The sequence below is a fragment of the Pseudomonas sp. Irchel s3a12 genome, from assembly GCF_900187485.1.
Classification (GTDB): Bacteria; Pseudomonadota; Gammaproteobacteria; order Pseudomonadales; family Pseudomonadaceae; genus Aquipseudomonas; species Aquipseudomonas neuropathica.
This window is the reverse complement of the sequence record NZ_FYDN01000011.1, coordinates 184,064-241,734: the sequence shown is the minus strand read 5'-3', so window position 1 is coordinate 241,734 and position 57,671 is coordinate 184,064. Positions and strand designations below refer to the sequence as shown.

Genomic DNA, 57,671 nt, shown 5'->3' with positions numbered 1-57,671 from the left:
GCTGGTGTGGCAAGGATTGCAGCAATAGTAACAACCATTAATCCTTAGGGTGGGGTTAGCCGCTCGAGCGGCGCTTACAGCACCAGCGCACGATGTATGACTTCCCAGCGATGCCTGATTGGCAGGCAACGGCATGAACTGACAGCCAGTCGTCGTGTTGTGCACTTCGTAGTCGCCATTAGCTTGAACGTTTCTATTCACGATAAATGATGGCATTTGCTAGTCCTCGCTTCCGTGTGTCGGATCGGTAATGACTCAAGAGTTCTAACCATGTGTGCCGTACTGGCGGAAATCGCGATGGCTAGCAGTGATGGAGGTTAGCTGCAGCATGGCGGAAAGCAATCAGTCGCCAGAAAGCCGCCGGGGACCCTGGGACTATCTAAAGGACACGGGGTCGGAAACCCGCGGGGCTTCGTTAGTGGGAGAACTCAAGAGTTACTGAAATTTCAGTCATTGAAATTGAAAGAAACACATCGAAAAACAGCCACCATTACCGTTTCGGTAATGGTCACCTCAGATAGGTCATTCCATAGGGCAAATGCACAGGTGAACCGGCAGTTCACCGGGTTCACCTGTTCACTAAGCTGGGAGTTCTCCCGCTAACAAGGTACTGCGGGTTTCCGACCCCGTGTCTAAAGGAAAACCTCAGGGGCCCCAGGCACACGGAGGGATACACACCTGACGTTCGCTGGTGGGCTTGATGCTTTCGGGGTGCGGGGGATACATCCCTCCAAATGTGGTGTAACTCGTGTAACTCGTGTAACGAGTATTCGTAAGTTGTTGTATTTATTTAGTATTTAGTAAGTTACACCGACTTCGTACACCAGTCGTGAGGCGTGTAACTCTGCTATCCGGTGTAACGCTTCTGATGCATGAGAAATGAATGAGCGAGTTCATGCCAATGATGCAGAAGGACAAGTGCTCCCGCTCCCGGCCTGCCCAATAGATGCGGTTAGCGGTCTTTAATCATCAGGCCTCCAGCTGTGCGAGCGATTAGTCAGCATTAGCAACAGGCCGCTTTCGGCCAGAAGCGGACTTTCAGGAACGACTGCTTCCGACCATTAGTTACCGCCCTGTGAGACTCCCGATCGCCTGAAAGGTAGGCTTTCGCTCACGGAGTTTCGCCGAATGGACGCTCAAAAACTGTCGCACAATTAGAGACCCGATTAGCTAACTCTGGTTTTTTTCAATATCTGATTGCCGAGTCATGCAGCGGAAGGTTAATGTTGGCTGCTGAACAGATATCTGAAAGCGGCAGCTTTAATAATATAGATTACAAGGAAAGTACAATTGTATAACCTAACAAATATAGAGAGACTGGCCTCTAAAGCAGTCGACTTAAAAGCTTTTCCTCTAAATCTGACAGAAGTCAGAGATAATGTGCGATTGCTATTGTCAGAGTTGCAACGATACGGATTTTATAACGAATATACGACCCATAGCTTTGATCATGTCTATGCTATGTTGGAAATGGCTGATTGGATCATACCTAAATCAACAAAGGAGTTGCTGACCCCTGGCGACTATCTGTTTCTTACACTTTCGATATACTTTCACGACCTTGGGTTATTGATTAGCACTAATGAATACAAGGGGCGAAAACAAAACCCTGATTATCAACGCTATTTGACTCAGCAGTTTATAACGAACGTCGACTACCTCGAATATCAAGACAAGTTAAGCAAGCTAACTGAGGATGAGCGAGAAAGGATCCTTTACCAAGAGTTTGTAAGGGCGACGCATGGCGCTCGTGTTCGAGCGTGGATCGAGGGATCCTCGCTTGATGACAATGAACTTTCTGCAAGCATAAGATCAGCTATTCAATCTCTTATTGGGAAACTAGACTCATCAGCTAGGCAAGGTCTTGCGATGCTTTGCGAAAGCCATACTATTGATGATATTTCAGACACTTCTAAATACAAAGTTTCAATGCCTTACGGGGACTCCAAAGAGGAAACGGTAAATCTACAATATATCGCTATTATTCTTCGAACAGTCGACCTTCTTCAAGTAACTAGAGGTCGCGCACCTTCGATACTTTATCAGCTGATCAGCCCTAAGGATCCGATTAGTCAAATTGAATGGCAGAAGCAAAATGCTGTCAGAAATATTAGGGCCGCCCCAGGTCGAGATAGAGAGGGTAAGGCTTCAGATATAGCTCAATCTGACACGATACAGTTTTTTGCAAGGTTCGAAAAATCGGATGGATTTTTCGGCCTCACCAGTTATTTGGCATATGTAAGATCACAGCTTTCAGCTTGTCATGAAGCTTTAAAAAAATCCGAGTTCGAGCTACCTAATCCTCCTACTTTTCCCTGGAAGTTTATCGATGATGACGGTGTCGAAGCAGTTGGTTTTTTAACCCAGTCTTTTGGTTTTGAGCTCGATCAGCATAAGATTCTCGATTTGCTTACCGGCCATACTCTTTACAATGATACTGACGTTGTAATCAGGGAGCTGACACAAAACGCGCTCGATGCAGTTCGCCTTCAATATTCAACGCCGCAGCCGAGTAGCACCGGTGGAAGAATAGATATTTCTTGGGATGATGCTACAAAAACTTTAGAGGTAAGAGACAACGGAACTGGCATGTCTCAGGTCGTTATCGAGGATCATTTACTTAAGGTTGGATCTTCACGTTATCAAGATCCGAAATTTAAAGAAAGTTACCCGGAATTTTCATCAATCAGTCGATTCGGGATTGGTGTTTTATCCGCATTTATGGTTGCTGATAATGTTGAGATTACAACTTGCAGTCTAGAGGATGATCATGCTAGACAAATCTCGCTCAGGTCGGTTCACGGAAAATACTTGATTAAGCTTCTGGATAAAATTACTCAGAAAGATGAGATTGGAGTATTCCCTCACGGATCGAGAGTGAGATTGAAACTACGTTCTACTGCAAAAATAGGGGACGTGCTACAGGTGGCACGAATGTGGTTACTTTTTCCTCGATGTGATGTTTACGTAAAAATCGATTCAGATGACGCAGTCAAAATTGGATACGACTCGCCGAAGCAAGCTCTCGAATACTTTATTGATGAGTCAAAATATTTTTCGATATCAAGAGAAATTCATGAGGTTAGAGAAGTCACTGACGACGGTGTAACTCTAGCTTTTGTCGTAGAACGTGATGAGCTTTTTAAAGACTGGAGCTTTAGCGCTGCACCTGAGCGCCACTATTCAAGCTATGACGACTTGAGACCTATCATAGCGACCTGTGTAGAGGGGGTAGGTGTCGAGTTCACTTCTCCAGGTTTTAAAAATAATAAAATTTTGTCGGTGGCCAATATTGTTGGTAAGGGGGCTCCTAAAACTAACGTTGCGCGCTCGGCCCTAGAAGACACAAGCGAGTACAGAGAAACGCTTAAGAAAATATATAAACTTTATTCAAAGCATGTTATTAGTGAGGTTGACAGGTTATCACAGAGCTTAGAATATTCTTTATCCCGAGCTGTAGAGCAAGCACCATTTATAGCATACCCCCTGACAAAAATTGCGGAAAATGCATCGCAGCCACACGTTTTAAAAGATGAGTTAGCAAGAATTCCTTACATACTTATGGAAGAAGATGGAGAACGCAAGAATATCTCCATGCGAGAACTAAAAGAACAAAATTATTTCTGGACCATAAATTCTCCGCTGCTTAGTTCAGTTGAGTTGTTTGTACGAGAGGCGCAAAAGAACGTTAGTGCCTTTTCAGTTCTTTCAAACCTACAGGAGGGTGGCGTTGAATTGCCGAAAGGCGCTATATTCTGCAACTTCGGCGGTGACACTTATATTGAAGAAACAGTGAGGGAGGTGTTTGAGCCTGTGGTATTCGAGGCTAATGAAAATGCTCGCCGACTATCTATAAAATGGGAGAAAATTCAGTCTAAGCCGAGGTGGATGTCAAATTATGATATTATTCAAGATGTCGGTTCGATCGATCGAACTTTGAGAAGAGCGTTCCAGCAACTTCAAGAAAATCATCGCCACAGAGGCTCGAGAGATCCGGCTTATATACATCTAGCGGTTTCTGATAATGTTGTGGTGCATAATCTAGATGGGTTTAGTGAGTTCATAGCCGATCGGAAGTTGTTTCTTCATCCATCAGACCCGTTGTCAAAATACATTAGAGAGATATGGGAGTCTGCTAGCCCGAACAATAAAATTAGCGTATTTTCCATTTTGACTGTCTATAGTCTTCTACGTGGCTATTATATTCCGAGAGACGAGTTTACGGGAGATTGGATTGAAAGGCTTTTATCAACCAGCAACCTAGAATCGCTCAGCGAGTATATTGATCGTCCTTCCTTTGTTGAGGTGATTCGGAAGAGAGAAGTCAAAATATTCAATCCGTTTGCTTGGAAGAGACGTGTAACAGAAGAAGAATAAGGAGGGCGTATAATGTATAATCAGGAAGTCTTTAAGTTAGAGAAGTACAAGTATATTCTGGCTAGGAAGCAATCGTTAAACGAGGCTACGTTCAAAATCACCGCAATTTACCAAGTTGCAATCGCAGCGCTAGGTCTAGCTCAGTATAATGTAATTGCAATGTTGAAAGCTGATACTATTACATTTGAGGTTGCCTCACTATCTAGCCTCTGCTTAATTCTAATGCTTACAATATTGACCATTTTGATTGTGGCGTTGCTGATTGGCGGAATATTGGCATGGTTAAAATACCGGCGCGACGAGAGCGAAATTGAGCAGGAAGTGTTCGGAAAGCCACGCTCACCTGTCAAGCTCACAAGTATTTTTACTTGGTATGAAACTTATATAGCAATCACAGTGGCTCTGGTTTTTTCATTGTGGCTATGGACTTACTTTGAGAGGCTGATACCGTTACTTTGCTTGTTTGCGGAAAAATAATAAACACAACAGCTGATGGTGGTCTCACCATCAGCTGTAAATCATTAGCCGGCCTCAAAAGGTTCAGCCCCTTCTACTAATAATTAGAAACCTCCTAAATCTAAAAATAGCACATTTGCAATATTTTTTTGCGATTGGTGCTTCCATGGTGACGCCCTCTCTTCTACCTTTTCACTAAGGCTACCCCAGCTCCTAGCATGTCGGCTTTGGGCCGTTTAGCAGCCTCTGGTCGCTAGCGTCTTAAAAACGCAGAGCCAAAATTGAAGTTGGCACTTCTATGCCAAATCTGAAATTTATCGGCTGGTTTGCAAGCCTGGATTTTGCGTAGAAACGCGATTTGCGGTTCTACTTTGGACACCAATCGCGCTGAAAAACGTTTTTTCATACTCAGGGCCCGAAATCGGTCAGCCTCAAAGGGCTGCTTTTGGTCAACAGGGGACATATGGTACTAGACGGCTCGGAAAGCGGGCCTTCCTCCTTTGTGTCCCTAGCTCGCGGGTTCTTTTACCAAAAGTTACTTTGCGTCAGTCGCTTTAGATAAATCTGTACACGGTAGGCTTGAATACACCAAGTTTGTTATCACGCGCTTGGCCCTCACTGCAAGTGACTACCTTGAGCTGGGTGAAATTGATATGCTAGACAACAGGAACTAAAATTAATATTTAGCATCCGCTTATATGAAAAATCAAGGATTTACTAATCATGGAAAAAATTAATCTTGAAGCGATTGATCCAAAAGTCGAACCAATTGATGAGAAGCTACACCGCATTGGAAGAGCTGCCGTAGGAGCAATACCCGTTGTGGGAAGTCCGTTGTTGGAAATTTTCAATTCTTTACTTGAGGCTCCTTTAAATAAGCGTCGCACAGAAACAATGCTTGCGATTGGAGCAGCTCTAAACGACCTCATAGAGCAAGGACTTGTAACGGAAGCAGGACTACAGGAAAATGAAGCGTTTGTAAGTACGGTTGCAGAAGTGTGCAATATCTCACTAAGGAACCATCAGGCAGAAAAGCTTGAAGCATTGCGGAATGCCGTAATAAATTCTGCGTTACCTACATGCCCAAGTGATGATTATCGACAGATATTCCTTAATTTCGTAGACGTGTGCACAGTTTCTCACATTAGACTGCTAAAGCTTTTCGAAGATCCTGAGCGGTGGTTTACTGAGAACAATCGTGTTAAGCCATACCAAACCACAGTATCGCTATCTCAGATTATTGCAAGCGCTATGCCCGAACTAATTGCAAATCATGAAATTCTCGACAGCATATGGAGTGATCTTTACCAAAAGGGGTTGGTCGAAGTAAAGCAGCTTGAAATGATTCTAAGTGCGGATAGTTGCCTGTCAAAACAAAATACGAAATTCGGAAGCAAGCTCGTGGCTTTTTTGAGTTGACTGCTTAGAGAGTGAGATTATCCTGTGAAGCAAATTTTTTATGCTGGCAATGATCGTCAACCGTGCGCAGCAGAATATGCAATAGTCGTTGATAATTCCGGCTCTATTCAACGCGCTCACATTGTCGTGGTTCAGTCGTCACAAAAAGGTATATGGACTAGCTTATACAATACCGACGAAGGACGAAATAATGTATTGAATAGGATTTTAGTGCAGGATCTTTTAGGGGTTAGAATAGAGTTTTTGACGTTTAATATCATTTTAGATCTATCCACTAGAATGGAAGGGTTTCGCCTTCCAATTAGGCTAAATTGGGCTGACTATATGAGCAAGGGTAATCCTTACAGGTCTAATTTTTCTCTAGTATCTGGCTTTAAACGTTTCTTTCTTCAATTATTTCGCAGAGAAAATAGAGAGGTGTCAATCTGGAGCGGTCATGTAGTTGGCGGTTGCGCAGAGTTCTACACCGATCTAATGGACCCAGACAGGTACCCACTGGACATTCACGAGGCTAGTAAACTTCTAGAACAAACCGGATACAGTCGCCCTAAACGTCGTTCCTAGCTAAAAGCCAGTGGGTATACCGATATGACAGTGGAGCGGGACGCTAGGGGGATTAGAAATAATGGAACAGCCGTAGTCGACTCCGTCGACCGATATTGGCCGAAAGCCGACGGTCGCGAACGGCAGCAATCGGCCAATAGTTGCCTGTTGGAGCCGGCTAAAATCGGCCCAAAGCAGCCTTTCACGGCAGAGCTTTTGCAGTCAGTTGAGTGGCGCTAGCTACTTCATAACTGGCATCATTTACAGACAAGTTACCGTTGCAAGGAATCAACATTGTCGAATAAATCTGCTATGCAGAAACTATGGAAAATCTTTCATCATTGGGCTCCACCGGTTTTCTGCACTTTCCTGGCGTACTACCTCGGAAAAGGGGCATTTGACGGGCTCGGTGCAACATTAGGTGAGGCATGAGCGTCAACTGGAGGATGGGCTACAGACCCTATCTCGTACCCACGGTGGTTTGTTCTCACATCGACGACTAGCGTCCTGGGTGGGGGGATCTTTCTCTGGATCAAGCAATACCAGCGTCTCAAGGTGCTGAGCAAGAGCCATGAGGAGTTGATCGACGGTATGACCGAAGCATTCAGTAAGGCTACCAAAGACCTTGATTAGCTGTGACCCTTCGTTAGCCGTCTGCTCACAATACTTCAGCTAGATCCGCTACGGAATGGCCGGCGACAGCCATCGCCTAGTGTCCGCTTCTGGCCGAAAGCAGACCTCCGCGGGCGTCATATTGAGCCGAGAACCGCCAGTGTTTAGATGGTTGGCGCATGAGGCGCATTTTGCCTCGGTTTGGGCATATGCCATCATTCGACTAACTCAATGCAGCGGTTAAGCTTCGATCCTTTGAGCTTCACCACGGGGTTCCAGTTTCCGAAGGTGGCGAGGTTTACGATGTCGACAACCTCAGCGCTTTGGCACCTAAAGGCCTTATTGATACACACCGGAGCTCGAAATGATCGCACTCAAAAGCAGCCTTTCCGAATACTCGGAGAGCGAGTTTCTCGAACTGATCAGAGAAATCTGCAGCGCCGCGGGCACCGAAGATTATCAGGACGAGTTGCTGGAAAATTTCATTGAGGTGACTGGCAATCCTGCGGCCTCTGACTGGATTTATTATCCAAAAGACGGCGAGGACGATTCGCCGAAAGGCATTCTGAGAACCGTCAAAGCTTGGAGCTCGTCGCAGGGTTTGCGAGGCTTTAAAGAGTAAGGTGGAGAAGGACGTAATTGGAGCTGAAGGTAACTAAAAAGGGCCCGGACGGGCCCTTTTTCAGGTGAAGCGACTTTATTTTTTCAACCAGCTCTCAACCTCGTCGGCTCCGTGCTTGGTTTTCCACTCTTTCAGCGTCTTGTGATTGCCGCCTTTGGTTTCAACCACTTCGCCGGTGTGTGGGTTTTTGTAAGTCTTCAGCTGGCGAGGCTTGCGAGTAGCGGTCGCTTGGGCAGGCGCTTGGCGGCGCGAGCTGCTCTGCGGGTCAAGCAGATTGATGATGTGCTTTAGGCTGAAACCGTACTGATTAAGCAGCTCGCGTAGCTTCGTTTCGAACTCAATTTCCTTTTTCAGCGCTCCGTCGCTCTTTAGTGCTTCCAACGCCTGGAGCTGTTCTGCGAGGTGTTTTTCAAGCTGACGGTATTCGGCAAGTTTGGACATGTGCATTCCTTGTGTTGTTTGTGTTTTAGCGATATCTATCTGAAGTGTATTACAGCACGGAGTTCAGCTCACTTTCGCCCCTTCAACTGGTCTTCGATGTAGCTCATTTCGTTCTTGATCAAGTTGACGGTCAGTGTCTGGACATTCGAGACCTTACCGGTTTTGATGTCCACAATTTTCATCAGCGCGGTCAGGTGGTTTTTTCGCGCCTTCAAGGTGTCTGTCCAGTTGGCACTGCTTTGTATTGGAGTGATCATGATCGTGGTCCTGATGGATTTTTAAACAGCCTACATCGGTAGGCTGTTTCGGGCAGCTTGGTGGGTTACAGCGAGAGAACTTCTTGGATTGAGTATTTGGCGGCGCGCTCCCACAGATCTGTACTGTTCCAGTTGTGGAAGTTTTCGCCTTCCTCAGGAATTACCAGTTTTCTAAGAGTAATTTGGTCGCCACCAACAAGATTGATGGCAGACCAGAGCTTGCCGCCCATCTCCAATAACTCTTGAGCTTTTTCGTTCCACTGTTCTTCGAGAACAGTCCGTGCCAAGTGCAACGCCTGTCGTTCGATGGCTTTGTGTTCCTTCTGTGCCTCGTCGATATGTTGATCTACGATCACCAGCTCCTGCTCCAGCGCGGCAATGATCAGAAGTTGCCGACGATGGTGCTCGCTCGCAGTCGCCAGATTCTTTGCAGCTTTCTGGGCATCGGCATTGGCGGTCTTCTCACCCTCCGTGTCGCCCCAGGCCACGGCTTGTGCATAGGCGGTCGCTGCATCGGTTTCGGCTTGCCGAGCCTTGGCCATGTCCTCTTCTGCCTGCTGCTGGATCTGCGCCAAGCGGGTGCTGAGGCTGTCGCGTTTCTCGTTGAGCTCTTGTTCGTCGGCTTTCCAGTTCGTCATCGATTCGACGTAGCCCGCCATCAGGATTTCCTGATTGAGCAGCTGTTCACGTCGTCGAATTCGAGCGTCTGCATGGCTAGCGCGTGTCTTGCAGGAGTCGTAAGGAATTTTGAGGGTGTTGTACTGTTTTCGAATTTCATACAGTCGATCTGCATCGAGTTCCTCCTCGTTTTCCAAGAGCGCTTCCAATGGAGCTATTTGCACGTAGTGCTCTGCTGCCTCCCTCAGGAGGCTATCGCGGCGGGTGGTCCACTCTGCGATTTCGCCCATCAACACTCGCTTCTTTTCACATACGCTAATCACTTCGCCTGTGGCTGCTACGGCAGGTGAAAGCCCTGTCTCATGAGCATCTGGATTGCTGGCTAGCAGTTCGTGCTGTTCGGTGGAGGTTTGGGATTCTTTCATTCGTCTTGTTCCTTCAAAAAATGGGTTTGGGTTGAATGAGCGGCTGGCGAGGCCGGGAATAAGCCGGCGTTACCTCGATCAGCGGGGATGCCCTCAGGCGGCCCGAGCCTCGCCGTCATCCGGTTCTGGAATAGCCTTCACGATGTAGCAGCGTTGCTGCCCGAGGCCGGGTAGCCGCACCAGACTCGACGCCTTGCCGTCGCTGCTCGGTTCCAGCACGCCGCGTTGCAACAGTTCCTTGTTCACTGCCGTGAGGTTCATGCCGCGAAAGATCTCGGAGCGCCATGCCTCGGTCAGCACGTAGTAGGTGTTGGTGGTGTGCATGGTGTCGCCCATGCCGTGCTCCAGCGTCTTGCGAAAGCCGAGGCGGTCGATGGTGCGCGGGCCGTGTTCGTCGATCTTCGCTGCCGCCGATTCCCAGCGGGTAAAGCGGCTTTCGCCGAAGCGCTCGATCACCTGGCGCAGCCGCGCCAAAATCGCATCGCCCTCGAAGTTTCCGGCGCCGCCGCGCTCGTGGAGCCATGCGTTTAAGCACACGCGAGCGGCTGTGGTAGCCGTGCCGTCCGGCCAACCGGTGATGCCCATCGCTGTGGCCAGCTCGCCTGCTGCGGCGGCGAGGCCGAAGCGCGCTGCGGCACGGTGTGCCTGTCCACTCGCGGATGCAGGGAGCGACTTGGCAATGAAGCCTTCCAGCGTGCGGCGCAAGATTGCGGCCCAGCCGTGGCGCTTGCCGGGTTCGCACAGCGCGGTCAGAAAGGCGGTGAGCGGTGTGCCGTAGTAGTTCGCCACCCGCGCCTTGAGTGCATCGGACAGTGCTGCCGCATCTTCGAAACCGTTGAGCGTGTCGAACATGCCAAGGCCTTTGCTGGCATCGGCCGGGACGGCGAGCATGCGCACCTCCATACCGGCTTTTAGTTCCTTGTTGGCTTCGGCCATGTGCTGGGCCAATGTCTTCTCGCCGGTGGAGAGAAAAAGCAGACGCCATTCCTGCACCTGCCGGCCCGCTTGGCCTCGATCATTGGCTCGTGCCTTGCCGGTGCCGTTGCCGAGCATGTACACCGTCTCGCCGATGATGCGGGCATCACACATGCCGATTTCATCGAGCACCAGAAGCCCGTCGGAATGCGCGGCAGCGATCGACTCCAGTGCGTTGTCGGTCGAGCGCCACGAGCGCACCAGACGCGGCCCGCCGTAGATCGAAGCGGCAACTTGCAGGTGCGTAGTCTTGCCGCCGGAGCTGTCGCCGTAGAGGTGAAATCCGCCCGATTCGTGGCCGAGCATGTGCAGCAGGGGGCCGGCGAAGGCCACTCCGACGACAAACGCCAAGCGATGGTTGCCGATGCACAACGCGCCGATCTGCTGTTGCCATTGATCCAGCGTGCCCGCTTCGCTGATCGGCGGAAGCTGGGCGCCGGCCTCGTAGAAGTGCAGGTGTTCCGCGTGCATGCCGACCTGCTGCTCGGGCAACAGAAAGGCGTTGTCATGCCAACCCAAACGGGTGACCAGACGCGCACGTTGCGCGCTGTCGAAGCCGCCCAGATAACTCTGCAAATCGTTGCGTGCGTTGCGCCCCGAGCGACTGCCGGCCAGACGCAACCCCATGTCCACCAGCGGGCCGAGTACGTCCTTGCCGAAGTCGCCGGTCATAGTGCGCGCCGGAATGTTCCAGCGTTTCTTGGTGCCGTCGGGGTCGTCGAACTCGACCAGCAAACCCCAGTTGTGACCCTTCTCGTCACGGGTGCGCGCAAGGATTGCCAGCGGCGAACACACCGGGCGTGCTTCACCGTCATCGCCGGCATAAAACACACCTTCGGACGTCAGGCGAAAGCCACCGAGCATCAAGTCGGTTTTCGATTTTGCCGGGCGCTTGGCTGCTGCTTTGGGTTTCGCTTCTGGCTCCGGTTCTGGCTTGGGTTCCACCTGGGCAACTACCGGTTTTTCTTCGATCACACTGAACAGCTCGCCACTAGTTTCCAGTTTGGCGAAATGGCCGGCGGTCCAGCCTTTGCCGAGTGCGTCAGCGGCATCGTCGCCGTCATCCCATTGACCACCTTTGGCGAATGCAGCGTGGTCGTTCTTCAACGTAGGCTTGCGTTTGAACACCTCCAGCTCGATGAACCGGACCGACGCGGCGCCGATTTCGCTCAGCTTCTCGGCGACGGTGTTCATGCAGGCTTTTCCGCTGTCGTCGTTGTCCGGCCACAACACCACGTCTCGTCCCTTGAACGGTGTCAGGTCAGCTTTGTGCCAGGAGTTGGAGCCGTTCGGCCAGCAGGTGGCGACATAGGTCGGCAACAGCTCGGCGGCGGCATCGGCCGCTTTCTCGCCTTCGCACACAACCACTGGTGTGTCAGCGCGCTGGGCTAGTTCATCAAGGTGCAGCAGCGGACGGGGATCCGGCAGACCCTGCCAGCGCCACTGCGTGGTTTGACCATCAGAGCGCTGACACCACGTCAGCGGTGCAAAGACCTTCTTCGGCTTGCCGTCCTCATCCGGGCCGAGGTCGAAGCGATACAGCGCCATGAGCGGCTGACCCTGTGCATCACGATAGATCCATACCTTGGACGGCACACCGTGTTCACGGTGCTTGGCCGGGCACTTGTTCATGGCCTCGGTCGGGATCGGCTGGATGGCGTTCCATGTCGGCGCCTTGGGCTTAGTCGGGGCGACTGTGATCTTGGCGGCGCCGGGTGCAACGTTCAGCCAATCCGCCAGTTTGTGGCAAGCTTCAACGTCGGTGTCGCCGTCCAGATACCGCACCAGATCAATCAAGTCGCCGCCTTTATCGCCGGTAGCAAAATCCGCCCATGTGCCTTTGCTCAAATTGACCTTGAGCGATCCCGCACGCTTGTCGCTGCGAGTCGGATTCGGAGCGGTGTATTCCTTGCCGCCGTCCACGCGCTTGCCGTTGGGTAGCCAGTGCGACAAGACACGATCAATATCTTTCAGCGCGGCGGATTTCACGTCGGCAAAGCTCGGGCGTTTAGCGTTGTTCGGTCGTTGGCTCATGTGTCAGCCCTCGGCAGAAACAGTGCATCGTTGATGTCGTCGATCAGGGCTTTGGCCATCTCGCCCAGGTACAAGGCGGGCCAACTGAAGCGCTCGCCGTGGTCACTCATGGCCGCGTCGAAACTGAGCTGGTTCGCGTGATGCTGCAGCAACGACACCATCTCCAGCGCGTCTTCGACGGGTACTCCGGCATTCACCCGAAACAGCTTCAGGTCGGTGGCATTGACGCGAGAAAAGGTAGCGTGGCCCGGCGTGGTGGAAATGTTCATAGCGCACCGCCTTTCTGCACCGCAGGTGTTGAGGTGGTGTCACCGTGCATGGCCAGCGTTTTGATCAAACCGAGGGTGCCGCGCACGTCCCAGAGGACGGCGGCAATGACGTGATTGGCAAGGCGTGAGGATTCGTTTTCGAAGTGATCTTCCAGCAGCGTGAGTACCGAGTCAGCGCGGTCGATGGCGCAGGTGATGGCGTCGATAGGTACGCCGGCTTCTGCGGTTGGATTCACGCAGAGCAGATCTTCGGGCAGGGCAAAACTCAGGGCGTTGTTCATTGGGCACCGCCTGCGGTTTCGAGCGCGCGGGCTTTGGCCATGTGAGCGTTGTAGCGGGAGAGGCGTGTAGCGAGACTGGAGTTGGCGTGTAAAGCGGCGAGAGCCATTGCACGGTGTGCAGCGGCGCGAATTTTGGACGGATTGAGGGCAGGCATAGGTGACACTCCAAGTTTGAAGATGGAGCTGCCACTGATCGTCGCCAAACGATTTAGGGTGGCAGCTGTGCGCAGGTTGGCGAACCGGGAACTTGGAACCCGGCAGACCCGAAGGTCTCCCACGCACAGCTGCCATAACACGAAACGGCGGGCACAAAAAAAGCGCCTGCTGTCGGATGGGGCGCCTGTGCGCCAAGTAACTCGGGTCGCCAAACCCGGTCGCTGAATTTGCAGCGACGGCCAGAGAGTAACGTCCGTGTTTCGAAAGTGCAACTGCGCTGATGGCTTGCGGATTTTTCAGGTGCGGCATAAATTGTTCGGGCATGTAGATTGACCTCAACGCCTCCGGATCGCCCCCGGAGGCGTTTTCGTTTCAGGCATGGGCTTCCCAGCGCAGGGAGAGAAGGGGCAGGAATCCGCCGTTGAGCATGGAGCGGGCGTCTTCGTAAGCCTCGACCTGCTGGCCTTCGTCGACGACAACGGCTCTGGTCTTTTCGCAATGGAGGGAGAGGGCGCACCAGGTGCCGTCGGCCCAGCTGAGCACGCTGACAACGCGACCTTGCCTGTCCTGCTGGCTGCGGTAGCGTTCAAGACGCTGCATGACGCGAGATGAGAAACCGATCCGACGCAACACGGAAAAGGGGTGCATCAAAGCGTTGTTTGCAGTCTTGTGGCTCATGCAGCCACCTGATCACGTGCCTCGATGCGGCTGCGCGCCCACGCTTGAACTTCGGAAAGGACCCAGGCGACAGGGGCGCCGCGTGCGTTGCTATTGCTCAGTTTGACGGGCTGCGGAAAGCCGCAGTCGGTGCGCTGCATCAGTTTGTAGATGGTCGAACGCTTCATCCCCACAATGCCTTCCACCTCCCGCATGCGGATTAAAGTTGAAGCGGCATCAAAAAGTGAGGCGGCGTTGGTGGGGGGCTTGCGGGGAAAATCGGTGACAGAGGTGTTCATAGGTATTGCTCTCGATTGGTTTGGACAACGAGAGCAATGGTCTAGAAATTGGTCGGCGGTGAGCAGTTCACTTCCATTTGAAATGACATTGAAATATCGGTCACACCACAAAATTGCGCTTGAGGATTCCCTCCACGCTTTTGCGGGTTAGCGTTTTCTCGGTTTCCAGTGTCACCCACTCAGCACGCTGGTTGAGTGGTTTGGACACCTCTCGTTCCAGCCAGGCGTGAACCGCCGTGGTCACGTTTCGCCGTGACATTCCGCTAGCCACGTAATGTCGACCTTGCCTAATGATTGCCGTATCCCGTGCGCCGATTTCTTCGTTACGCTCCATTCCGCTGATGATGCCGCCCTTTGTGCGGATAGCGTTCTCGATTGCCCTGTAAGCGATTGGGGTCAGCTCGTCACTGATCAAGCAGGGTAGGGATGTTATGGGCTCCAAAAAAAGCACGTACTGGTCCAGTGCCTCAATACGTTCGTTAGGATCAACCTGCCTTTCCACAACCTGACAATAAAGGTCCCACGGCCAATCCGTCGGAGCCTCGGCAACATGCGACCAAGCCTCTTGTTCGGTGTAGCGCATCCAGTCAGCTAAGGCGCTCAGTGCTTTCACTGCGCAGGCCATGACGTAGGCTGCATATGCCTCGCGTTCCGATGCTGAATGACACTTGCTGTATTGGCGAACCCAATGCGCGAGACGGTTTTTTTTGTCGGTTGAGGCGTACTGAAAAATAGCCTCCTCATGCATCGTTGTCTGGATGCACATGCTGCTCATGTCGCTGCTGATGTCGCCGGTCTGGATGCGGATGCAGCACTGATTGATCAGCTCGCACACGTCAGTGATCTGTTCATTGCAGAACTCGTAGAGTGGCTGCTCTGAGAGATATTGGATCAGGCCAGCGGTTAGCGCCGAGTGCAAAATCGGGTGGGTATCAATCATGCCAATGACTCTCGACATGCAACTCACTGTCCCGCGCCCTGCGAGTTTGAAGCATAGCCAGCGAGATTTGCGCAATTGCCAAGTGTGGCGAGTGTCGGCCCGCAGCCGGATAGGGGCTTGTTCTGGCGTTACACAATTTGCATACGTTACATCGCATGTGCGGAAGATTGTGCAGGCGTGTAACGGGCATTAAAGCCAATGAAACCGGGTGTCTGGCCGGCATCGTTACATGAGTAACACCCGTTACATCGATTTTGAGGGTGGTATGGATAGGTGTGTTCATACCGCTTTCCCAAGCTGTCCCCTGATCACCATCTCGCTCGCCAGTGCATCAAGGTGATCTGCATACCACTGCATCATCTTCACCCTGTGCTCAAGGTATTGAGCCTTGTTGTATACCCCGGATATTCCCTCTTCTTTGTGAGCAAGCTGCGCTTCGACATGCTCTTTTGGCCAGCCGTGTTCCCTGAGTAGAGTGCTGGCGGTGTGACGAGTCCCATGACCAACCAGGCGGCCTTTATAACCAACCGTCGCGAAGACTTTGTTGATGGTGTTTTCACTTATCGTCGGATTCTTAGCGCCGACTCCGGGGAAAAGCCAGCGACTACGACCGGTGAGACAATGGAGTTCTTTGAGTGCGATAAGAGCTTGCTTAGGGAGTGGGCACACAAAGTCCCTGCGCATCTTCATCTTTGCGGCAGGCGTCGTCCATGTTGCTCCATCAAGGTCGAACTCTTTCCATTCAGCTAACCGAACCATGCCCGGTCTAGATGCGGTCCAGATACAGAGCCATGCAGCAGTTCGGGCCGTCAGCCTGCTGGGAGTGTTTTTGAGTGCTTGGAGGAATTCTGCCAACTCAGGCTCAAGCAAATGAGGATGCTGCTGAGTCTTCGGGGCTTGAGCGGCAATATCTCGTAGTCGACTGCCTGGATCGTTTTCCGTGAGGCCCAAACCGATGGCTCGCCCGAATATCTGATTGATCCAAGTGCGACATTTTTCCGCCACGTTGTGTGCATTCCGGGCTTCGATGGATGCTTGGAGTTCCGCGCAGTCGGTACGGGTGATTTCGTCTAGAGGCTTATCGCCCAGTGCCGGGAGTATGTCTTTGTCGAGGTAGGTGCGGATTTTGTTGAGAGTGGAGGGTGCGAGACCCTTTTCCTCTTTTGCCTTCAGCCAGGCATCAGCGGCAGCTCGAAAGGTTCGGGTCTTGGCCGCATGGATAGCAGCTTTCGCGGATCGCTTTTGTTCTAGGGGATCGGCACCGCTACTCACTACCTTGCGTAGATCGGCAGCTTTGTCCCTTGCCAGCGCACCACTTACTTCCGGGTAACCCCCGAGCCCCATCCAAGCCCAATTGCCCGCCGGACGTTTGTAGCGGAGTTGCCAGGATTTACCACCATCAGGTTTAACCCTGAAGTAGAGGCCGTTTCCGTCCAGCTCCCTGTATTCCTTTGATTCCGGCTCCAATCCCGCAAGTGTCGTGTCAGCGAGAGGGCGGCGCTTGATGTCTGCGCGCTTCATCCTTGTATCCCAAAGTTAGGTATTTTTCTCAGGATACAAGCAGGGATACAGGGATACAACGGATAAGGGGAGACAGGGGTAGACAGACAGGCACAAAAAAACCGGCCAAGTGGCCGGTTTCTTTGGATCTGAGAGGCTGGTAGAGACTCTCAGATACTGCTATGTGGTGCCCCGAGGGAGACTCGAACTCCCACTCCTTTCGAAAACGGATTTTGAATCCGCCGCGTCTACCAATTCCGCCATCAGGGCTCAATGGCGGCGAAGTATAGAGATGAGATTACCGTCGGTCAATCAGGTACATAGAGAATTTTCGATATTTCCGCTAGACTTTCCGGCCCTGCTAGACGAACCCCATCATGCGCGTTGCTGACTTTACTTTCGAGCTCCCTGATTCGCTGATCGCCCGCCACCCTTTGGCCGAGCGTCGCGGTAGTCGCCTGCTGACCCTTGACGGGCCGAGCGGCGCCCTCGCACACCGTCAATTCACTGATTTGCTTGAGCATTTGCGCCCGGGCGATTTGATGGTGTTCAACAATACCCGGGTGATTCCGGCGCGGCTGTTCGGGCAGAAAGCGTCCGGCGGCAAGCTGGAAATCCTCGTTGAACGGGTGCTCGATACGCACCGCGTGCTGGCCCATGTGCGCTCCAGCAAGTCGCCGAAGCCGGGTTCGAAGATTCTTATCGACGGCGGTGGCGAAGCCGAAATGCTCGCGCGTCACGATGCGTTGTTCGAACTGGGCTTCGCGGAAGAAGTGTTGCCGCTGCTTGATCGCGTCGGGCACATGCCGTTGCCTCCTTATATAGACCGCCCGGACGAAGGCTCGGATCGCGAGCGTTATCAGACCGTGTACGCCGAGAAACTCGGTGCGGTAGCGGCGCCGACAGCGGGGCTGCATTTCGATCAGTCGCTGATGGAAGCAATTGCGGCCAAGGGCGTCGAGACCACGTTCGTCACGCTGCACGTGGGCGCGGGGACGTTCCAGCCGGTGCGCGTCGAGAAGCTTGAAGATCACCACATGCACACCGAGTGGCTGGAAGTCGGCCAGGACGTGGTCGATGCGGTCGCAGCGTGCCGTGCGCGCGGTGGTCGGGTGATTGCGGTCGGCACCACCAGCGTGCGTTCGCTGGAAAGTGCCGCGCGCGATGGTGTGCTCAAGCCGTTCAGTGGCGACACCGATATCTTTATCTTCCCGGGCCGGCCGTTCCACGTGGTCGATGCCCTGGTGACCAATTTCCATTTGCCGGAATCCACGCTGTTGATGCTGGTTTCGGCATTTGCCGGTTATCCCGAGACCATGGCCGCCTACAAGGCTGCCGTCGACAACGGTTACCGCTTTTTCAGCTACGGTGATGCGATGTTCATCACCCGTAATCCCGCACCTACTGCCCCTAAAGAAACCGGCCCAGAGGAAACAGAATGAGTCGCGAATGTCGCATGTCCTTTGAACTTCTGGCCACCGATGGCAAGGCCCGGCGTGGTCGCCTGACCTTCCCGCGTGGCACCGTCGAGACCCCGGCGTTCATGCCGGTGGGCACTTACGGCACGGTCAAGGGCATGTTGCCGCGTGACATCGTTGCCACCGGCGCAGAAATCATTCTGGGCAACACCTTCCACCTGTGGCTACGCCCTGGCACCCAAGTGATCAAGGAACACGGCGACCTGCACGATTTCATGCAGTGGAAAGGCCCGATCCTCACTGACTCGGGTGGCTTTCAGGTGTTCAGCCTCGGCGCGATGCGCAAGATCAAGGAGGAGGGCGTGACCTTCGCCTCCCCGGTCGACGGCGCCAAAGTGTTCATGGGCCCGGAAGAATCGATGCAAGTGCAGCGCGATCTCGGCTCCGACATCGTGATGATTTTTGACGAATGCACGCCGTACCCGGCTGACGAAGACGTCGCGCGTGTTTCGATGGAATTGTCGTTGCGCTGGGCTCAGCGTTCGAAAAATGCCCACGGTGACAACACCGCTGCATTGTTCGGCATCGTTCAGGGTGGCATGCACCAGGATCTGCGCATGCGCTCGCTCGAAGGCCTCGACAAGATCGGCTTCGATGGCCTGGCCATTGGCGGTCTGTCGGTGGGCGAGCCGAAGCACGAAATGATCAAAGTGCTGGATTATCTGCCGGGCATGATGCCGGCTGACAAACCTCGTTACCTTATGGGCGTTGGCAAACCGGAAGATCTGGTTGAGGGTGTGCGCCGCGGTGTGGACATGTTCGATTGCGTGATGCCAACCCGTAATGCCCGCAATGGGCATCTGTTCATTGATACAGGCGTGCTGAAGATCCGTAACGCGTTCCATCGCCATGATGAATCGCCGCTGGATCCGACCTGCGATTGCTATACCTGCCAGAACTTCTCCCGCGCTTATCTGCATCACCTGGACAAGTGCGGCGAAATGCTGGGAAGCATGCTCAATACCATCCATAACTTGCGCCATTATCAGGTGCTGATGGCTGGTTTGCGCGAGGCTATTCAACAGGGTACATTGGCCGCCTTTGTCGATGCCTTCTACGCCAAACGCGGGCTCCCCGTTCCGCCTTTGGACTGAGTTTTCTGACCCCAAGATTCAACATTTGCAACTGGAGTGCTAAATGAGCTTTTTTATCTCTAACGCCATGGCTGACGCGGCTGCACCGGCTGCTGCCGGCCCAATGGGCGGCGGTTTCGAGTGGATTTTCCTGGTCGGCTTCCTGGTCATCTTCTACCTGATGATCTGGCGTCCACAGGCCAAGCGCGCCAAAGAGCAGAAGAACCTGCTGAGCAGCCTGCAGAAAGGCGACGAAGTTGTGACCACTGGCGGCATCGCCGGCAAGATCACCAAAGTGGCTGATGACTTCGTGGTTCTGGAAGTTTCCGACACCGTGGAAATGAAGTTCCAGAAAGGCGCCATCGCCGCCACGCTGCCAAAAGGCACGCTGAAAGCGATCTGAAGCAACAACTTCTACTCAATCGACGGGGCGCGCAAGGCGCCCCGCGTTCATAACGGGCGGCGTGATGCTGAACAAATATCCTCTGTGGAAATACATTCTGATCCTGGCGGTGCTGGCGATCGGTCTGATTTATTCCGCTCCGAATCTATACCCCGATGACCCGGCCATTCAGGTCAGTGGTGCAAGCACTGCGCTGCAAGTCAATCAGGCTGATCTGGATCGTGTGAGCACTGCGCTCAAGGAGTCCGGGATCAACGTCAAGGCAGCCACGCTGGCCGCCAACGGCAAGGGCGGTCTGATCCGTCTGAGCAAGGCTGAAGACCAGTTGCCGGCCAAAGACGTTGTGCGCAAGGCGTTGGGTGATGACTACGTCGTCGCGCTGAACCTGGCACAGACCACCCCGCAATGGCTTCGCAATCTGGGCGCGCACCCGATGAAGCTGGGTCTGGACTTGTCCGGTGGTGTGCACTTCCTGCTGGAAGTGGACATGGACAAAGCCCTCGATGCACGCCTGAAAGTCTACGAAGGCGACGTCAAGAGCCTGCTGCGTAAAGAGAAGCTGCGCTATCGCAGTCTGCCGCAACTGGGCGGTGCCATTCAGTTGGGCTTCAGCGATGAAGACTCCCGCGAACAGGCCCGTGCACTGATCCGCAAGAACTTCAACGATTTCGACATTGTTCCGGCCGACCTCAACGGTCAACCGGTGCTGCGTCTGGCGATGACCCCGGCGAAGCTGGCGGAAATCCGTGAATACTCCATCAAGCAGAACTTGACCACGGTACGTAACCGCGTCAACGAGCTGGGTGTTGCCGAACCGATCGTTCAGCGTCAGGGCGCCAACCGCATCGTGGTTGAGCTGCCGGGCGTGCAGGACACTGCCGAAGCCAAGCGTATTCTCGGCAAGACGGCCAACCTTGAGTTCCGTCTGGCTGCTGAGCCGGGTGCTTCGAAAGCCACCTCCGAAACCTTCGAGTTCCGTGAAGGCAATCGTCCGCCAGCACAGATCGAACGTGGTCTGATCATCACCGGTGACCAGGTCACCGACGCCAAGGCCGGTTTCGGCGAGCACGGCACCCCGGAAGTGAACATCCGTCTGGATGGTCATGGTGGTGAACTGATGAGCCGCGCTACTCGTTCGAACGTCGGTCGCAGCATGGCGGTGATCTTCATCGAACAGCGTCCGGTCACCACTTACACCAAGCAAGTGGTCGATGGCGTCGAGAAAGACGTTGCGGTGCAAACGTTCAAGGAAGAGAAGAAGATCATCAGCCTGGCGACCATTCAGTCGCCGCTGGGTGCTCAGTTCCGCATCACTGGCCTGAACGGTCAGGGCGAGTCGTCCGAACTGGCGCTGCTGCTGCGTGCCGGTGGTCTGGCCGCACCGATGTACTTCGCTGAAGAGCGCACCATCGGCCCGAGCCTGGGTGCTGACAACATCACCAAAGGTATCGATGCGTCGCTGTGGGGCATGCTGTTCGTGTCGCTGTTCATCATCGCCATCTACCGCTTCTTCGGCATCATCGCCACCGTCGCGCTGGCGGTGAACATGGTGCTGCTGCTGGCCTTGATGTCGCTGCTGGGTGCAACGCTGACCCTGCCGGGTATCGCCGGTATCGTATTGACCATGGGTATGGCGGTCGACGCCAACGTGCTGATCTTCTCGCGGATTCGTGAAGAGATCGCCGCCGGCATGACCGTGCAGCGTGCAATCAACGAAGGCTTCGGCCGGGCATTCACCGCGATTCTCGACGCCAACCTGACTACCTTGTTGGTCGGCGGGATTCTCTTTGCCATGGGCACCGGCCCGGTCAAAGGTTTCGCAGTGACCATGTCCCTCGGGATCTTTACCTCGATGTTCACGGCCATCATGGTGACCCGCGCAATGGTCAACCTGATCTTCGGCGGACGTGACTTCAAGAAGTTGTGGATTTAAGGGGCTGCCATGTTACGTACAATCAACTTCATGGGCGTTCGCAACTTCGCGTTCGGCGTCACAGTGTTTCTCACGTTGCTGGCTATGTTCAGTGTCGTGACCAAGGGTATGAACTGGGGCCTGGACTTCACCGGCGGTACGCTCATCGAGCTGACCTACGAGCGTCCGGCCGACGTTACCAAGGTGCGTGAGCAACTGGCGACGTCGGGTTACCACGAAGCCATCGTGCAGAGCTTCGGTGCGACTACCGATCTGCTGGTGCGCATGCCGGGTGAAGACCCGCAACTGGGTCATCAGGTCGCGGAAGCGCTGCTGAAGGTCGGCGGCGATAACCCGGCAACGGTCAAGCGTGTCGAGTTCGTCGGCCCGCAGGTCGGTGAAGAGCTGCGCGACCAGGGCGGCCTCGGCATGCTGCTGGCGCTCGGCGGCATCCTGATCTACCTGGCTTTCCGCTTTCAGTGGAAATTCGCGGTCGGCGCCATTGTTTCGCTGATTCACGACGTGATCGTAACCATCGGTATCCTGTCGTACTTCCAGATCACTTTCGATCTGACCGTGCTGGCGGCGGTGCTGGCGATCATCGGTTACTCGCTGAACGACACCATCGTGGTGTTCGACCGGGTTCGTGAGAACTTCCGTGTGCTGCGCAAGGCAACGCTGATCGAGAACATCAACATCTCGACCACGCAAACCCTGCTGCGCACCATGGCAACGTCGATCTCGACTTTGCTGGCGATCGCGGCACTGCTGTTCTTCGGCGGTGACAACCTGTTCGGCTTCTCGATCGCGCTGTTTATCGGTGTTCTGGCGGGTACTTACTCGTCGATCTACATCGCTAACGTGGTGCTGATCTGGCTGAACCTGACTACCGAGGATCTGATTCCTCCGGCCAACACCGAGAAGGAAGTCGACGACCGTCCATAACGGCCATCGTTTTCCCGGCTGTCAGCCCAAGAAAGGCGCGAGTTGAACTCGCGCCTTTTTTTATGCTCCAAGGCTGGGAGAAGCGCGGGCGCGTCCCGCATGTGATGGTCAGGAGGTTCATGTGAACAAGTCGTTGCTGGTTGGTGCGGTATTGGGTGCTGTCGGTGTGACTGCCGGGGGTGCTGTTGCCACCTACAGCCTGGTTAAAAGCGGCCCTGAGTATGCGCAAGTATTGGCCGTTGAACCGGTTAAAACACAGATCAAGACTCCACGTGAAGTGTGCAAGGACGTGACAGTGACTCGTCAGGCACCGGTAAAAGATCAACACCAGATTGCCGGTACCGTCGTCGGTGCATTGGCAGGTGGTTTGCTGGGTAATCAGATTGGCGGCGGCACCGGCAAGAAGATTGCCACGGTAGCCGGTGCGGTCGGTGGTGGTTATGCGGGTAACAAGGTGCAGGAAGGCATGCAAGAGCGTGACACCTACACCACCACGCAAACCCGCTGCAACACGGTCAATGACATCAGCGACAAGGTCGTCGGTTACGACGTGCGTTACTCGCTCGATGGCAAGGAAGGCAAGGTGCGGATGGATCGCGATCCGGGCAACCAGATTCCGGTCGACAAGGAAGGCAAGCTGATTCTGTCGCAGAATGAGCCGGCTCAGTAAGTACCGACTGTTTTAACAAGAAGCACCCTGCGGGGTGCTTTTTTTGTACCCGCAATTTTTGGCTAAACCGTGCCCCCCCCTGTGGGAGCGAGCCTGCTCGCGAATGCGGTGTGCCAGCCGGCATCAATGTTGATTGTCAGAATGCATTCGCGAGCAGGCTCGCTCCCACATGAAGATTTTGGTGGTCTGTAGATCGAATTCCAGGCATAAAAAAAGCACCCCGAAGGGTGCTTTTTTCCTTTCGCGTGAAGCTTAGCGCTTCAGCGAAGCCGGCAGGTGCGGCTGGATCGCCGTCAGTACTGCCTTGAAGCATTTGGTGTTGCCGGCAACGATGTGGCCTTTTTCAAGGAAGTCGTGACCGCCGGTGAAGTCGCTCACCAGGCCGCCAGCTTCTTGAATCAGCAGGGCGCCTGCAGCCATGTCCCACTCGGACAGACCCGATTCCCAGAACGCGTCGAAACGACCGGCAGCGACATAAGCCAGGTCCAGGCTTGCCGAACCGGCGCGGCGGATGCCGGCAGTCTGGCCAACCAGGGCGCGGAACATGCCCAGGTAGTTGTCGAGGTTGTCCATCTGGTCGTCACGGAACGGGAAACCGGTACCCAGCAGGGCGCCGTCAAGGCTGGTACGACCGCTGACGCGCAGGCGACGACCGTTCAGTTGAGCGCCGCGACCACGGCTGGCGGTGAATTCTTCCTGGCGAACCGGGTCCAGAACCACTGCGTGCTCCAGGCGGCCACGGTACTTACAGGCAATGCTGACAGCGAAGTGAGGAATGCCACGCAGGAAGTTGGTGGTGCCGTCCAGTGGATCGATGATCCACAGGTACTCTTCGCCTTCGATACCGGTGCCGGCGTGCATGCCGGTCTCTTCACCCTGGATCGAGTGATTCGGGTATGCCTTGCGCAGGGCGTCGATGATTTTCTGTTCAGCGGCGCGATCGACCTCGGATACATAATCCTTGGCGTCTTTTTCGTCGACCTTGATGGTATCCAGGCGCTCGATGGAGCGGAAGATCAGTTCACTGGCGCTGCGGGCGGCGCGCAGCGCGATATTCAGCATGGGCTGCATGGATGTGTCACCTAAGGTTGTTAAAGAAAGCCGCGCATTCTATCAGAACTTTTCTTCAGGTGAAGGACGCTGTTCGCTTTCATAGCTTAACGGTAGGCTGTTCTGTAAGATTTGCACCCCTTTCCTGTGTCCGAGAGCGCCTCCCTTGCTGCAGAACATTCGTGTCGTCCTGGTCAATACCAGCCACCCCGGCAACATCGGCGGGGCCGCGCGCGCCATGAAAAACATGGGTCTGTCGCGATTGGTGCTGGTCGAACCGCGGGTCTTCCCGCACCACGAAGCCGATGCTCGTGCTTCCGGTGCCGGTGACATCCTTGAAAATGCGCAAGTCGTCGCCACCTTGGAAGATGCCTTGGTCGGCTGCAATCTGGTGCTTGGCACCAGCGCCCGTGACCGCCGCATTCCCTGGCCACTGCTGGATCCGCGCGAGTGCGGCACCAAAGTGGTCGAGGAAGCCGGGCAGGGCGCCGAAATCGCTCTGGTATTCGGTCGTGAAGATTCCGGTCTGACCAACGAAGAGCTGCAGCGATGTCACTTTCACGTGCATATCCCCTCCGACCCTGAGTTCAGTTCGCTGAACCTCGGCGCGGCGGTGCAGGTGTTGAGCTATGAGGTGCGCATGGCCTGGCTGGCCGCCCAAGGCCAGCCGAGCAAGATCGAGAAAGAAGAAGTGGCTTCGGTGAAAAGCGCCGAGCTGGCGACCATGGATGAATTGGAACGCTTCTATGAGCATCTGGAGCAGACACTGGTCGCCATCGAATTCCTCGATCCCGAGAAACCACGGCACTTGATGGCGCGCCTGCGTCGGTTGTACGGACGCAGCTCGGTCAGCCGGGCGGAAATGAATATTTTGCGTGGCATCCTCACGGAAACCCAGAAAGCGGCCCGTGGTGAGCTTCTTAAGCGGAAGGACTAAATGATGTTTGAGCGTTTGCGTGAAGATATCCAGAGCGTATTCCATCGAGACCCGGCGGCGCGTAACGCTTTTGAAGTCCTGACCTGCTACCCCGGCATGCATGCGATCTGGATCCATCGATTGGCCGGCATGCTCTGGCGCAACGAACTGAAATGGCTGGCGCGGCTGGTGTCGAACTTCGGTCGCTGGCTAACCGGGATCGAGATTCATCCGGGGGCCAAGGTCGGTCGTCGTTTCTTTATCGACCATGGCATGGGTATCGTCATCGGTGAAACCGCCGAGATTGGCGATGACGTGACTATTTATCAGGGCGTGACCCTCGGCGGCACTAGCTGGAATAAGGGCAAACGCCACCCGACGCTGGGTGATGGTGTGGTCGTGGGCGCGGGCGCCAAGGTGCTCGGCCCGTTCACCGTCGGCGCTGGTGCCAAGGTTGGTTCCAACGCCGTGGTGACTAAAGAAGTGCCACCGGGCGCCACTGTTGTCGGTATTCCTGGGCGAATCATCGTCAAGTCCGATGAAGAGCAGGATGCCAAGCGCAAGGCCATGGCCGAGAAGATCGGTTTCGATGCCTACGGCGTCAGCGAAGACATGCCTGACCCGGTGGCGCGCGCCATTGGTCAGTTGCTCGATCACCTGCAAGCGGTGGACGGGCGGCTGGAGGGGATGTGCGGCGCGCTGAAGGATCTGGGTAGCAATTACTGTGCGAAAGATCTGCCTGAACTGCGTGAAGAAGACTTCGCCTGCGTCAAAGGCAAAGACGAGTCCAAAGCCAGCTAGCGCCTCCTGTAGGAGCTGCCGAAGGCTGCGATCTTTTGATCTTGTCTTTCACAGAATCAAAAGATCGCAGCCTTCGGCAGCTCCTACAGAGGCTTGCGTCAACCGGTGTGCCATTAGGCCGCAGACCCTGCTATCATTCGCGCGCTCTTTTGCGGGTAAACCTGACTAAAGTACTAGGTCTTAAAGTTGACTTAAATACTCGGGAATTGCATACTCGCCCCATTCTGAACTCCGTGGTAACTGTCCATGCGACTGACTACAAAAGGCCGATACGCCGTGACCGCCATGCTCGACCTGGCGTTGCACGCGCAGCACGGGCCCGTGTCCCTGGCCGATATCTCCGAGCGCCAAGGCATCTCCCTGTCCTACCTCGAACAGCTGTTCGCCAAGCTGCGCCGCAGTAACCTGGTTTCCAGTGTTCGCGGCCCGGGTGGTGGCTACCAGTTGTCCCGCGAGATGCAGGGTATCCAGGTCGCCCAGGTGATCGATGCAGTAAATGAATCGGTCGATGCCACCAAATGCCAGGGCCAGGGCGATTGCCATTCCGGCGACACCTGCCTGACCCATCATCTGTGGTGCGATTTGAGCCTGCAGATTCACGAATTTCTAAGTGGTATCAGCTTGGCTGATCTTGTGACTCGCCGTGAGGTGCAAGAAGTAGCCCAGCGTCAGGACCAGCGCCGTTGCAACAGCAAGGCGCCACGCCTGGACAAGATTGAAGCGTCCGCCGTCGAATGACAGCCAGAGAGCTAGCGGCACGCCAGCCCTGATTTAGGAGATAGTCCATGAAATTGCCGATTTACCTTGATTACTCTGCGACCACCCCGGTTGATCCGCGTGTTGCGCAAAAAATGAGTGAATGCCTGCTGGTCGACGGAAACTTCGGTAACCCGGCGTCCCGTTCCCACGTGTTCGGCTGGAAGGCTGAAGAGTCCGTTGAAAACGCCCGTCGTCAGGTGGCCGATCTGGTCAACGCTGATCCGCGCGAAATCGTCTGGACTTCCGGTGCTACCGAGTCCGACAACCTGGCAATCAAGGGCGCGGCACATTTCTACGGCTCCAAGGGCAAGCACCTGATCACCTCCAAGATTGAGCACAAGGCTGTCCTCGACACCATGCGCCAACTGGAGCGTGAAGGTTTCGAGGTTACTTACCTCGAGCCGACCGAAGACGGTCTGATCACCCCGGCCATGATTGAAGCTGCACTGCGCGAAGACACCATTTTGGTCTCCGTAATGCACGTGAACAACGAAATCGGCACCGTTAACGACATCGCCGCGATCGGCGAAATGCTGCGCGCCAAGGGCGTTCTGTTCCACGTCGACGCCGCTCAGTCCACTGGCAAGGTCGAGATTGACCTGCAGAAACTGAAAGTCGACATGATGTCGTTCTCCGCCCACAAAACCTACGGCCCTAAAGGCATCGGCGCGCTGTACGTCAGCCGCAAGCCGCGTGTGCGCATCGAAGCGACCATGCATGGCGGCGGTCACGAGCGCGGCATGCGTTCCGGCACCCTGGCGACCCACCAGATCGTCGGTATGGGTGAAGCGTTCCGCGTAGCCAAAGAAGACATGGCTGCTGAAAACGTCCGTATCAAAGCCTTGAGCGACCGCTTCTACAAGCAGGTCGAGCATCTGGAAGAGCTGTACGTCAACGGCAGCCTGACCGCCCGCGTTCCGCACAACCTGAACCTGAGCTTCAACTACGTTGAAGGCGAGTCGCTGATCATGGCGCTCAAGGATCTGGCGGTATCGTCCGGTTCGGCCTGCACCTCGGCGTCGCTCGAGCCTTCGTACGTGCTGCGCGCCTTGGGCCGCAATGACGAACTGGCGCACAGCTCGATCCGCTTCACCTTCGGCCGTTTCACCACCGAAGAAGAAATCGACTACGCCGCGCAGAAAGTCTGCGAGGCCGTTACCAAGCTGCGCGCTCTGTCGCCGCTGTGGGACATGTACAAAGACGGCGTCGATATCTCGAAAATCGAGTGGGCGGCACACTAAATATAGAAGCCGCCAGATACAGATCCTGTAGTGACGCGGCGGTTTACGCAGCGCAGTTGCAGGGTCTCAAGAGCGGCCCTGATGAGTGAGGATTGAGAATCATGGCTTACAGCGAAAAGGTCATCGACCACTACGAAAACCCGCGCAACGTCGGCAAGATGAACGCGGAAGATCCTGATGTCGGCACCGGCATGGTCGGCGCTCCGGCGTGCGGCGACGTGATGCGTCTGCAAATCAAGGTCAACGACGCTGGCATCATCGAAGATGCCAAGTTCAAGACCTACGGCTGCGGTTCGGCTATCGCTTCCAGCTCCCTCGCCACCGAGTGGATGAAGGGTAAGACCCTGGACGAAGCAGAAACCATCAAGAACACTCAGCTGGCCGAAGAACTGGCCCTGCCGCCAGTGAAAATTCACTGCTCGGTACTGGCTGAAGACGCTATCAAAGCGGCTGTTCGCGATTACAAGCAGAAGAAAGGCTTGATCTGACTTTCTGGATTAGGCGACGAGTAAGGAGTCACCGATGGCTATCAGCATGACAGAAGCGGCTGCTCGACACGTGCGGCGCTCCCTCGACGGGCGCGGCAAAGGTGAAGGGATTCGTCTGGGTGTTCGCACCACAGGCTGTTCCGGCCTTGCCTACGTGCTGGAGTTTGTCGACGAGGTGGTTGCAGAGGATCAGGTGTTCGAGAGTCACGGCGAAAAAGTGATCATCGACCCGAAAAGCCTGGCCTACCTGGACGGCACCGAGCTCGATTTCGTCAAGGAAGGGTTGAACGAAGGCTTCAAGTTCAACAACCCCAACGTACGCGGTGAATGTGGCTGCGGCGAAAGCTTCAACATCTGAGGCTTGTCGTGGGTATTCCTTGTCATTTCGCTTTATTCGAGCTGCAACCGGGTTTCCGTCTGGATCTCGAGCAGTTGGCTACGCGCTATCGTGAGTTGGCGCGCGGCGTTCATCCTGATCGCTTTGCCGACGCTTCCGAGCGTGAGCAGCGGTCGGCACTCGAGCAGTCTGCCCGGCTCAACGACGCCTATCAGACGCTCAAGAGTCCGGCCCAGCGCGCACGCTACCTGCTGGCCATCAGCGGGCATGAAGTGCCGATGGAAGTCACGGTCCATGATCCCGAGTTTCTTCTGCAGCAGATGCAATGGCGCGAAGAGCTCGAAGACCTCCAGGACAGTGCTGACCTCGACGGCGTCGCCGTGTTCAAGCGGCGCTTGAAAGTGGCTCAGGAAGAACTCAATGAAAGCTTCGCAGCCTGTTGGGATGATGCAGCGCAACGTGAGCAGGCCGAACGCCTGATGCGACGCATGCAGTTCCTCGACAAGCTCACCTACGAAGTGCGCCAGTTAGAAGAGCGCCTCGACGATTAACCCAGTGCCGCTCCGGTCGCACGCCTGATATACAGATAAGTCCTGATCACGATGGCCCTACTGCAGATCGCCGAACCCGGCCAAAGTCCTCAACCGCACCAGCGTCGTCTGGCTGTGGGGATCGACTTGGGCACTACCAATTCGCTGGTCGCTGCGTTGCGCAGTGGTCTTTCCGAGCCGTTGGCCGACGCAAACGGGCAGGTCATCCTGCCGTCCGCTGTGCGTTACCACGCCGATCACGTCGAAGTCGGCGAGTCGGCCAAACTGGCCGCCGCTTCCGATCCTTTGAACACCGTGCTGTCGGTCAAGCGCTTGATGGGTCGTGGTCTGTCCGACGTCAAGCAATTGGGCGAGCAACTGCCATACCGCTTTGTCGGTGGCGAATCGCACATGCCGTTCATCGATACCGTGCAGGGCCCGAAAAGCCCGGTCGAAGTCTCCGCCGATATCCTCAAGGTGCTGCGTCAGCGCGCTGAAGCGACCTTGGGAGGTGAGCTGGTTGGTGCGGTGATCACCGTTCCTGCTTACTTCGATGATGCTCAGCGCCAAGCCACCAAGGATGCGGCGAAACTCGCCGGTCTGAACGTGCTGCGCCTGCTCAACGAGCCGACCGCTGCCGCTGTGGCGTACGGTCTGGATCAGCATGCTGAAGGCCTGGTCGCGATTTATGACCTCGGCGGCGGTACTTTCGATATTTCGATTCTGCGTCTGACCGGCGGTGTTTTTGAAGTTCTGGCCACTGGCGGCGACAGCGCGCTGGGTGGCGATGACTTCGATCACGCGATTGCCGGCTGGATCATCGAGAGCGCGGGCCTGTCCGCCGATCTCGACCCGGGCGCACAACGCAATCTGCTGCAAACCGCTTGCGCGGCCAAAGAAGCCCTGACCGATGCGGCCAGCGTTGAAGTGGCCTATGGCGACTGGAAAGCACAGCTGCCCCGTGAAGCCTTCGATGCGCTGATCGAGCCGATGGTCGCTCGCAGCCTGAAAGCCTGCCGCCGCGCTGTCCGTGATTCCGGTATTGAGCTGGAAGACGTGCACGCCGTGGTCATGGTTGGCGGTTCGACGCGCGTTCCGCGTGTTCGCGAAGCCGTTGCCGAAGCCTTCGGTCGTCAGCCGCTGACCGAAATCGATCCGGATCAAGTGGTGGCCATCGGTGCCGCGATCCAGGCCGACACCTTGGCTGGCAACAAACGCGATGGTGGCGAACTGCTGCTGCTCGACGTGATTCCACTGTCCCTGGGGCTGGAAACCATGGGCGGCCTGATGGAGAAGGTGATTCCGCGCAACACCACCATCCCCGTCGCTCGCGCACAAGATTTCACTACTTATAAAGATGGCCAGTCGGCCATGGCGATCCACGTATTGCAGGGCGAGCGTGAGCTGATCAGTGACTGCCGCTCGCTGGCGCGCTTCGAATTGCGCGGCATTCCAGCGATGGTTGCCGGTGCGGCGAAGATTCGTGTGACCTTCCAGGTCGATGCCGACGGTCTGCTCAGCGTTTCCGCCCGTGAGTTGGGTTCAGGCGTTGAGGCAAGCATTCAGGTCAAACCGTCCTACGGTCTGACCGACGGCGAAATCGCCAAGATGCTCAAGGATTCGTTCCAGCATGCCAATGACGACAAAGTCGCCCGCGTTCTGCGTGAGCAGCAAGTCGATGCCCAACGCTTGATCGAAGCGGTGCAGGGCGCTCTGGAGGCCGATGGCGAGCGTTTGCTCGACGCCGAAGAGCGCATGGTCATCGATCTGCAGTTGCAGGAGCTGGCCGAACTGATGAAAGGCACTGATGGTTACGCCATCGAGCAGCAGACCAAGCGTCTGTCGCAAGTGACCGATGCTTTTGCTGCCCGCCGCATGGATCTGACGGTAAAAGCCGCTCTGTCGGGGCGCAATCTGAATGAAATCGAGGATATCTGATGCCGCAGGTCATTTTTCTGCCCCACGAGAAGTTCTGCCCTGAAGGCATGGTGGTCGAGGCTGCGCCCGGCACCTCGATTCTCGAACTGGCCCACGAACACCACATCGAGATGGAAAGCGCCTGCGGCGGCGTCTGTGCTTGCACCACTTGCCACTGCATCATCCGCGAGGGTTTCGACTCGATGGAAGAGGCTGACGAGCTGGAAGAAGACTTCCTCGATCGCGCCTGGGGCCTGGAAGCGCAATCGCGTCTGGCTTGCCAGGCGATCGTCGGTGAAGAAGACATCACCGTCGAAATTCCGAAATATTCGCTTAACCATGCGGCTGAAGCGCCGCACTGACTGGTAAGACTGTCATGAGCTACGGTTGGAATGATGTTCAACGTATTGCAGAAGAATTGGCCGAGGCCAAACCGGGCGTAGACCCGTTTTCTGTCAATTTCGTCGATCTGCAGCAATGGATCAAAGAGCTGCCGGATTTTGACAATACCTCTGGTCGTGTTGGCGAGAAGGTGTTGGAAGCGGTTCAGACGCTCTGGGCTGAAGAATTGGACTGATCGTCCTCGCAGGTTAGGCAATACCCAAGAACCCGCGTATAATTCGCGGGTTTAATTTTTCGCAAATTACCGTTTCTGGAGTTACACCATGGCTGTTCAACGCACTTTCTCCATCATCAAGCCTGACGCTGTTGCAAAAAACGTCATCGGCGAAATCACCACTCGTTTCGAAAAAGCCGGCCTGCGCGTTGTAGCTTCGAAACTGAAGCAACTGTCCAAAGCTGAAGCTGAAGGCTTCTACGCTGAGCACAGCGCTCGTGGTTTCTTCGGCGACCTGGTTGCTTTCATGATCTCCGGTCCTGTTGTTGTTCAGGTTCTGGAAGGCGAAAACGCTATCGCTCTGAACCGTGAGCTGATGGGCGCTACCAACCCTAAAGAAGCTGCTGCCGGCACCATCCGCGCTGACTTCGCTGATTCCATCGACGCCAACGCTGTTCACGGTTCGGACTCCGAAGCCGCAGCTGCTCGTGAAATCTCGTACTTCTTCGCAGCTACTGAAGTAACCACTCGCTAAGCATTGGCTTAAGAGTGAAGGTGAATCCATGACTACATCGACTGTAAAAACCAACCTGCTGGGTCTGACTCAACAGGAAATGGAAAAATTCTTCGACTCAATCGGGGAGAAGCGTTTCCGTGCCGGTCAGGTAATGAAATGGATTCACCACTTTGGTGTCGATGATTTCGACGCCATGACGAACGTCAGCAAGGCCTTGCGCGACAAGCTCAAGGCCATTGCTGAGGTCCGTGGTCCGGAAGTGGTCAGCGAGGACATCTCCAGCGACGGCACCCGTAAGTGGGTGGTGCGCGTGGCGTCCGGCAGCTGCGTCGAGACCGTGTACATTCCCCAGGGCAAACGCGGCACTCTGTGCGTTTCGTCCCAGGCAGGCTGTGCCCTGGATTGCAGTTTCTGCTCCACCGGCAAGCAAGGCTTCAATAGCAACCTCACCGCCGCCGAAGTCATCGGTCAGGTGTGGATTGCCAACAAATCTTTCGGCAGTGTCCCGGCAACCGTCGACCGTGCCATCACCAACGTGGTGATGATGGGCATGGGTGAGCCATTGCTGAACTTCGACAACGTCGTCGCCGCCATGCATCTGATGATGGATGACCTCGGCTACGGGATCTCCAAGCGCCGCGTGACCCTGTCCACCTCGGGTGTGGTGCCGATGATCGATGAGCTGGCCAAGCACATCGACGTTTCCCTGGCGTTGTCCCTGCACGCACCGAATGACGCATTGCGTAACCAATTGGTGCCGATCAACAAGAAGTATCCGCTTAAGATGCTGCTCGAGTCGTGCCAGCGCTACATGTCCGCCCTTGGCGAGAAACGTGTGCTGACCATCGAGTACACCTTGCTCAAGGACATCAACGACAAGGTTGAACACGCCGTCGAGATGATCGAGCTACTGAAGAATATTCCGTGCAAGATCAACCTGATTCCGTTCAACCCGTTCCCGCATTCCGGGTACGAGCGGCCAAGCAACAACGCGATCCGTCGTTTCCAGGATCAGTTGCATCAGGCCGGTTTCAACGTCACCGTCCGCACCACCCGTGGTGAGGACATCGACGCTGCATGTGGTCAATTGGTAGGGCAGGTGCTGGATCGCACCCGTCGCAGCGAACGTTACATCGCCGTGCGCGAGTTGAGCGCCGACAGCGATCTGGCACAGAACGCCGCGAACACAAATTAAGAGAGGATCTCTATGTCCCTGCGCTTTGCGCTGCTGTTGCTGTTGGCCAGCCTGTGTGCTGGTTGTGTCCTGTCGGGTGACTACAACCCGATGAAGACCAGCAAGGGCCGCGATGAAGCGCGGGCTGCCTACGTGCAGTTGGGGCTGGGATACTTGCAGCAAGGCATGACCGAGCGTGCCAAGGTGCCGCTGAAGAAGGCGCTGGAAATCGACGGTTCCGATCCTGACGCCAACGCTGCCCTCGGGTTGGTGTTTCAGTCCGAAATGGAGCCTGAGCTGGCCGACGAACACTTCCGCAAGGCTTTGTCCTCCCGTCCCGCCGATGCGCGCATCCTCAACAACTACGGCAGTTTTCTCTACGAACAACAGCGTTATAAAGAAGCCTACGAGCGTTTTGAACAGGCCGCCGCCGATACCCTGTATCCTGAGCGTTCGCGTGTGTTCGAGAACCTCGGCATGACGGCGGCGAAGCTCGGTCAGCGTGATCTGGCACAGCAACAGCTGGAAAAAGCACTGCGTTTGAACCGTCAACAACCACGTGCTTTGCTGGAAATGGCTGAGTTGTCCTTCGAAGACAGGCATTATGTGCCCGCGCGAGACTATTACGACCGTTTCAGCCAGTTGACCGAACAAAATGCACGTAGTCTATTGCTCGGCGTTCGGCTGGCAAAAGTGTTTGAAGATCGCGACAAGGCCGCCAGTTATGGCCTGCAATTAAAACGACTCTATCCCGGTACGCCGGAATATCAGCAATACCTGTCGGAGCAATGATGAAAGCGGCGCATCCCGAAGTTGTAGCAGCGAATCGCGTTAACCCCGGTGAGACCCTGCGCCAGGCCCGCGAAAGCAATGGCTGGTCGCTGGCCGAAGTGGCCCTCAAGCTCAACCTCACCGTGACTTCCCTGAGCAATCTTGAAGCCGGCGCTTTCGACAAGCTGCCGGGGCATACCTTCGCTCGCGGTTACATTCGCGCTTATGCCAAATTGCTCGGCATGGACCAGACCGTTCTGGTTCAGCAGTTCGACCAGTCCACCGGTACCGACTCCCAGGGCAGCAACGTGCATGCCCTTGGCCGTATCGAAGAGCCTGTGCGGGTTTCCCACACCATTTTGCGTATTGTCAGCCTGCTGTTGCTGATCGCGGTCATCGGCGGCGGTTTCGTCTGGTGGCAGGATCAGACTTCGCAGCGCACCAAGGACCTGACGTCGCTGGCGCCTGAGCACGTTGAAGTCGAAGGTGCTGACGGCACCACCCAGATTCACCCGATTGACGAGCCGGAAGATCAGGCTGTCGAAGAGAATCAGGCCGATACTTCCACAGCGCTGGCGCTGCCTCAGTCTGAAACCACCGCTGAATCGACCGGTGCCGAAGCTACCACCCCGGCAACCACTCCGGCCGCACCGGTTGCGCCGGCTGCACCGACGACCGCCCCTGCTCATACGCCAGCACCGGTTGTCGCTACCCCGGCAACCCCGGCACCAAACGTTCCCGCGACTCCAGCACCGACCACCACTGCGCCGGTTGCTCCTGCTACTGCCGCGCCAACCGCAGAAGCTGCCGCTCCGGTGGCAGGCGACGGTCAGGTCCAGTTGCAGTTCAGTGCCGATTGCTGGGCACAAGTGACCGATGGCCGTGGCAAAGTGATTTTCAGTGGTCTGAAGCATAAAGGCGATAGCGTCACCGTTTCCGGCAAGCCGCCGCTTAACGTACGTCTGGGCGTTGCCCGCGCCGCGCAGGTCAGCTACAACGGTCAGCCGGTCGATATCGCTCCGTTCACTAGTGGCGAGACTGCTCGCCTGAAGTTGGGTCAATAAGTCATGCACGGCGAATCTCCAATCAAACGTCGCGTTTCGCGCAAGATCTGGGTCGGCAACGTACCGGTGGGCGGCGATGCGCCGATCGCGGTACAGAGCATGACCAACAGCGACACCAATGACGTTGCCGCCACTGTTGCGCAAATCAACCGTCTGGAAGCCGCTGGCGTCGACATCGTCCGCGTCTCGGTGCCGGACATGGACGCCGCCGAGGCGTTCGGCAAGATCAAGCAACTGGTCAAAGTGCCGTTGGTTGCCGACATCCACTTCGACTACAAGATCGCTCTGCGCGTGGCCGAACTGGGCGTGGACTGCCTGCGTATCAACCCGGGCAACATCGGTCGTGAAGACCGTGTTCGGGCGGTGGTCGATGCAGCGCGTGATCGCGGCATTCCGATCCGCATCGGCGTCAACGCCGGCTCGCTGGAAAAAGACCTGCAGAAGAAATACGGCGAGCCGACCCCTGCTGCGCTGGTCGAATCTGCTTTGCGTCACGTTGAGCACCTCGAACGCCTGAATTTCCAGGACTTCAAGGTCAGCGTTAAGGCCTCTGACGTGTTCATGGCCGTCGAAGCCTACCGCTTGCTGGCGAAAGAAATCGTTCAGCCGCTGCACCTGGGCATCACCGAAGCCGGTGGATTGCGTTCGGGCACAGTGAAATCCGCCGTGGGCCTAGGTATGCTGCTCGCCGAGGGGATTGGCGATACTATCCGCATCTCGCTGGCGGCCGACCCGGTCGAGGAAGTGAAGGTCGGTTACGACATTCTCAAGTCTTTGCATCTGCGTTCCCGTGGCATCAACTTCATCGCCTGCCCGAGCTGCTCGCGGCAGAACTTCGATGTGGTGAAAACCATGAACGAGCTGGAAGGGCGCCTTGAAGACCTGCTGGTGCCGCTGGATGTCGCGGTGATCGGTTGTGTGGTCAACGGCCCCGGCGAAGCCAAGGAAGCCCATATCGGCTTGACCGGCGGCACGCCAAACCTGATTTACATCGACGGCAAGCCGTCGCAGAAACTGACGAATGACAATCTGGTGGACGAGCTGGAAAAGCTGATCCGCCAGAAAGCGGCCGAAAAGGTCGAAGCTGACGCTGCGGTTATTGCGCGCGGCTGAGCCTGATTGAAGCGCCGAACGAATTTAAGGATTTAAAGTGAGCAAGTCTCTGCAAGCCATTCGTGGCATGAATGACATCCTGCCCGAGCAGACCCCGTTGTGGCGTTATTTCGAGGGCACCGTTGCGCGTTTGCTGGATAACTACGGTTACAAGCAGATTCGCATGCCGATCGTTGAATTCACCGAGCTATTCAAGCGCTCGATCGGTGAAGTGACCGACATCGTCGAAAAAGAGATGTACACCTTCGAAGACCGCAACGGCGACTCCCTGACCCTGCGTCCGGAAGGCACCGCGGCGTGCGTGCGTGCCGTACTCGAGCACGGCATCACCGGCGGTGGCCAGGTGCAGAAACTCTGGTACATCGGCCCGATGTTCCGCCACGAGCGTCCGCAGAAAGGCCGTTATCGTCAGTTCCACCAGATCGGTCTGGAAGTGTTCAACCTCGACGGCCCGGACATCGACGCCGAGCTGATCACCATGACCTGGCGTCTGTGGGGCGAGCTGGGCATTCGTGATGCGGTCAAGCTCGAGCTCAACAGCCTCGGCACCAGCGAGTCCCGTGGGCGTTATCGTGAAGCGCTGGTCGAGTACCTCTCGGCGCACCACGACAAACTCGACGAAGACAGCCAGCGTCGCCTGAAAACCAACCCGCTGCGCGTGCTCGACACGAAAAATGCCGACACTCAAGCGGTGCTGGTCGATGCGCCGAAAATGGCCGATTACCTCGACGACGAATCCCGTGCGCACTTTGAAGGTTTGAAAGCGCGTCTGGATGCCGTCGGCATTCCTTACGTGCTCAACCCGAAACTGGTGCGCGGCCTCGATTACTACAGCAAAACCGTATTCGAATGGGTCACCGACAAACTCGGCGCCCAGGGCACTGTTTGTGCGGGCGGTCGTTACGACGGTCTGGTCGAGCAAATGGGTGGCAAGCCGACCACCGGCGTCGGTTTCGCCATGGGCATCGAACGTCTGGTGCTGATGCTGGAAACCCTGGAGCAGATCCCGGAAGAAATCTCCCGTCAGGTCGATGTCTATCTGTGCGCCTTCGGTGAAGAAGCCGAGCTGGCCGGTCTGGCTCTGGCTGAACGTGTTCGTGATCAACTTCCAAACCTGCGTCTGCAAGTCAATGCCGGCGCCGGCAGCTTCAAAAGCCAGTTCAAGAAGGCCGACAAGAGCGGTGCGCTGTACGCACTGATCCTCGGTGACGACGAAATGGCCCAGCAAGTGGTAGGTTTCAAACCCCTGCGTGGCCAGGGCGAACAACAAAGCATTGCCTGGGATGCGCTCGCCGCTCACCTGGCCACCTGCGTCGTGCAGGGTTGAAGCTGTCCAAACAGCCGATTTAGCGATTAAGGAGTATTGGGGTGTCGAGTACCGAAGACGAACAGTTGGCGGATTTGAAGGACTGGTGGACACGCAACGGCAAACCTCTGGTCACTGGCGGCCTGTTGGCGCTGGTCATCGTGTTCGGCTGGCAGGCTTATCACAAGTATCAGAGCAACCAGTCGCAAGGCGCCTCGGTGCTCTATCAGCAACTGCTGGAAACCACGCTGACGCCTGACGGCAAGCCTGATGCGGCCCGCGTTGCGGATCTGGCCGGCAAGCTCAACAGCGAATTCAGCGGTTCCGCCTACGCGCAGTACGGCAGCCTGTTCGTCGCCAAAGTGGCGGTCGACAGCGGCAAGCTGGATGACGCCGCGGCCGAACTGAAAGCCATTGTCGACAAACCGGCCAACCCGGCGCTGGGCGAAATCGCCCGTCAGCGTCTGGCGCAGGTACTCGGCGCGCAGAACAAGGCTGAAGATGCCCTGAAACTGCTCGACGGTGATGCCGACAAAGCATTCATGGCCACTCGCGAAGAACTCAAGGGCGACCTGCTGGTACAGCTGGGCCGTACCGATGACGCGAACAAGGCGTATCAAAAAGCCAAGGCGGCACTGTCGGATGAAGCGGCGGTCGGTGGCCTTCAAATCAAGCTCGACGACCTGGCCAAAGGGGATGCGTGACGTGATCCGTTGGAAGCATGCAGCATTGCTGGCTCTGGCCCTTCTGGCCGCGGGTTGCAGCAGCAACAGCAAGAAAGAATTGCCACCGGCTGAACTGACCGACTTCAAAGAAGAAGTGGTTCTGCACAAGCAGTGGAGTCGTTCGATCGGTGACGGTCAGGGCGAAACCTACAACATGCTGGTGCCGGCGATCGACGGTGACACCATCTACGCCGCCGATGTAACCGGCGTGGTGATGGCCATGGATCGCGGCAATGGCGACGTGAAATGGAAGCAGGATCTTGACCTGCCTGTCTCCGGCGCCGTTGGCGTGGGTTACGGTCTGGTTCTGATCGGTACGCTGCGCGGCGAAGTCGTTGCTCTGGACACCAGCAACGGTGAAGAGAAGTGGCGCGCTCGTGTGAACAGCGAAGTCCTCGCGCCGCCAGCCAACAACGGCGACGTGGTGGTGGTACAGACTCAGGACGATCGTCTGATCGGTCTGGATGCTTCCACCGGTACTCAGCGCTGGGTGTATGACAGCACCCCGGCCGTGTTGACCCTGCGTGGCACCAGCGCACCGCTGGTTACCAACCGCCTCGCGGTGGCTGGCCTGTCGACCGGTAAAGTGGTCGCTCTGGACATTTCCAACGGCGTGCCGGTCTGGGAACAACGGATCGCGATTCCACAAGGTCGTTCGGAACTGGAGCGCGTAGTCGACATCGACGGCGGTCTGCTGTTGTCCGGCGGTACGCTGTACGTTGCCAGCTATCAGGGTCGCGTGGCGGCACTGGATCTGGAAAGCGGTCGTCAACTCTGGCAGCGCGATGCGTCGAGCTACGCCGGTATCGCTCAGGGTTTCGGTAGCGTTTACGTGAGCCTGTCCTCGGGCACCGTTGAAGGCGTCGACGAACGTTCCACCACAGCATTGTGGAGCAACGATTCGCTGGCTCGTCGTCAACTGTCGGCTCCGGAAGTGTTCTCCAGCTATGTTGCAGTCGGTGACCTGGAAGGTTATCTGCACCTGCTGAGCCAGGTTGACGGTCGTTTCGTCGGCCGTGAGCGCATCGACAGCGACGGCCTGCGTGCCCGTCCGCTGGTGGTGGGTGACACGATTTATGTCTATGGCAACAGCGGCAAACTGGAAGCCCTGACCATCAAGTAACAACTATGCTTGGGGTTAAACCCCCAGGCGGCCCCGGATTCATGGGGCTTGCAGCGCTAACAGGCGTTGCCCCGAGCACCAGCCGCTGCCTCGCAGCGGCTTTTGTATTTTCTGAAATAACGAAGTGGAGAGCCGCATGGTTCCCGTAATCGCCCTGGTGGGCCGACCGAACGTCGGCAAGTCCACCTTGTTCAACCGCCTGACCAGGACTCGCGACGCCATCGTCGGCGACTTGTCCGGTCTGACCCGTGATCGCCAGTACGGTGAGGCCAAGTGGCAAGGGCGTTCCTACATTCTGGTCGACACCGGTGGTATCTCCGGTGACGAGCACGGTATGGACGAAAAAATGGCCGAGCAGTCGCTGCTGGCCATTGAAGAAGCGGATGTTGTGCTGTTCCTGGTAGATGCCAAGGCCGGTTTCACCGCCGCCGACCAGATGATCGCCGAACACCTGCGCAAACGTAACAAGCGTTCCTACGTGGTCGCCAACAAGGTCGACAACATCGACCCGGAAATGGCCCGCGCTGAATTCGCTCCATTGGGCATGGGCCACGCGATCCCGATCGCCGGTGCTCACGGCCGTGGCATCACCCAGATGCTGGAAATCGCCTTGGGTGATTTCCCCAAAGACGAAGAAGAGCCGGAAGACGGCGAAGAAGAGATCGTTGCCGAAGGCGAGGAAGCCAAACGCATTCCTGGCCCGAGCGAAAAAGACGGGATCAAGATCGCCATCATCGGTCGTCCGAACGTCGGCAAGTCGACGCTGGTCAACCGCATGCTCGGTGAAGACCGGGTTATCGTCTATGACCAGCCGGGCACCACTCGCGACAGTATCTACATCCCGTTTGAACGGAATGAAGAGAAGTACACGCTGATCGACACCGCCGGTGTGCGCAAGCGCGGCAAGATCCACGAAGAAGTCGAAAAATTCTCCGTGGTGAAAACCCTGCAGGCGATCAAAGACGCCAACGTGGTGATCTTCGTGATGGACGCCCGCGAAGGCGTGGTCGATCACGACCTCAACCTGCTGGGCTTCGCCATCGAATCCGGTCGTGCACTGGTGATCGCGATCAACAAGTGGGACGGCATGACGCCGAGCGAGCGCGACTTCGTCAAGGTCGAGCTGCAACGTCGCCTGTTCTTCGTTGACTACGCCGACATCCACTTCATCTCGGCCCTGCACGGCACTGGCGTGGGTAACCTCTACGCGTCCGTACAGAACTCGTTCAAGTCGGCGGTCACCCGCTGGCCGACCAACCGTCTGACCCAGATTCTGGAAGACGCGGTGGGCGAGCACGCGCCACCGATGGTCAACAACCGCCGGATCAAGCTGCGCTACGCCCACTTGGGTGGTGCGAACCCGCCGATCATCGTGATCCATGGTAACCAGATCGAGAAAGTGCCGAAGTCGTACGTGCGCTATCTGGAGAACACTTACCGCCGTGTGCTGAAGCTGGTCGGTACGCCGATCCGCATCGAGTTCAAGGGCGGCGAGAACCCGTACGAAGGCAACAAGAACACGCTGACCGACCGCCAGGTCAACAAGAAGCGTCGCTTGATGTCGCACAACAAGAAAGCCAGCAAGAAGCGCCGCGACAAGAAGTAAGGTGCGGCTCGTTGATCGTTCCCATGCTCCGCGTGGGAATGTATCCCGTGACGCTCTGCGTCACATAAGCGGTGGACGCAGAGCGTCCAAGGCTGCATTCCCACGCAGAGCGTAGGAACGATCAACATGAGAGAAGGGTGCCATCCGGCGCCCTTTTTTTATGGGCGCCGGATGGGCTATCCTCGGGCTCTCCCGCGCCGTCGTCAGAGCCGGGTGTTGAGCAGGGAACCCCCGATGATCACCAGTAAGCTGCCGAATGTCGGCATCACTATTTTCACGCAGATGTCTCAGCTCGCGGCCCAGACCGGAGCGATCAACCTGTCCCAGGGTTTTCCTGACTTCGACGGCCCGCAGTCCCTGCGTGATGCGGTCGGTCGGCACATCGCCAGTGGCCACAACCAGTATTCACCGATGACTGGCCTGCCGGCGCTGCGCGAGCAGATTGCGGCGAAAATCGCTCGCAGCTATGGCGTGCAAGTCAGTGCCGACAGTGAAGTGACGGTCACGCCAGGCGCGACCCAGGCGATCTTTTGTGCGATTCAGGCGGTTATCCACAGCGGCGACGAAGTCATCGTGTTCGATCCGTGCTACGACAGCTACGAACCGGCGACGGAGTTGGCGGGCGGTCGTTGCGTACATGTACAACTGAATCCGAACGACTTCTCCATCGATTTCGATCAACTCGCTACTGCCCTGAGTCCGCGCACGAAAATGATCGTCATCAACACCCCGCACAACCCGAGCGGCGCGCTGATCAGTCGTGCCGAACTCGATCAACTGGCAGAGTTGATCCGTGGTCGCGACATCTACCTGATCAGCGATGAAGTCTACGAACACCTGGTGTTCGACGGCGTGCCGCACGTCAGCGTGCTGGCCCATGAAGAGCTGTATCAGCGCGCATTCGTGGTCAGCTCGTTCGGCAAGACCTATCACGTCACCGGCTGGAAAACCGGTTACGTCGTCGCGCCGCCAGCGCTGACCACCGAACTGCGCAAGGTCCACCAGTACGTCAGTTTCTGCGGCGTCACGCCGTTGCAATATGCGCTGGCCGATTACATGGCCGAGCACCCGGAACACGTCGAAGAGTTGCCGGGTTTCTATCAGGCTAAGCGCGATCTGTTCTGCGATCTGCTGGCGCCGTCGCGCTTCACCTTCACCCGAGTCACTGGCACCTACTTCCAGTTGGTCGATTACTCGCAGATCCGTCCTGACCTGAATGACGTCGAGATGGCCATGTGGATGACCCGCGAACACGGCGTGGCGAGTATTCCGGTGTCGGTGTTCTACCAGAACCCACCGCAAGGCCAGCGCCTGGTGCGCCTGTGTTTTGCCAAACGCGAGGAGACGTTGCGTGAAGCGGCGGCAAAACTATGCGTGATCTGAGTGCGTTACCTGATCTGAACCTGGCGCTGATCCAGACCAGCCTGGCCTGGCATGACCGCCAGGCCAACCTTGAACATTTCGAGGTGTTGCTGGAGCAGGCGTGGGGGGCGGATCTGATCATCCTGCCGGAAATGTTCACCACTGGATTCTCCATGGAATCCGAAACCCTTGCCGAAGCCGAGAATGGCCCGACCAGCAAATGGCTGCGGGTTCAGGCGGCAAAGCTCGATGCAGTCATTACCGGCAGCGTGATCATTCAGGCCGCCGACGGCAGCCATCGCAATCGCCTTCTATGGGCGCGACCGGACGGTGAAGTGTTGCATTACGACAAGCGTCACCTGTTCCGCATGGCCGGCGAGCACAATCACTACACCCCCGGCGAACGTCAGGTGCAGTTCGAACTCAAGGGCTGGCGCATCCGTCCGCTGATCTGCTACGACCTGCGCTTCCCGGTGTGGAGCCGCGATGCGCACGACACTGATCTGTTGCTGTACACCGCCAACTGGCCGGGCGCGCGGCGTCTGCACTGGAATCGCCTGTTGCCGGCGCGAGCCATCGAAAACCTTTGCTATGTGGCGGCGGTGAATCGCGTCGGCACGGACGGTAAGGGCTTCGCCTACACCGGTGACAGTCAGGTGCTGGATTTCCAGGGGGAAACCTTGCTGGCGGCGGGGGAGGCGGACGGGGTGTTCAAGGTGGTTTTGGAGGCGACGTCACTGGCGGCGTATCGCGAGCGCTTTCCGGCGAATCTGGATGCCGACACCTTCGAGTTCACCTGAGGTAACTGATCGTTCCCACGCTCTGCGTGGGAATGCAGCCCGTGACGCTCCGCGTCACTGGACGCAGAGCGTCCCTTGAGGCATTCCCACGCAGAGCGTGGGAACGATCGCAAGCAAAAAAAGGCCCCGGAGTTTGCACGCCGGGGCCTTTTGCATTTCAGCGATCGATTACGCCGCTTTCGCCTCAGGCTGGCTCAGTGAGCGGTTCAGCGCGCTGAACAGGGCCTTGAAGCTGGCCGTGGTGATGTTTTCATCGATGCCCACGCCGTGCACTGCACGTTCGCCGTTCACACGCAGCTCGATGTACGCCGCTGCTTTGGCGTTGGTGCCTGCGCCGATCGCGTGTTCGTTGTAGTCCATGATCTCCACCGGAATCGGCAGGCCAGCGACGAGTGCTTCCAGTGCACCGTTGCCCTTGCCGCGCCAGTGCAGGTTGGTTTCGCCCTGACCTTTGCTTGCCACTTCCACTTCGACGGCGCTGTTGCCGTTTTCTTCCTGCAGGCGATGGCTGACCAGCGCATACGGGGTGTTGGCTTGCAGGTATTCGCTGATCAACAACGAGTGAATCTGTTTGGCGGTCATCTCCAGGCCCAGACGATCGGTTTCACGCTGCACAACCTGGCTGAATTCGATCTGCATGCGACGTGGCAGGCTGATGCCGTACTCCTGCTCCAGCAAGTAGGCGATGCCGCCCTTGCCCGACTGGCTGTTGACGCGAATCACCGCCTCGTAGCTGCGGCCGATGTCGGCCGGGTCGATCGGCAAGTACGGCACTTCCCACAGTGCATCCGGTTTCTGCTGGGAGAAGCCTTTACGGATCGCATCCTGGTGCGAGCCGGAGAACGCAGTGTGTACCAGGTCACCAACGTACGGGTGACGCGGGTGAACCTGAATCTGGTTGCACTCTTCGACCACTTTGCGCACGCCGTCGATGTCGGAGAAGTCCAGCTGCGGGTCAAGACCCTGGGTGTACATGTTCAGAGCGACGGTGACGAGGTCAACGTTACCGGTACGCTCGCCGTTGCCGAACAGGCAGCCTTCGACGCGATCGGCGCCGGCCATCAGGCCCAGCTCGGTAGCGGCGACGCCGGTGCCACGGTCGTTGTGGGTGTGCAGGCTGATGATCACGCTGTCACGACGGTTGATGTTGCGGCCGAACCACTCGATCTGGTCGGCGTAGACGTTCGGGGTCGCGCACTCAACGGTAGCCGGCAGGTTGAGGATCATCTTGTGCTCAGGCGTCGGGTTCCACACCTCGATCACCGCGTCACAGACTTCCTTGGCGAATTCCAGCTCGGTAGCGCTGAAGGTTTCCGGCGAGTATTCGAAGGTCCACTCGGTGTCCGGCTGCATCGCCGCGTATTTGACGAACAGCTTGGCCGCGTTCACGGCGATGGCCTTGATACCGTCCTTGTCCTGGTTGAAGACGATGCGACGGAAAGAAGGCGAGGTGGCGTTGTACAAGTGAACGATGGCTTTTTTCGCACCGCGCAGGGATTCGAAAGTACGCTCGATCAAATCTTCACGGCCCTGGGTCAGCACCTGAATGGTGGTGTCGTCCGGGATGTGGCCTTCTTCGATCAGGGTACGCACGAAGTCGAAGTCGGTTTGCGAAGCGGCCGGGAACGAGGCTTCGATTTCCTTTACACCGACCTGCACCAGGGTTTTCCAGAAGCGCAGCTTTTTCACCGCGTCCATCGGTTCGATCAGCGACTGGTTGCCGTCACGCAGGTCGGAACTGCACCAGATCGGCGCGGTGTCGATGGTTTTCGACGGCCAGGTGCGATCCGGCAAGTTGATGACGGGAAACGCGCGGTATTTCGAAGACGGATCTTTGAGCATGCTCATCGGGAAATTCCTTATTGTCTGGGCCGAAAAAAGGCGGCCTGCCGGTGTTACGAATGTTCTGGGAAAAGCGTGGGACGAGGCGCAGCGATTCAGCCTGGCAGTCGTGCGCTGACGAGGCACAAGCTGCGGTGCTGGCGAAGCTGAATGAGGGTGTGAGAGGTTTTCATGCCTTCAACCCTAACCGCGAGGGCAGAGGATGGCAAGCAGTCGGAAAAAATTGAGAGGAATACCCGGAAAGAGAGTTTTTGCGGGATTTTATTGCGCTAGAGATCGCTGATCGTTGTGATATTTGCGCGAGGTTTGATTGGGGCGCAATTGAGGTTTTTAGGGATTCATTGAGTATTGCTGTGTTGTATAGGTCGCCTTCGCGAGCAGGCTCGCTCCCACAGGGGATCTTTGTTGTGAATAAGATCCAGTGTGGGGCCGAGCCTGCTCGCGAAGCGGCCGGTCGCCTCAACACATATTTAAGGTTGAAATGCACCAATAAAAATCGCCGGATCCACCCGCGCATCATTCAGGCTGACATTCCAGTGCATGTGCGGCCCGGTTGCCCGGCCCGTCGAGCCGACTTTGCCAACCACCGCGCCTCGCGCCAGTTGATCGCCGACCTTCACATCAATCTTCGACATGTGGCAGAACATGCTGATAAAGCCCTGCCCGTGATCGACAAACACGGTGTTGCCGTTGAAGAAGTAATTGCCGGTGAGGATCACCTTGCCCGCCGCCGGGGTCTTGATCGGCGTGCCCGCCGGCACCGCGAAGTCGAGGCCTGCGTGGGGATTGCGTTCTTCACCATTAAAGAAACGGCGCACACCAAACTTGCTCGACAACGGGCCGTTCACCGGTTTGTCCAACAGCAGATTGCTCGGCGTGTTCGGGCTGAAGCTGCGATACGCCTTGATCTGCTCGGCCAGTTCACCCTCGATGCGTTTGAGGTTCGACTGATCCGGGTTTACTTGCTGTTTGTTCTTCAGGGTGATGCGCTGTTCCGGGTATTTCTTGTTACCCACGGTGAATGGCAGATTGCGCCCGCCACTGCTGATCTGTTGCGCGCCCGGCTTCACCGTCAACGGCACGCCGACAATCGCCAGCCAGTTGTTCTGCTCTTTCACCACCAGCACCGGTTTGCCCTGATACGTGGCTTTCGGTGCCTGCGCGGCGGTGCCCAGATCAACCACCGCCACACCGCCCGGCACCGGTTTGTTCAGTAGCCGGGTGATGTAACTGTCGGCGTGGGCATTGAAGGTCAGGCAGAGCAAAAACAGTGGAGCGAGAAAGCGCGGCATGGATCAGTCCAGTAAAGAGAGAGTGACAGGCGTCAGGTGATTGTCCTCGACGCGCACTTGCAGTTCGCCTTCGCCGAGTTTGGCTTTGAGGCGCTGGCCGGTGTGGGTCTGTGCAGCGTTGCGAATCGCATGGCCACGCTCATCGAGCAAAATGCTGTAACCGCGACCGAGCGTCGCCAATGGGCTGACCACGTGCAGCGTCTGCATCTGACTGTGCAATTGCAGGCGCCGGTTTTTTAGACCTTCGCGCATGGCGCGAGGCAAGCGTTCGGCGAGGCTGTCGAGTCGCTGGCGCAACATCGCCAATTGCCGCCCCGGATGCTGGCCGGCGAGGCGTGTTTCCAGGCGGATCAGGCGCTCGCGACGGGTATTGAGATGGCGCTCGAACGCCCGACGCATGCGCATGTCCAGATCATCCAGGCGCTGAGCCTGTTGGCGCAGACGTTCGCCGGGATGGCGCAAGCGACGGGCCATGCCTTCCAAGCGCAGACGATCACGCATCAAACGGTCGCGCATGCGCATCACCAAGCGCCGATGCAGGCTTTCGACCTGACGGATCAGATGACTGGAATCGGGCGCGAGTAATTCGGCAGCCGCAGACGGCGTCGGTGCGCGCACGTCGGCAACAAAGTCGCTGATCGACACATCGGTTTCATGGCCGACGGCGCTGACAATCGGCGTCACGCAGGCATCAACGGCACGGGCTACAGCTTCTTCGTTGAAGCACCAGAGGTCCTCCAGCGAGCCGCCGCCACGGGCGAGGATCAGTGCGTCGAAACCACGGGCATCGGCCATTTTCAGCGCGCGGACGATTTGCGCGGTGGCTTCCCGGCCTTGTACGGCAGTCGGAATCAGCGTCAGTTGCACCTGCGGCGCACGGCGGCGGAATACGCTGATGATGTCGCGAATCACCGCGCCGGTTGGCGAGCTGATGATGCCGATGCGCTGCGGATGCGCGGGCAACGGCACTTTGCGTTCGGCACTGAACAGACCTTCGGCGCTGAGCTTTTCCTTCAGCGCATCGAAGGCCAGACGCAGTGCACCGTCACCGGCAGGTTCGACAGTGTCGAGAATCAACTGATAGTCGCCACGGCCTTCGAACAGCGAAACCTTGCCACGCACCTTCACCGCCAGGCCGTCCTTCAACGCCTGACGCACTCGCGCAGCGTTCTGCCGGAACAGCGCGCAACGCACCTGCGCGCCGCTGTCCTTGAGGGTGAAATAGATGTGGCCGGACGCCGGGCGCGCGAGGTTGGAGATTTCGCCTTCGACCCAGATGTTGCTGAACACGTCTTCGAGCAACACCCGCGCGCGGCCGTTGAGCTGGCTGACGGTCAGGACCTCACGGTCCAGGCCAAGTCTTGCAAAGGGATCTTTAATCATGGGGCGCAGTTTAAAGGCATTTGCCGTCGAATCACCATGACACCGCACAAAACCCTGTGGGAGCGAGCCTGCTCGCGAAAGCTTCTTATCCTTCGACATCTTCAGTGGCTGACAGTCCGCTTTCGCGAGCAGGCTCGCTCCCACGAGGGGGATTGGTGAAGGTCTGGAGGAAGTGTTGGATCAGCGGGGTCGGATTCTGCCGGTAGGCGAGGGCGACGGTGCTTTGGCAATCGGGATCGGTCAGCGGCAGAAATCGTACGCCGCTTGGGGCGATGTCCTGCATCGATTCCGGCAGCAGGGCGATGCCGAATCCGGCCTGAATCAGCTGGAGCTGGGTGGTCTTGCGCGACATGACCCGCGCCGCTCGCGGAAAGAAGCCCTGACGCATGCACAATTCAGCACACAGATAACTCAGACCGCCGCGTTGCGGATGCGGGATCGAGATGAATGCCTCGTCCTTCAGTTGGGCCAGGTCGACACGCTCAGCCTCGGCCAATCGATGATTCATCGGCACTGCCAACAGCAACCGTTCAGTAAACAGCGGCACAATCTGAATACCTTCGCGCTGGCGCAACACTGGCAGGCGCAGCAGGCCGACATCGAGGCGTCCTTCGACGAGTTCTTCCAGTTGCGCTTCCGAAGAGAGTTTGCCGATATCCAGTGACACGCCAGGCTGTTGCTGCAGATAAGCGCCGAGATCACTGAGCAGCCGGCCACTGATAGACACAGTGCTGGAGTGACTGAGGCGCAAGGTGCCGAGCTGGCCATTGCCGACTTCGGTGGCCATGGCGCTAGCCTTGCTCAGCTCATTGAGCAAATTTTTTGCTCGCGGCAAAAACGCTTCGCCCGCTGCTGTGAGGCGAGGCTGGCGCGCGGTGCGTTCGAACAGCGGGGTCTGCAGGCGCGTCTCCATGTCCTTGATCTGCCGGCTCAGCGCCGATTGCGCAACGAATAAACGTTCAGCGGCGGCACTGAAGCTGCCGCAGTCGGCGATTTCGACGAAGTAACGCAGTTGACGGGTTGAAAGCACCAGTTATGCCTTTTTGAGATGGGTGATCGACTTTGAAGATATTAGTCGCAACCCTCGGCGCTGGCTAAAGTCATCTCAGGCTTATTAAGGAAGCGGATCGATGAGTGTGGCGGGGTTGTTGAGTGAATGGGCGTGGGGCGCTGGCGGCTGGGCTGTGATTGGGTTGGGCATCGCATCGGCTTACATCGTGTTCGGCATTGCCGGATTTGGCACCGCACTGGTGGCGGGGCCGATTCTGCTTCTGTTCATGCCGTTGTCGAAGATTGTGCCTCTGTTGGTGCTACTGGATTTCGTTGCAGCGTTCGGCAACCTGCTGCCGTCGCGGCGGGATGTGGCCAAGCCGGAGTTGTTGCGGCTACTGCCGTGCATGGCGCTGGGCTGCACGCTGGGAGTGATTTTCCTGCTTAATCTGAAATCCGATCTGTTGCTGTTGTTGATGGGCCTGTTTATCAGCGCTTATGCGGTTTACAGCCTGTGGGTCAAAGCCCGGCCGGCGCAATTGTCGGCGGCCTGGGCAGTGCCGATGGGCACGGTGGGCGGGTTGTTCGGCGCGCTGTTTGGCAGTGGTGGCTTTCTATATGCGATTTATCTCAACAGTCGACTGCCGAAAGACGCTGCGCGGGCGACGCAAAGTGCGCTGATCAGTTGCAGCACGGTGGTGCGTTTGAGCCTGTTTGCCATCGCCGGTGTGTATGCCGAGCTACCCTTATTGATGCTGGCCTTGTGTTTGTTGCCGGCCATGGTGCTGGGGTTGTGGATCGGGCGGCGCTTGACCATGAAGTTGTCGCGCGAGGCGTTTGTGCGGCTAGTGACATGGCTGGTGCTGGCGAGCGGGCTGGCGTTGATCGGACGCTACCTCAGCACTTGACCGGATTTTGTCAGGGATTAAGCTGCCGGCCTTTAGGGCCTCTTCGCGAGCAGGCTCGCTCCCACAGGGAACTGCATGCCATTGTGGGAGCGAGCCTGCTCGCGAAGGCGTCAGAAGTCACACCGCAGGATTTCCCATGAATTCGCAAAGCATCATCGTCCCGAAAATCTCCACCCTGCCGGTCCACGAACCCCGGGCCCGGGCGATCGTGCGCTGGCTGGTGCGCAAGAACATCATCAAAGAAGAGCTGACAACCTGTGGCCGCACCGGCAACCGCATGGCTTACGCGATTGCCGATGGCGCCCGCGCCGTGGTCCTGCACCCGCAAGCGCTGCCATTTGGTGAGCCGATCAACGGGCTGGAGATCGTCACCAAACGCTGCATCTACACGCCGGCCAAGGGCTTTCTCGAAGAGGCTGGTTGTGCCGAGTGTCGTCGCGAGATCGGCGAAGCGCTGTTTGAAAGCCTCGAAGACTGGATGCCGGGGCGCACCGACAACTTCACCTGCCCGGAATGCGGTCACGAAGACGACATCAACGGCTTCCTGTACCTGCAGGAGTGCGGGTTTTCCAACCTCGGCTTCATCTTCAATAACTGGCTGGAGGCGGGCTTCAAGCAGAGCTTTATCGATGAGTTCGCCGATTGGCTCGATCAACCTGTCTCTTGGGTCAAGGTGGAGCTGTAGCGGCGGGGGTCTCCGTATATCAGCAACATTGATATTAAGCTGAGTTTTACATTGAACAGCAGGGGGTGGATGACTATAATGGCGCGCTTCCATTTTCCCGCTCGGGAGCCCCCGCGATGCTGCGTATCAGCCAAGAAGCTCTGACATTCGACGACATTCTCTTAGTGCCTGGTTATTCCGAGGTGCTTCCTAACGAAGTCAGTCTCAAGACCCGCCTTACCCGTGGCATCGAGCTGAACATTCCTCTGGTTTCTGCTGCAATGGACACCGTCACTGAAGCCCGTCTGGCAATCGCCATGGCTCAGGAAGGTGGCATCGGCATTATCCACAAGAACATGACCATCGAGCAGCAAGCTGCCGAAGTGCGTAAGGTCAAGAAGTTCGAAGCCGGCGTCGTCAAGGATCCGATCACCATCGAGGCTGATGCCACGGTACGTGACCTGTTCGAATTGACCCGCATGCACAACATTTCCGGCGTTCCGGTCCTGCACGATGGCGACCTGGTCGGCATCGTCACTTCCCGTGACGTGCGTTTCGAAACCCGTCTGGAAGCCACCGTACGTGAAGTGATGACGCCTAAAGAGCGTCTGGTCACCGTGCGTGAAGGCGCCGACAAGAACGAAGTCCGCGAGCTGCTGCACAAGCACCGTCTGGAAAAAGTTCTGATCGTCGATGACAAGTTTGCCCTCAAAGGCATGATGACCGTCAAAGACATCGAAAAAGCCAAAGCCTACCCGCTGGCCAGCAAGGACGATCAAGGTCGTCTGCGCGTTGGCGCTGCGGTCGGTACGGGTAAAGACACCGGTGACCGTGTAGCGGCTCTGGTCAACGCTGGCGTGGACGTCGTGGTAGTCGACACCGCGCATGGTCACTCCAAAGGCGTGATCGACCGCGTTCGCTGGGTTAAAGAGAATTTCCCTGAAGTGCAGGTGATCGGCGGCAACATCGCCACCGGCGCCGCAGCCAAGGCTCTGGCCGAAGCTGGCGCTGATGCGGTCAAGGTCGGTATCGGCCCTGGCTCGATCTGCACCACCCGTATCGTCGCCGGTGTCGGCGTCCCGCAAATCAGTGCCATCGCCAACGTCGCCGCTGCCCTTGAAGGCACTGGCGTACCGTTGATCGCCGACGGCGGTATCCGTTTCTCCGGTGACCTGTCCAAGGCCATCGTAGCCGGTGCTTCCTGCGTGATGATGGGCTCGATGTTCGCCGGTACTGAAGAAGCGCCGGGCGAAATCGAACTGTTCCAGGGCCGTTCGTACAAGGCGTATCGCGGCATGGGTTCGCTGGGCGCCATGTCCCAGGCTCAAGGTTCCTCCGACCGTTACTTCCAGGACTCCTCGGCAGGTGCCGAGAAACTCGTTCCGGAAGGCATCGAAGGCCGTGTGCCTTACAAAGGCACCCTGAGCGCGATCATTCACCAGTTGATGGGCGGTCTGCGTTCCTCGATGGGCTACACCGGTAGCGCCAACATCGAAGAAATGCGCACCAAGCCTGAGTTCGTACGGATCACCGGCGCTGGCATGGCCGAATCCCACGTTCACGACGTGCAGATCACCAAAGAAGCGCCAAACTACCGCGTAGGTTGAGCCTTCAAGCAACAAGCAAAGCAACCGGGGCTGTTTGATTCAGCCCCGAGTTGTTTCTGAATCACGACTGTTTCTGAACGACTTAGACGAGACTGAATCATGGCCCTCGATATTCACGCTCACCGCATCCTGATCCTCGACTTCGGCTCGCAATACACCCAACTGATCGCCCGCCGCGTGCGCGAAATCGGTGTGTACTGCGAACTGCACCCGTTCGACATGGACGAAGATGCGATCCGCGAATTCGCTCCTAAAGGCGTCATCCTCGCCGGCGGCCCCGAGTCCGTGCACGTCGCCGACAGCCCGCGTTGCCCACAGGCAGTGTTCGATCTGGGCGTACCGGTTTTCGGTATCTGCTACGGCATGCAGACCATGGCTGAGCAACTGGGCGGCAAGGTTGAAGGTTCCGAGCTGCGTGAGTTCGGTTACGCCCGCGTTGACGTGGTCGGCAAGAGCCGCCTGCTCGACGGCATTGAAGACCACATTGACGCTGACGGCCTGTTCGGCCTCGACGTATGGATGAGCCACGGTGACAAAGTCACCAAGATGCCGGAAGACTTCCACATTCTGGCCAGCACCCCGAGCTGCCCGATCGCCGGCATGTTCAACGACGACCGTGGCTACTACGGCGTGCAGTTCCACCCGGAAGTAACCCACACCAAGCAGGGCGGTCGCATCCTGTCGCGCTTCGTCCTCGACATCTGCGGCTGTGAAGCCCTGTGGACCCCGTCGAAGATCGCTGAAGACGCCATCGCCAACATCCGCGCACAGGTCGGCACCGACAACGTGCTGCTGGGTCTGTCCGGCGGCGTTGACTCTTCGGTAGTTGCTGCGCTGCTGCACAAAGCCATCGGCGACCAGCTGACCTGCGTCTTCGTCGACAACGGCCTGCTGCGTCTGCACGAAGGCGAGCAAGTGATGGCCATGTTCGCCGAGAACATGGGCGTCAAGGTGATCCGCGCCAACGCTGAAGAGCAGTTCCTCAACAACCTGGCCGGCGAAGCTGACCCGGAAAAGAAGCGCAAGATCATCGGTCGCACCTTCATCGACGTATTCGATGCCCAGTCGAACAAACTGGAAAACATCAAGTACCTCGCTCAGGGCACCATCTACCCGGACGTGATCGAGTCGGCTGGCGCGAAAAGCGGCAAGGCCCACGTGATCAAGTCGCACCACAACGTGGGCGGCCTGCCGGAAGAGATGAACCTGAAACTGGTCGAGCCACTGCGCGAACTGTTCAAGGACGAAGTTCGTCGTCTGGGTCTGGAGCTGGGCCTGCCGTACGACATGGTCTACCGTCACCCGTTCCCGGGCCCGGGCCTGGGCGTGCGCATCCTCGGTGAAGTGAAGAAGGAATATGCCGACCTGCTGCGTCGCGCTGACCACATCTTCATCGAAGAACTGCGCAAAGCCGACTGGTACCACAAGGTCAGCCAGGCCTTCGTCGTGTTCCAGCCAGTGAAATCGGTTGGCGTTGTTGGCGACGGCCGTCGTTACGCCTGGGTTGTGGCCCTGCGTGCTGTAGAAACAATCGACTTCATGACCGCGCGTTGGGCTCACCTGCCTTACGAACTGCTGGAAACCGTATCCGGCCGCATCATCAATGAAATCGAAGGCATCTCTCGCGTCACTTACGACGTGTCGAGCAAGCCGCCGGCGACGATTGAGTGGGAATGATCTCACTACTCGTTGATTAACGAAAAACCCTTGGCCTGAAGCCAAGGGTTTTTTCGTTTCATGCCTTGAAAACGGGTTAGTTGGGTAAGCGACTTTGCAGGGTCAGGCCGATCTCTATCAGGCGCTGGGATAAAGCGCCGAGGTTACGGAACATGATGCCGCTGATCCGGGGCATCGACTGTGCCCAGATGTAAAACTGACCATTCCTGCAATTTACTATTGTTCGAACGATATTGCTGGAGCTGTCGCGACGCACGAGCATGTAGGTATTTTGCATTTTTTTGAGCATGAACATGCCGTTGCGATTGAGGAGTGTGTTCTCTGCTGCCTCAGTCCATTGCGGCATAGGTGTTTCGATCTGCAAGCGCAGATCGGCGAATAGAATATCGGATGAGTTGCGCGTCGTTGCCCCGTTATCAAACGGGCCCCGAGTGACTTTCAGTCCCGGGTCGATACTGACTCCGGGCACTTCGCTGGGCACCGCTTCTTCAATACGTAAACCGATGCCGCCCCTGAGTTCGCTTATGCCTGGCAGATTTCTGAAAGCGTTGGTGTTCGTTGCCTCGACCAGGGCAACCCATTTTCCGGGTCTGTTAAGGAGCTCGTCACCCCACATGATTTGAGAGGCGAGCCGGGCGTGGATCATCTGCTCTTCGATCGAAGTCAGCGGTATTTTCAGTTTGTAACTGTGTGCGACTTCAAGACCATGGCTGCGGATGCCATTGGCCTGGGCAGCCTTGATCAGTTCGAGCATGTTGAATCGGTCATCAGGGTCGGTACTCAGGCTGGACAAGTAGCCTCGAAGATCCTCTGACATCTCTCCCGACAGGTAAAAGTCGTTGAGGTCTGCCTGGGCAAAATCGCTCAGCAAACCACGTACATAAAGTGTGTCGATATGCCGTGCGAACGCCGGCATGTTTTCGATCATGAAACGCATGCTGGCGATGCGATCAAGGGTTTCGCCGACGACCAGTCCATCGGTATTGGCAAAGATGCGATCAATCAACTCAGCCGTCTGCATCTCGGCATCGATTGGCGGGATGACTGGCCGTGCGGGCAGGTTGGTCCAGTTCAGCTCTGAGTAATACTCTTTGGCCTCGTTTAGCAGGAACGAGCGTTTTTCGCGAAAATAGGCCGCGTACGTATCGGCAGTTGATGGGTTACCACGGTTTGCGCTGGAGAGCTCGGCGAAAGTCTCGGGCAGGTTCATTGCCCATCTTTTCATTTTCGCAATGTCCATTCCTACGATGTCGTTCAGGGGCGTAACCAGACGCAGTGGTCGCGCAACTGGTGAAACCGGTTCAACGAGGGGAAGCTCCGCTGACGGGGTTGATGAGGCTGGGGCCGAGGATGAGGACGAGGGCAGGTCAATGCCCAGTAAACAGGCCTTGCCCACGCATTGGCCGCCTCCCCTGAGGCGCAACGCGGGTATGCGTTCCCACTTGCCGCTACTACTCAAGCGTACTGGCAACGAGTAAGCGAACTGATTGGGTCGCTCGGGATTGACGATGGCCCAGTGGCCAGTGTCTTCGGATTCGGCAAAGTAGCGCACGTAGTAAGCCGCACCCTCTATTTCGATGGCATAGCCCGGCTCCTTGTCCAGGCGGTAAATGCCCTCATACTTGCCTGGAGCTGCCTCTGCAGAACGCTGGGCAAGTAGCTCGTTGCATCGATATTTGGCAGGAATCTTTGGAACAGACCAACCTTGGCGCGCAGCCGCCGTGGCCAACTGCCGGGTGGATGCGATGGTGGTCTCGGTGGCGATTTCGTTTGCCAGCTCAACGGTCGCCTGTGGATCAATCGTCGCGACTGGCGGTTGATCCACAGGCGGCAAGAAGGGTGCGTCAGGCGCAGTGAACTCGACCAACCCGAGCATTTCTTGCGCTTCGGCAAACTCCACCTGCGGGCCCACTTCAAGTTGCGCGCCCGTGCTGATCAGAAACGGAATGTTGAACACAATGTCGATCGCATTCAGCACTGCGCCGGTAACTCCGGCCTTGCGTTCGGTTGGCGTGGTGCCGTTGATGGCCTGATCGATGTTCAATCCCATGTTCGCGATGCTGGCGCCAATCAAAGGCAACGCCAAAGGCCAGCCCACCGCTGCCATCGGGCCGAATACTTTCAGACCGGCACTCAAATAACCGATCCAGAGTTTTTTGCGCAATTGACTGTTGGAAGTGAGTACAAGGTGCGCCTCGGCAACCATGGCCGTACGTGTCGACTCGCTCAACCAAGTGAATGCGTCACCGCTGATCGCGACGTTGCTGCGATTGATCATTTGATGATCGCTGTGACCCCAAGTGCTCACCAGGCGGTTCATCAGATCGGTGAGGTTTTCGGTCAAGTGATTGCGGTCAGCCAGCGGGAAATGCTTGAGAAAAGCCGTGCGCTTGTCCTCTGAATTCATCTGCTCCAGCATCCACCAATGCAGATCCGCTTCATTCTCCATCAAGAGGAATGTCTGGGCTTCGCCTGGCAAGTAAAGGGTCTGGCGGCCACTGTCTTCCACCAGACGCAGTGCATTGGAGGCTACGTGGCCATCGAGATCCAGCGCCCGCACTTCAGCACCGACCGGGTGTAACGCTTGCAGCATTGGCAAGGTAACGGGCCAGGTGACGGGCCCGATTACCGAGACGACGACGCGCTGAAAGTCAGTTCCGTCAAGGTCACCCTGTTGCAGCGCCTGCACCGCCAGGCTGAGAAAGTTGCACTTTGCCAGGGCTCGGAAGTTATCCGACGAGGTTTGCCAGAAAGTCGTCAGTTGGCCTATGTAGCGCGCGCTGAAGTCGACGTCCCAGAACGCCTTCAGCACATCACTGCCCAGCAACCGGACTTCATTGCTCTGATTGAAGTTTTCTGCCTCCGGGCCATCCGAGTAGAACCCGCAGTAAAGACCAAGCAGATCTGCGTTGTCTTGATCAGTCGCGCGAAAGCGATGGATCACCAACTGTGTGAGGGTGAGCGTTTCGTAAGGCTTTTCCAGCAAATGTTCCCAACCCGTGAAGGTCAGCGTGCTGCTCTGCGCCGTGTTGAAACGGTGGAAGTAAACACGGTCGGAATCGAGGCCGGACAGTCCGTTGTCCGCCAGTATTTCGTTGGCAACTTGATGGGCAGCGTCGAGCAGACTCGGGCAGGTCTGCACGATCGTCGCAGCAATGGCTTTGAGGGCGGTTTTGTCCGCAGCGTTTGGCAGGAGACGTCGTTCGGGGGAGGTCATGCGTTCTTCATCCTTGAGAAACAAAGACTGAGCATGACCGATTCGCTCAAGGGCAGTGCACTACCCGGCTACCGCATATTGCTCCCCTATTGATAATAGAGTGGGGTGATGGAGGAGGGCTGTTTGTCCGGCGTCCTCCAGGCGCTAGCTGGATTCGCAAGTGCAGAGGAAGGTTGATGAAAAATGCCAGTCAGTTTTGCTGACTGGCATTTTTCGTTGTCGGGCCTTCCTTGCTCAGTTTTAACCGGAGAGCCTCAATCAGGGATCCGGCTACGCAATATCAGCCCGGTATCGGACAACCGTTGAGACATGTCCTTCAGGTTGGCGAATGCGATGTCATTCACCCGCTGCCACGCAGGTCGGTGGAGGGAGACCTTGCCGTCACTCGATCGAGTGATCGGTGTGCGTTGCAGCATGCCTTGTTTGCTGCGGTGGATCAGCGTGTAGCGCTCACCTGTTTTTTCGAACAGATACATGCCGCGCCTGTACAACAGATTCTCCAGCGTTTCTTCGGTCCAGGTCACCTCGGGTGCGGGCATTTTCAAGCGCAGATCGGCGCGCAGAAAGTCTGGA

52 protein-coding genes, 1 tRNA gene and 1 pseudogene (1 of these 54 cut by a window edge) are annotated in these 57,671 nt (G+C 56.8%); 36 read left to right on the top strand and 18 right to left on the bottom strand.

Annotation, left to right across the window (positions count from 1 at the left end; translation table 11 throughout):
* The first annotated feature begins 1,290 nt into the window (after positions 1-1,290).
* The 5 genes and pseudogenes from CKW14_RS19855 to CKW14_RS19835 all read left to right on the top strand — a co-directional run bounded on the left by CKW14_RS19855 (position 1,291) and on the right by CKW14_RS19835 (position 8,029).
* Positions 1,291-4,377, top strand: coding sequence for an ATP-binding protein (locus tag CKW14_RS19855; protein WP_095125922.1), 3,087 nt, complete (start codon positions 1,291-1,293; stop codon positions 4,375-4,377).
* 12 nt (positions 4,378-4,389) lie between these two features.
* Positions 4,390-4,854 carry a hypothetical protein gene (locus CKW14_RS19850; RefSeq protein ID WP_095125921.1) on the top strand — a complete coding sequence of 155 codons (465 nt, stop codon included), beginning with the start codon at positions 4,390-4,392 and terminating at the stop codon, positions 4,852-4,854.
* A 702-nt stretch (positions 4,855-5,556) separates the two neighbouring features.
* Complete coding sequence (locus tag CKW14_RS19845; RefSeq protein WP_095125920.1) at positions 5,557-6,252, top strand: hypothetical protein; 696 nt, start codon at positions 5,557-5,559, stop codon at positions 6,250-6,252.
* A 1,409-nt stretch (positions 6,253-7,661) separates the two neighbouring features.
* Positions 7,662-7,775 (top strand): annotated as a pseudogene (locus CKW14_RS30510) (colicin); the annotation flags it as partial.
* Positions 7,772-8,029 carry a bacteriocin immunity protein gene (locus CKW14_RS19835; RefSeq protein WP_095125918.1) on the top strand — a complete coding sequence of 86 codons (258 nt, stop codon included), beginning with the start codon at positions 7,772-7,774 and terminating at the stop codon, positions 8,027-8,029. The pseudogene CKW14_RS30510 and the gene CKW14_RS19835, both read left to right, overlap by 4 nt.
* A 75-nt stretch (positions 8,030-8,104) precedes the next feature.
* Here the strand turns inward: CKW14_RS19835 and CKW14_RS19830 are convergent, their stop codons facing one another.
* The 11 genes from CKW14_RS19830 to CKW14_RS19780 form a co-directional block, all read right to left on the bottom strand.
* A complete protein-coding gene (locus CKW14_RS19830) occupies positions 8,105-8,470 on the bottom strand; it encodes a histone-like nucleoid-structuring protein, MvaT/MvaU family (RefSeq protein WP_095125917.1) in 366 nt (121 codons plus the stop codon).
* Between the two features lie 68 nt (positions 8,471-8,538).
* Complete coding sequence (locus tag CKW14_RS19825; protein ID WP_095125916.1) at positions 8,539-8,727, bottom strand: hypothetical protein; 189 nt, start codon at positions 8,725-8,727, stop codon at positions 8,539-8,541.
* Between the two features lie 65 nt (positions 8,728-8,792).
* Positions 8,793-9,770, bottom strand: a complete 978-nt coding sequence (locus CKW14_RS19820) for a chromosome segregation protein SMC (protein WP_371857754.1) — start codon at positions 9,768-9,770, stop codon at positions 8,793-8,795.
* Between the two features lie 93 nt (positions 9,771-9,863).
* Entirely contained in the window at positions 9,864-12,779 is a 2,916-nt protein-coding gene (locus tag CKW14_RS19815; protein WP_095125915.1) for a DUF927 domain-containing protein, read from the bottom strand.
* A complete protein-coding gene (locus CKW14_RS19810; RefSeq protein WP_095125914.1) occupies positions 12,776-13,048 on the bottom strand; it encodes a DUF3077 domain-containing protein in 273 nt (90 codons plus the stop codon). Before CKW14_RS19810 ends, CKW14_RS19815 begins: the two co-directional genes overlap by 4 nt.
* The gene (locus CKW14_RS19805; RefSeq protein ID WP_025109233.1) at positions 13,045-13,329 is read right to left on the bottom strand and encodes a hypothetical protein; all 285 of its coding nucleotides are present in this window, start codon (positions 13,327-13,329) and stop codon (positions 13,045-13,047) included. The genes CKW14_RS19810 and CKW14_RS19805 overlap by 4 nt, the downstream gene beginning before the upstream one ends.
* 528 nt (positions 13,330-13,857) lie before the next feature.
* Complete coding sequence (locus CKW14_RS19800; RefSeq protein WP_095125913.1) at positions 13,858-14,163, bottom strand: hypothetical protein; 306 nt, start codon at positions 14,161-14,163, stop codon at positions 13,858-13,860.
* On the bottom strand, positions 14,160-14,441 hold the full coding sequence (locus CKW14_RS19795) for an AlpA family transcriptional regulator (protein ID WP_095125912.1): 282 nt from the start codon (positions 14,439-14,441) through the stop codon (positions 14,160-14,162). The genes CKW14_RS19800 and CKW14_RS19795 overlap by 4 nt, the downstream gene beginning before the upstream one ends.
* Before the next feature lie 100 nt (positions 14,442-14,541).
* On the bottom strand, positions 14,542-15,381 hold the full coding sequence (locus CKW14_RS30225; RefSeq protein WP_256587256.1) for a hypothetical protein: 840 nt from the start codon (positions 15,379-15,381) through the stop codon (positions 14,542-14,544).
* A 279-nt stretch (positions 15,382-15,660) separates the two neighbouring features.
* Positions 15,661-16,902, bottom strand: a complete 1,242-nt coding sequence (locus CKW14_RS19785; RefSeq protein WP_095125911.1) for a tyrosine-type recombinase/integrase — start codon at positions 16,900-16,902, stop codon at positions 15,661-15,663.
* Positions 16,903-17,066: 164 nt separating this feature from the next.
* Positions 17,067-17,151, bottom strand: a tRNA-Leu gene (locus CKW14_RS19780).
* A 107-nt stretch (positions 17,152-17,258) separates the two neighbouring features.
* On the opposite strand from CKW14_RS19780, the gene queA reads away from it, so the two are divergent.
* From queA to CKW14_RS19750, 6 genes are all read left to right on the top strand, one after another.
* Positions 17,259-18,323 (top strand): tRNA preQ1(34) S-adenosylmethionine ribosyltransferase-isomerase QueA, encoded by a 1,065-nt coding sequence (gene queA, locus CKW14_RS19775; protein ID WP_007916915.1) that lies wholly within the window; start codon positions 17,259-17,261, stop codon positions 18,321-18,323.
* A 14-nt stretch (positions 18,324-18,337) separates the two neighbouring features.
* A complete protein-coding gene (gene tgt, locus CKW14_RS19770) occupies positions 18,338-19,453 on the top strand; it encodes a tRNA guanosine(34) transglycosylase Tgt (RefSeq protein WP_162130185.1) in 1,116 nt (371 codons plus the stop codon).
* Positions 19,454-19,496: 43 nt separating this feature from the next.
* Complete coding sequence (gene yajC / locus CKW14_RS19765) at positions 19,497-19,835, top strand: preprotein translocase subunit YajC (protein WP_007916913.1); 339 nt, start codon at positions 19,497-19,499, stop codon at positions 19,833-19,835.
* A 64-nt stretch (positions 19,836-19,899) separates the two neighbouring features.
* Positions 19,900-21,768, top strand: a complete 1,869-nt coding sequence (secD, locus tag CKW14_RS19760) for a protein translocase subunit SecD (protein ID WP_007916911.1) — start codon at positions 19,900-19,902, stop codon at positions 21,766-21,768.
* A 9-nt stretch (positions 21,769-21,777) separates the two neighbouring features.
* Positions 21,778-22,692: a protein translocase subunit SecF gene (secF, locus tag CKW14_RS19755; RefSeq protein WP_095123431.1), complete on the top strand. Its 915-nt coding sequence runs from the start codon at positions 21,778-21,780 to the stop codon at positions 22,690-22,692.
* Positions 22,693-22,813: 121 nt separating this feature from the next.
* A complete protein-coding gene (locus tag CKW14_RS19750; RefSeq protein WP_007916907.1) occupies positions 22,814-23,362 on the top strand; it encodes a glycine zipper 2TM domain-containing protein in 549 nt (182 codons plus the stop codon).
* A 252-nt stretch (positions 23,363-23,614) separates the two neighbouring features.
* On the opposite strand, the gene suhB is transcribed toward CKW14_RS19750, so the two are convergent.
* Positions 23,615-24,433, bottom strand: coding sequence for an inositol-phosphate phosphatase (suhB, locus tag CKW14_RS19745; RefSeq protein WP_095048353.1), 819 nt, complete (start codon positions 24,431-24,433; stop codon positions 23,615-23,617).
* A gap of 145 nt (positions 24,434-24,578) precedes the next feature.
* Between suhB and trmJ the strand changes: the two genes are divergently transcribed.
* The 21 genes from trmJ to CKW14_RS19640 all read left to right on the top strand — a co-directional run bounded on the left by trmJ (position 24,579) and on the right by CKW14_RS19640 (position 43,518).
* A complete protein-coding gene (gene trmJ / locus CKW14_RS19740) occupies positions 24,579-25,349 on the top strand; it encodes a tRNA (cytosine(32)/uridine(32)-2'-O)-methyltransferase TrmJ (RefSeq protein ID WP_007916903.1) in 771 nt (256 codons plus the stop codon).
* Positions 25,350-25,352: 3 nt separating this feature from the next.
* On the top strand, positions 25,353-26,129 hold the full coding sequence (cysE, locus tag CKW14_RS19735; protein ID WP_007916901.1) for a serine O-acetyltransferase: 777 nt from the start codon (positions 25,353-25,355) through the stop codon (positions 26,127-26,129).
* 246 nt (positions 26,130-26,375) lie between these two features.
* Positions 26,376-26,867: a Fe-S cluster assembly transcriptional regulator IscR gene (iscR, locus tag CKW14_RS19730; RefSeq protein WP_038362955.1), complete on the top strand. Its 492-nt coding sequence runs from the start codon at positions 26,376-26,378 to the stop codon at positions 26,865-26,867.
* 47 nt (positions 26,868-26,914) lie between these two features.
* Complete coding sequence (locus tag CKW14_RS19725) at positions 26,915-28,129, top strand: IscS subfamily cysteine desulfurase (RefSeq protein ID WP_007916899.1); 1,215 nt, start codon at positions 26,915-26,917, stop codon at positions 28,127-28,129.
* A gap of 101 nt (positions 28,130-28,230) precedes the next feature.
* Positions 28,231-28,617, top strand: a complete 387-nt coding sequence (iscU, locus tag CKW14_RS19720; RefSeq protein WP_007916892.1) for a Fe-S cluster assembly scaffold IscU — start codon at positions 28,231-28,233, stop codon at positions 28,615-28,617.
* Positions 28,618-28,651: 34 nt separating this feature from the next.
* Complete coding sequence (iscA, locus tag CKW14_RS19715; RefSeq protein WP_003227904.1) at positions 28,652-28,975, top strand: iron-sulfur cluster assembly protein IscA; 324 nt, start codon at positions 28,652-28,654, stop codon at positions 28,973-28,975.
* 8 nt (positions 28,976-28,983) lie between these two features.
* Complete coding sequence (gene hscB, locus CKW14_RS19710) at positions 28,984-29,505, top strand: co-chaperone HscB (RefSeq protein ID WP_095125910.1); 522 nt, start codon at positions 28,984-28,986, stop codon at positions 29,503-29,505.
* A gap of 51 nt (positions 29,506-29,556) precedes the next feature.
* Positions 29,557-31,422 carry a Fe-S protein assembly chaperone HscA gene (gene hscA / locus CKW14_RS19705; protein WP_095125909.1) on the top strand — a complete coding sequence of 622 codons (1,866 nt, stop codon included), beginning with the start codon at positions 29,557-29,559 and terminating at the stop codon, positions 31,420-31,422.
* Positions 31,422-31,763: an ISC system 2Fe-2S type ferredoxin gene (fdx, locus tag CKW14_RS19700; protein WP_007916885.1), complete on the top strand. Its 342-nt coding sequence runs from the start codon at positions 31,422-31,424 to the stop codon at positions 31,761-31,763. The genes hscA and fdx overlap by 1 nt, the downstream gene beginning before the upstream one ends.
* A 14-nt stretch (positions 31,764-31,777) precedes the next feature.
* Positions 31,778-31,978, top strand: coding sequence for a Fe-S cluster assembly protein IscX (iscX, locus tag CKW14_RS19695; protein WP_008084655.1), 201 nt, complete (start codon positions 31,778-31,780; stop codon positions 31,976-31,978).
* Between the two features lie 88 nt (positions 31,979-32,066).
* On the top strand, positions 32,067-32,492 hold the full coding sequence (gene ndk, locus CKW14_RS19690; protein WP_007916882.1) for a nucleoside-diphosphate kinase: 426 nt from the start codon (positions 32,067-32,069) through the stop codon (positions 32,490-32,492).
* 28 nt (positions 32,493-32,520) lie between these two features.
* The gene (gene rlmN / locus CKW14_RS19685) at positions 32,521-33,669 is read left to right on the top strand and encodes a 23S rRNA (adenine(2503)-C(2))-methyltransferase RlmN (protein WP_016984373.1); all 1,149 of its coding nucleotides are present in this window, start codon (positions 32,521-32,523) and stop codon (positions 33,667-33,669) included.
* 12 nt (positions 33,670-33,681) lie between these two features.
* The gene (gene pilW / locus CKW14_RS19680; protein ID WP_093430650.1) at positions 33,682-34,440 is read left to right on the top strand and encodes a type IV pilus biogenesis/stability protein PilW; all 759 of its coding nucleotides are present in this window, start codon (positions 33,682-33,684) and stop codon (positions 34,438-34,440) included.
* Positions 34,440-35,483 carry a RodZ family helix-turn-helix domain-containing protein gene (locus CKW14_RS19675; RefSeq protein ID WP_095125908.1) on the top strand — a complete coding sequence of 348 codons (1,044 nt, stop codon included), beginning with the start codon at positions 34,440-34,442 and terminating at the stop codon, positions 35,481-35,483. Before pilW ends, CKW14_RS19675 begins: the two co-directional genes overlap by 1 nt.
* Before the next feature lie 3 nt (positions 35,484-35,486).
* The gene (gene ispG, locus CKW14_RS19670) at positions 35,487-36,596 is read left to right on the top strand and encodes a flavodoxin-dependent (E)-4-hydroxy-3-methylbut-2-enyl-diphosphate synthase (RefSeq protein WP_003227888.1); all 1,110 of its coding nucleotides are present in this window, start codon (positions 35,487-35,489) and stop codon (positions 36,594-36,596) included.
* Between the two features lie 37 nt (positions 36,597-36,633).
* Positions 36,634-37,923: a histidine--tRNA ligase gene (hisS, locus tag CKW14_RS19665; protein WP_016984369.1), complete on the top strand. Its 1,290-nt coding sequence runs from the start codon at positions 36,634-36,636 to the stop codon at positions 37,921-37,923.
* Between the two features lie 41 nt (positions 37,924-37,964).
* Positions 37,965-38,606, top strand: a complete 642-nt coding sequence (locus CKW14_RS19660; RefSeq protein ID WP_095125907.1) for a tetratricopeptide repeat protein — start codon at positions 37,965-37,967, stop codon at positions 38,604-38,606.
* A complete protein-coding gene (gene bamB / locus CKW14_RS19655) occupies positions 38,599-39,750 on the top strand; it encodes an outer membrane protein assembly factor BamB (protein WP_034156262.1) in 1,152 nt (383 codons plus the stop codon). Before CKW14_RS19660 ends, bamB begins: the two co-directional genes overlap by 8 nt.
* Before the next feature lie 136 nt (positions 39,751-39,886).
* Entirely contained in the window at positions 39,887-41,356 is a 1,470-nt protein-coding gene (der, locus tag CKW14_RS19650) for a ribosome biogenesis GTPase Der (protein WP_093430647.1), read from the top strand.
* A 234-nt stretch (positions 41,357-41,590) separates the two neighbouring features.
* Positions 41,591-42,739: a pyridoxal phosphate-dependent aminotransferase gene (locus tag CKW14_RS19645; protein WP_095125906.1), complete on the top strand. Its 1,149-nt coding sequence runs from the start codon at positions 41,591-41,593 to the stop codon at positions 42,737-42,739.
* Complete coding sequence (locus CKW14_RS19640) at positions 42,727-43,518, top strand: amidohydrolase (RefSeq protein ID WP_095048347.1); 792 nt, start codon at positions 42,727-42,729, stop codon at positions 43,516-43,518. The genes CKW14_RS19645 and CKW14_RS19640 overlap by 13 nt, the downstream gene beginning before the upstream one ends.
* Before the next feature lie 168 nt (positions 43,519-43,686).
* On the opposite strand, the gene leuA is transcribed toward CKW14_RS19640, so the two are convergent.
* The 4 genes from leuA to CKW14_RS19615 form a co-directional block, all read right to left on the bottom strand.
* Positions 43,687-45,366: a 2-isopropylmalate synthase gene (gene leuA / locus CKW14_RS19635; protein ID WP_007916856.1), complete on the bottom strand. Its 1,680-nt coding sequence runs from the start codon at positions 45,364-45,366 to the stop codon at positions 43,687-43,689.
* A gap of 464 nt (positions 45,367-45,830) precedes the next feature.
* On the bottom strand, positions 45,831-46,652 hold the full coding sequence (locus tag CKW14_RS19625; RefSeq protein WP_095048346.1) for a M23 family metallopeptidase: 822 nt from the start codon (positions 46,650-46,652) through the stop codon (positions 45,831-45,833).
* A gap of 3 nt (positions 46,653-46,655) precedes the next feature.
* Entirely contained in the window at positions 46,656-48,035 is a 1,380-nt protein-coding gene (gene xseA / locus CKW14_RS19620; protein ID WP_016984362.1) for an exodeoxyribonuclease VII large subunit, read from the bottom strand.
* Between the two features lie 85 nt (positions 48,036-48,120).
* The gene (locus CKW14_RS19615) at positions 48,121-49,065 is read right to left on the bottom strand and encodes a LysR family transcriptional regulator (RefSeq protein ID WP_095125905.1); all 945 of its coding nucleotides are present in this window, start codon (positions 49,063-49,065) and stop codon (positions 48,121-48,123) included.
* A 100-nt stretch (positions 49,066-49,165) separates the two neighbouring features.
* Here CKW14_RS19615 and CKW14_RS19610 point away from each other — a divergent pair, with 100 nt between their 5' ends.
* The 4 genes from CKW14_RS19610 (at position 49,166) to guaA (ending at position 53,881) form a co-directional block, all read left to right on the top strand.
* Complete coding sequence (locus CKW14_RS19610) at positions 49,166-49,933, top strand: sulfite exporter TauE/SafE family protein (protein ID WP_095048344.1); 768 nt, start codon at positions 49,166-49,168, stop codon at positions 49,931-49,933.
* Between the two features lie 136 nt (positions 49,934-50,069).
* Positions 50,070-50,618: a sugar ABC transporter ATPase gene (locus CKW14_RS19605; protein WP_095048343.1), complete on the top strand. Its 549-nt coding sequence runs from the start codon at positions 50,070-50,072 to the stop codon at positions 50,616-50,618.
* Positions 50,619-50,734: 116 nt separating this feature from the next.
* Positions 50,735-52,204, top strand: a complete 1,470-nt coding sequence (guaB, locus tag CKW14_RS19600) for an IMP dehydrogenase (RefSeq protein WP_034156270.1) — start codon at positions 50,735-50,737, stop codon at positions 52,202-52,204.
* Positions 52,205-52,303: 99 nt separating this feature from the next.
* Positions 52,304-53,881, top strand: coding sequence for a glutamine-hydrolyzing GMP synthase (gene guaA / locus CKW14_RS19595; RefSeq protein ID WP_093430638.1), 1,578 nt, complete (start codon positions 52,304-52,306; stop codon positions 53,879-53,881).
* 76 nt (positions 53,882-53,957) lie between these two features.
* On the opposite strand, the gene CKW14_RS19590 is transcribed toward guaA, so the two are convergent.
* Together CKW14_RS19590 and CKW14_RS19585 are read right to left on the bottom strand one after the other, a co-directional pair.
* Complete coding sequence (locus CKW14_RS19590; RefSeq protein ID WP_095125904.1) at positions 53,958-57,098, bottom strand: membrane-targeted effector domain-containing toxin; 3,141 nt, start codon at positions 57,096-57,098, stop codon at positions 53,958-53,960.
* A 254-nt stretch (positions 57,099-57,352) separates the two neighbouring features.
* On the bottom strand, positions 57,353-57,671 hold the end of the coding sequence (locus tag CKW14_RS19585) for a membrane-targeted effector domain-containing toxin (protein WP_095125903.1). Its footprint extends 2,768 nt past the window's final position; only the last 319 of its 3,087 coding nucleotides appear in the window; its start codon lies off the right edge, out of view; its stop codon occupies positions 57,353-57,355.

Bases quoted from the DNA above. Each gene is read 5' to 3' on its own strand.
- CKW14_RS19590 (WP_095125904.1), bottom strand. From the start codon at position 57,098: ATGACCTCCCCCGAACGACGTCTCCTGCCAAACGCTGCGGACAAAACC.
- fdx (WP_007916885.1), top strand. From the start codon at position 31,422: ATGCCGCAGGTCATTTTTCTGCCCCACGAGAAGTTCTGCCCTGAAGGC.
- CKW14_RS19645 (WP_095125906.1), top strand. From the start codon at position 41,591: ATGATCACCAGTAAGCTGCCGAATGTCGGCATCACTATTTTCACGCAG.
- suhB (WP_095048353.1), bottom strand. From the start codon at position 24,433: ATGCAGCCCATGCTGAATATCGCGCTGCGCGCCGCCCGCAGCGCCAGT.
- iscR (WP_038362955.1), top strand. From the start codon at position 26,376: ATGCGACTGACTACAAAAGGCCGATACGCCGTGACCGCCATGCTCGAC.
- CKW14_RS19795 (WP_095125912.1), bottom strand. From the start codon at position 14,441: ATGAACACCTCTGTCACCGATTTTCCCCGCAAGCCCCCCACCAACGCC.
- cysE (WP_007916901.1), top strand. From the start codon at position 25,353: ATGTTTGAGCGTTTGCGTGAAGATATCCAGAGCGTATTCCATCGAGAC.
- hscA (WP_095125909.1), top strand. From the start codon at position 29,557: ATGGCCCTACTGCAGATCGCCGAACCCGGCCAAAGTCCTCAACCGCAC.
- iscU (WP_007916892.1), top strand. From the start codon at position 28,231: ATGGCTTACAGCGAAAAGGTCATCGACCACTACGAAAACCCGCGCAAC.
- iscX (WP_008084655.1), top strand. From the start codon at position 31,778: ATGAGCTACGGTTGGAATGATGTTCAACGTATTGCAGAAGAATTGGCC.
- CKW14_RS19835 (WP_095125918.1), top strand. From the start codon at position 7,772: ATGATCGCACTCAAAAGCAGCCTTTCCGAATACTCGGAGAGCGAGTTT.
- CKW14_RS19800 (WP_095125913.1), bottom strand. From the start codon at position 14,163: ATGAGCCACAAGACTGCAAACAACGCTTTGATGCACCCCTTTTCCGTG.
- CKW14_RS30225 (WP_256587256.1), bottom strand. From the start codon at position 15,381: ATGATTGATACCCACCCGATTTTGCACTCGGCGCTAACCGCTGGCCTG.
- CKW14_RS19785 (WP_095125911.1), bottom strand. From the start codon at position 16,902: ATGAAGCGCGCAGACATCAAGCGCCGCCCTCTCGCTGACACGACACTT.
- CKW14_RS19640 (WP_095048347.1), top strand. From the start codon at position 42,727: ATGCGTGATCTGAGTGCGTTACCTGATCTGAACCTGGCGCTGATCCAG.
- rlmN (WP_016984373.1), top strand. From the start codon at position 32,521: ATGACTACATCGACTGTAAAAACCAACCTGCTGGGTCTGACTCAACAG.
- pilW (WP_093430650.1), top strand. From the start codon at position 33,682: ATGTCCCTGCGCTTTGCGCTGCTGTTGCTGTTGGCCAGCCTGTGTGCT.
- xseA (WP_016984362.1), bottom strand. From the start codon at position 48,035: ATGATTAAAGATCCCTTTGCAAGACTTGGCCTGGACCGTGAGGTCCTG.
- CKW14_RS19610 (WP_095048344.1), top strand. From the start codon at position 49,166: ATGAGTGTGGCGGGGTTGTTGAGTGAATGGGCGTGGGGCGCTGGCGGC.
- CKW14_RS19820 (WP_371857754.1), bottom strand. From the start codon at position 9,770: ATGAAAGAATCCCAAACCTCCACCGAACAGCACGAACTGCTAGCCAGC.
- CKW14_RS19825 (WP_095125916.1), bottom strand. From the start codon at position 8,727: ATGATCACTCCAATACAAAGCAGTGCCAACTGGACAGACACCTTGAAG.
- der (WP_093430647.1), top strand. From the start codon at position 39,887: ATGGTTCCCGTAATCGCCCTGGTGGGCCGACCGAACGTCGGCAAGTCC.
- guaA (WP_093430638.1), top strand. From the start codon at position 52,304: ATGGCCCTCGATATTCACGCTCACCGCATCCTGATCCTCGACTTCGGC.
- ispG (WP_003227888.1), top strand. From the start codon at position 35,487: ATGCACGGCGAATCTCCAATCAAACGTCGCGTTTCGCGCAAGATCTGG.
- CKW14_RS19625 (WP_095048346.1), bottom strand. From the start codon at position 46,652: ATGCCGCGCTTTCTCGCTCCACTGTTTTTGCTCTGCCTGACCTTCAAT.
- CKW14_RS19850 (WP_095125921.1), top strand. From the start codon at position 4,390: ATGTATAATCAGGAAGTCTTTAAGTTAGAGAAGTACAAGTATATTCTG.
- bamB (WP_034156262.1), top strand. From the start codon at position 38,599: ATGCGTGACGTGATCCGTTGGAAGCATGCAGCATTGCTGGCTCTGGCC.
- CKW14_RS19605 (WP_095048343.1), top strand. From the start codon at position 50,070: ATGAATTCGCAAAGCATCATCGTCCCGAAAATCTCCACCCTGCCGGTC.
- CKW14_RS19805 (WP_025109233.1), bottom strand. From the start codon at position 13,329: ATGAACAACGCCCTGAGTTTTGCCCTGCCCGAAGATCTGCTCTGCGTG.
- CKW14_RS19675 (WP_095125908.1), top strand. From the start codon at position 34,440: ATGAAAGCGGCGCATCCCGAAGTTGTAGCAGCGAATCGCGTTAACCCC.
- CKW14_RS19830 (WP_095125917.1), bottom strand. From the start codon at position 8,470: ATGTCCAAACTTGCCGAATACCGTCAGCTTGAAAAACACCTCGCAGAA.
- CKW14_RS19725 (WP_007916899.1), top strand. From the start codon at position 26,915: ATGAAATTGCCGATTTACCTTGATTACTCTGCGACCACCCCGGTTGAT.
- CKW14_RS19845 (WP_095125920.1), top strand. From the start codon at position 5,557: ATGGAAAAAATTAATCTTGAAGCGATTGATCCAAAAGTCGAACCAATT.
- iscA (WP_003227904.1), top strand. From the start codon at position 28,652: ATGGCTATCAGCATGACAGAAGCGGCTGCTCGACACGTGCGGCGCTCC.
- guaB (WP_034156270.1), top strand. From the start codon at position 50,735: ATGCTGCGTATCAGCCAAGAAGCTCTGACATTCGACGACATTCTCTTA.
- ndk (WP_007916882.1), top strand. From the start codon at position 32,067: ATGGCTGTTCAACGCACTTTCTCCATCATCAAGCCTGACGCTGTTGCA.
- CKW14_RS19810 (WP_095125914.1), bottom strand. From the start codon at position 13,048: ATGAACATTTCCACCACGCCGGGCCACGCTACCTTTTCTCGCGTCAAT.
- CKW14_RS19815 (WP_095125915.1), bottom strand. From the start codon at position 12,779: ATGAGCCAACGACCGAACAACGCTAAACGCCCGAGCTTTGCCGACGTG.
- leuA (WP_007916856.1), bottom strand. From the start codon at position 45,366: ATGAGCATGCTCAAAGATCCGTCTTCGAAATACCGCGCGTTTCCCGTC.
- queA (WP_007916915.1), top strand. From the start codon at position 17,259: ATGCGCGTTGCTGACTTTACTTTCGAGCTCCCTGATTCGCTGATCGCC.
- secD (WP_007916911.1), top strand. From the start codon at position 19,900: ATGCTGAACAAATATCCTCTGTGGAAATACATTCTGATCCTGGCGGTG.
- secF (WP_095123431.1), top strand. From the start codon at position 21,778: ATGTTACGTACAATCAACTTCATGGGCGTTCGCAACTTCGCGTTCGGC.
- yajC (WP_007916913.1), top strand. From the start codon at position 19,497: ATGAGCTTTTTTATCTCTAACGCCATGGCTGACGCGGCTGCACCGGCT.
- tgt (WP_162130185.1), top strand. From the start codon at position 18,338: ATGTCCTTTGAACTTCTGGCCACCGATGGCAAGGCCCGGCGTGGTCGC.